Annotated in this window: 51 protein-coding genes (1 of these 51 running past the window's edge); 32 read left to right on the top strand and 19 right to left on the bottom strand. The window is 62.1% G+C overall.

Going from position 1 to position 57,671, the window contains the following annotated elements:
- Positions 1 to 1,341, bottom strand: the 5' portion of a protein-coding gene (locus tag D0T11_RS14125; RefSeq protein WP_119656443.1) for an AMP-dependent synthetase/ligase. The gene continues 432 nt to the left of window position 1, outside the view; only the first 1,341 of its 1,773 coding nucleotides appear in the window; its start codon is at positions 1,339 to 1,341; the stop codon falls past the left edge of the window.
- A 187-nt stretch (positions 1,342 to 1,528) separates the two neighbouring features.
- Here D0T11_RS14125 and D0T11_RS14120 point away from each other — a divergent pair, with 187 nt between their 5' ends.
- The gene (locus tag D0T11_RS14120) at positions 1,529 to 2,002 is read left to right on the top strand and encodes a sigma-70 family RNA polymerase sigma factor family protein (RefSeq protein ID WP_119656442.1); all 474 of its coding nucleotides are present in this window, start codon (positions 1,529 to 1,531) and stop codon (positions 2,000 to 2,002) included.
- A gap of 82 nt (positions 2,003 to 2,084) precedes the next feature.
- On the opposite strand, the gene D0T11_RS14115 is transcribed toward D0T11_RS14120, so the two are convergent.
- Positions 2,085 to 2,750 (bottom strand): Rossmann-fold NAD(P)-binding domain-containing protein, encoded by a 666-nt coding sequence (locus D0T11_RS14115; protein WP_119656441.1) that lies wholly within the window; start codon positions 2,748 to 2,750, stop codon positions 2,085 to 2,087.
- A gap of 193 nt (positions 2,751 to 2,943) precedes the next feature.
- Between D0T11_RS14115 and D0T11_RS14110 the strand changes: the two genes are divergently transcribed.
- Together D0T11_RS14110 and D0T11_RS14105 are read left to right on the top strand one after the other, a co-directional pair.
- Complete coding sequence (locus tag D0T11_RS14110; protein WP_182888414.1) at positions 2,944 to 3,156, top strand: type II toxin-antitoxin system HicB family antitoxin; 213 nt, start codon at positions 2,944 to 2,946, stop codon at positions 3,154 to 3,156.
- Positions 3,157 to 3,168: 12 nt separating this feature from the next.
- Positions 3,169 to 3,354 carry a type II toxin-antitoxin system HicA family toxin gene (locus D0T11_RS14105; protein WP_119656440.1) on the top strand — a complete coding sequence of 62 codons (186 nt, stop codon included), beginning with the start codon at positions 3,169 to 3,171 and terminating at the stop codon, positions 3,352 to 3,354.
- Between the two features lie 7 nt (positions 3,355 to 3,361).
- Here D0T11_RS14105 and D0T11_RS14100 read toward each other — a convergent pair whose 3' ends face one another.
- The 4 genes from D0T11_RS14100 to D0T11_RS14085 form a co-directional block, all read right to left on the bottom strand.
- Complete coding sequence (locus tag D0T11_RS14100; protein WP_147374664.1) at positions 3,362 to 3,880, bottom strand: hypothetical protein; 519 nt, start codon at positions 3,878 to 3,880, stop codon at positions 3,362 to 3,364.
- 18 nt (positions 3,881 to 3,898) lie between these two features.
- Complete coding sequence (gene ispG / locus D0T11_RS14095) at positions 3,899 to 6,043, bottom strand: (E)-4-hydroxy-3-methylbut-2-enyl-diphosphate synthase (protein WP_119656438.1); 2,145 nt, start codon at positions 6,041 to 6,043, stop codon at positions 3,899 to 3,901.
- A 283-nt stretch (positions 6,044 to 6,326) separates the two neighbouring features.
- Positions 6,327 to 6,986, bottom strand: coding sequence for an NAD(P)H-binding protein (locus tag D0T11_RS14090; protein ID WP_182888413.1), 660 nt, complete (start codon positions 6,984 to 6,986; stop codon positions 6,327 to 6,329).
- 105 nt (positions 6,987 to 7,091) lie between these two features.
- Entirely contained in the window at positions 7,092 to 8,066 is a 975-nt protein-coding gene (locus D0T11_RS14085; RefSeq protein WP_182888412.1) for an NAD(P)H-quinone oxidoreductase, read from the bottom strand.
- Between the two features lie 131 nt (positions 8,067 to 8,197).
- On the opposite strand from D0T11_RS14085, the gene D0T11_RS14080 reads away from it, so the two are divergent.
- The 4 genes from D0T11_RS14080 to D0T11_RS14065 all read left to right on the top strand — a co-directional run bounded on the left by D0T11_RS14080 (position 8,198) and on the right by D0T11_RS14065 (position 10,615).
- Positions 8,198 to 8,698 (top strand): type I phosphoribosyltransferase, encoded by a 501-nt coding sequence (locus D0T11_RS14080; RefSeq protein ID WP_119656436.1) that lies wholly within the window; start codon positions 8,198 to 8,200, stop codon positions 8,696 to 8,698.
- A gap of 120 nt (positions 8,699 to 8,818) precedes the next feature.
- Complete coding sequence (locus tag D0T11_RS22145) at positions 8,819 to 9,181, top strand: hypothetical protein (protein ID WP_147374663.1); 363 nt, start codon at positions 8,819 to 8,821, stop codon at positions 9,179 to 9,181.
- Between the two features lie 148 nt (positions 9,182 to 9,329).
- A complete protein-coding gene (locus D0T11_RS14070) occupies positions 9,330 to 9,890 on the top strand; it encodes a hypothetical protein (protein WP_119656434.1) in 561 nt (186 codons plus the stop codon).
- A 296-nt stretch (positions 9,891 to 10,186) separates the two neighbouring features.
- Entirely contained in the window at positions 10,187 to 10,615 is a 429-nt protein-coding gene (locus D0T11_RS14065; protein WP_119656433.1) for an STAS/SEC14 domain-containing protein, read from the top strand.
- Between the two features lie 292 nt (positions 10,616 to 10,907).
- Here D0T11_RS14065 and D0T11_RS14060 read toward each other — a convergent pair whose 3' ends face one another.
- Complete coding sequence (locus tag D0T11_RS14060) at positions 10,908 to 13,097, bottom strand: glutamine synthetase III family protein (RefSeq protein ID WP_119656432.1); 2,190 nt, start codon at positions 13,095 to 13,097, stop codon at positions 10,908 to 10,910.
- 362 nt (positions 13,098 to 13,459) lie between these two features.
- On the opposite strand from D0T11_RS14060, the gene D0T11_RS14055 reads away from it, so the two are divergent.
- The 5 genes from D0T11_RS14055 (at position 13,460) to mtaB (ending at position 19,058) form a co-directional block, all read left to right on the top strand.
- Complete coding sequence (locus D0T11_RS14055; protein WP_119656431.1) at positions 13,460 to 15,325, top strand: LTA synthase family protein; 1,866 nt, start codon at positions 13,460 to 13,462, stop codon at positions 15,323 to 15,325.
- 177 nt (positions 15,326 to 15,502) lie between these two features.
- Positions 15,503 to 15,670: a hypothetical protein gene (locus D0T11_RS22585; RefSeq protein ID WP_182888411.1), complete on the top strand. Its 168-nt coding sequence runs from the start codon at positions 15,503 to 15,505 to the stop codon at positions 15,668 to 15,670.
- 84 nt (positions 15,671 to 15,754) lie between these two features.
- On the top strand, positions 15,755 to 16,627 hold the full coding sequence (locus D0T11_RS14050; protein ID WP_119656430.1) for a HEAT repeat domain-containing protein: 873 nt from the start codon (positions 15,755 to 15,757) through the stop codon (positions 16,625 to 16,627).
- Between the two features lie 2 nt (positions 16,628 to 16,629).
- Entirely contained in the window at positions 16,630 to 17,541 is a 912-nt protein-coding gene (locus tag D0T11_RS22140) for a hypothetical protein (RefSeq protein ID WP_147374662.1), read from the top strand.
- 170 nt (positions 17,542 to 17,711) lie between these two features.
- Complete coding sequence (gene mtaB / locus D0T11_RS14045; RefSeq protein ID WP_119656429.1) at positions 17,712 to 19,058, top strand: tRNA (N(6)-L-threonylcarbamoyladenosine(37)-C(2))-methylthiotransferase MtaB; 1,347 nt, start codon at positions 17,712 to 17,714, stop codon at positions 19,056 to 19,058.
- A 131-nt stretch (positions 19,059 to 19,189) separates the two neighbouring features.
- Here mtaB and D0T11_RS14040 read toward each other — a convergent pair whose 3' ends face one another.
- From D0T11_RS14040 to D0T11_RS14030, 3 genes are all read right to left on the bottom strand, one after another.
- Entirely contained in the window at positions 19,190 to 19,813 is a 624-nt protein-coding gene (locus D0T11_RS14040) for a helix-turn-helix domain-containing protein (RefSeq protein ID WP_119656428.1), read from the bottom strand.
- An 840-nt stretch (positions 19,814 to 20,653) separates the two neighbouring features.
- Positions 20,654 to 20,851 (bottom strand): hypothetical protein, encoded by a 198-nt coding sequence (locus tag D0T11_RS14035; RefSeq protein ID WP_147374661.1) that lies wholly within the window; start codon positions 20,849 to 20,851, stop codon positions 20,654 to 20,656.
- Between the two features lie 157 nt (positions 20,852 to 21,008).
- Positions 21,009 to 22,247: an ABC transporter permease gene (locus D0T11_RS14030; protein ID WP_119656426.1), complete on the bottom strand. Its 1,239-nt coding sequence runs from the start codon at positions 22,245 to 22,247 to the stop codon at positions 21,009 to 21,011.
- A 206-nt stretch (positions 22,248 to 22,453) separates the two neighbouring features.
- On the opposite strand from D0T11_RS14030, the gene D0T11_RS14025 reads away from it, so the two are divergent.
- On the top strand, positions 22,454 to 23,725 hold the full coding sequence (locus D0T11_RS14025; RefSeq protein ID WP_119656425.1) for an asparagine synthetase B: 1,272 nt from the start codon (positions 22,454 to 22,456) through the stop codon (positions 23,723 to 23,725).
- Between the two features lie 163 nt (positions 23,726 to 23,888).
- Here the strand turns inward: D0T11_RS14025 and D0T11_RS14020 are convergent, their stop codons facing one another.
- From D0T11_RS14020 to D0T11_RS22580, 6 genes are all read right to left on the bottom strand, one after another.
- Complete coding sequence (locus D0T11_RS14020; protein ID WP_119656424.1) at positions 23,889 to 24,362, bottom strand: hypothetical protein; 474 nt, start codon at positions 24,360 to 24,362, stop codon at positions 23,889 to 23,891.
- Positions 24,363 to 24,522: 160 nt separating this feature from the next.
- On the bottom strand, positions 24,523 to 25,119 hold the full coding sequence (gene miaE, locus D0T11_RS14015; RefSeq protein ID WP_119656423.1) for a tRNA-(ms[2]io[6]A)-hydroxylase: 597 nt from the start codon (positions 25,117 to 25,119) through the stop codon (positions 24,523 to 24,525).
- 142 nt (positions 25,120 to 25,261) lie between these two features.
- Positions 25,262 to 27,283, bottom strand: a complete 2,022-nt coding sequence (locus D0T11_RS14010; RefSeq protein ID WP_182888410.1) for a putative porin — start codon at positions 27,281 to 27,283, stop codon at positions 25,262 to 25,264.
- A complete protein-coding gene (gene lpxK / locus D0T11_RS14005) occupies positions 27,276 to 28,346 on the bottom strand; it encodes a tetraacyldisaccharide 4'-kinase (protein WP_119656421.1) in 1,071 nt (356 codons plus the stop codon). The genes D0T11_RS14010 and lpxK overlap by 8 nt, the downstream gene beginning before the upstream one ends.
- Positions 28,347 to 28,617: 271 nt before the next feature.
- On the bottom strand, positions 28,618 to 29,037 hold the full coding sequence (locus tag D0T11_RS14000; RefSeq protein WP_119656420.1) for a hypothetical protein: 420 nt from the start codon (positions 29,035 to 29,037) through the stop codon (positions 28,618 to 28,620).
- A 299-nt stretch (positions 29,038 to 29,336) separates the two neighbouring features.
- Positions 29,337 to 29,888 carry a helix-turn-helix domain-containing protein gene (locus D0T11_RS22580; protein WP_182888409.1) on the bottom strand — a complete coding sequence of 184 codons (552 nt, stop codon included), beginning with the start codon at positions 29,886 to 29,888 and terminating at the stop codon, positions 29,337 to 29,339.
- A gap of 309 nt (positions 29,889 to 30,197) precedes the next feature.
- Here D0T11_RS22580 and D0T11_RS23370 point away from each other — a divergent pair, with 309 nt between their 5' ends.
- The 16 genes from D0T11_RS23370 (at position 30,198) to D0T11_RS13925 (ending at position 49,194) form a co-directional block, all read left to right on the top strand.
- Complete coding sequence (locus tag D0T11_RS23370; protein WP_262681980.1) at positions 30,198 to 30,704, top strand: DNA methyltransferase; 507 nt, start codon at positions 30,198 to 30,200, stop codon at positions 30,702 to 30,704.
- A 49-nt stretch (positions 30,705 to 30,753) separates the two neighbouring features.
- A complete protein-coding gene (locus tag D0T11_RS13995; RefSeq protein WP_262681979.1) occupies positions 30,754 to 31,800 on the top strand; it encodes a site-specific DNA-methyltransferase in 1,047 nt (348 codons plus the stop codon).
- A gap of 12 nt (positions 31,801 to 31,812) precedes the next feature.
- Complete coding sequence (locus D0T11_RS13990; protein WP_119656419.1) at positions 31,813 to 34,485, top strand: DEAD/DEAH box helicase; 2,673 nt, start codon at positions 31,813 to 31,815, stop codon at positions 34,483 to 34,485.
- Positions 34,486 to 34,661: 176 nt separating this feature from the next.
- Positions 34,662 to 35,762: a Nif3-like dinuclear metal center hexameric protein gene (locus tag D0T11_RS13985; RefSeq protein WP_245990880.1), complete on the top strand. Its 1,101-nt coding sequence runs from the start codon at positions 34,662 to 34,664 to the stop codon at positions 35,760 to 35,762.
- The gene (locus D0T11_RS13980; RefSeq protein WP_119656418.1) at positions 35,752 to 36,501 is read left to right on the top strand and encodes a zinc ribbon domain-containing protein; all 750 of its coding nucleotides are present in this window, start codon (positions 35,752 to 35,754) and stop codon (positions 36,499 to 36,501) included. The genes D0T11_RS13985 and D0T11_RS13980 overlap by 11 nt, the downstream gene beginning before the upstream one ends.
- A gap of 124 nt (positions 36,502 to 36,625) precedes the next feature.
- Complete coding sequence (locus D0T11_RS13975; protein WP_147374660.1) at positions 36,626 to 38,074, top strand: DUF3808 domain-containing protein; 1,449 nt, start codon at positions 36,626 to 36,628, stop codon at positions 38,072 to 38,074.
- Positions 38,075 to 38,217: 143 nt separating this feature from the next.
- Positions 38,218 to 39,495, top strand: a complete 1,278-nt coding sequence (pabB, locus tag D0T11_RS13970) for an aminodeoxychorismate synthase component I (protein WP_119656416.1) — start codon at positions 38,218 to 38,220, stop codon at positions 39,493 to 39,495.
- Between the two features lie 214 nt (positions 39,496 to 39,709).
- On the top strand, positions 39,710 to 41,170 hold the full coding sequence (miaB, locus tag D0T11_RS13965; RefSeq protein ID WP_119656415.1) for a tRNA (N6-isopentenyl adenosine(37)-C2)-methylthiotransferase MiaB: 1,461 nt from the start codon (positions 39,710 to 39,712) through the stop codon (positions 41,168 to 41,170).
- A gap of 65 nt (positions 41,171 to 41,235) precedes the next feature.
- On the top strand, positions 41,236 to 41,616 hold the full coding sequence (locus tag D0T11_RS13960; RefSeq protein WP_119656414.1) for a four helix bundle protein: 381 nt from the start codon (positions 41,236 to 41,238) through the stop codon (positions 41,614 to 41,616).
- 56 nt (positions 41,617 to 41,672) lie between these two features.
- Positions 41,673 to 42,998 (top strand): sigma-54 interaction domain-containing protein, encoded by a 1,326-nt coding sequence (locus D0T11_RS13955; protein WP_119656413.1) that lies wholly within the window; start codon positions 41,673 to 41,675, stop codon positions 42,996 to 42,998.
- A 184-nt stretch (positions 42,999 to 43,182) separates the two neighbouring features.
- Positions 43,183 to 43,641 (top strand): LptE family protein, encoded by a 459-nt coding sequence (locus tag D0T11_RS13950; protein WP_182888408.1) that lies wholly within the window; start codon positions 43,183 to 43,185, stop codon positions 43,639 to 43,641.
- Positions 43,642 to 43,801: 160 nt separating this feature from the next.
- Positions 43,802 to 45,295, top strand: a complete 1,494-nt coding sequence (locus D0T11_RS13945) for a hypothetical protein (protein ID WP_119656412.1) — start codon at positions 43,802 to 43,804, stop codon at positions 45,293 to 45,295.
- Positions 45,296 to 45,673, top strand: a complete 378-nt coding sequence (gene secG, locus D0T11_RS13940) for a preprotein translocase subunit SecG (protein ID WP_119656411.1) — start codon at positions 45,296 to 45,298, stop codon at positions 45,671 to 45,673.
- 392 nt (positions 45,674 to 46,065) lie between these two features.
- Positions 46,066 to 46,356: a co-chaperone GroES gene (gene groES, locus D0T11_RS13935; RefSeq protein WP_119656410.1), complete on the top strand. Its 291-nt coding sequence runs from the start codon at positions 46,066 to 46,068 to the stop codon at positions 46,354 to 46,356.
- A gap of 58 nt (positions 46,357 to 46,414) precedes the next feature.
- A complete protein-coding gene (gene groL, locus D0T11_RS13930) occupies positions 46,415 to 48,058 on the top strand; it encodes a chaperonin GroEL (protein WP_119656409.1) in 1,644 nt (547 codons plus the stop codon).
- Positions 48,059 to 48,354: 296 nt separating this feature from the next.
- A complete protein-coding gene (locus tag D0T11_RS13925; RefSeq protein WP_119656408.1) occupies positions 48,355 to 49,194 on the top strand; it encodes an aldo/keto reductase in 840 nt (279 codons plus the stop codon).
- 78 nt (positions 49,195 to 49,272) lie between these two features.
- On the opposite strand, the gene D0T11_RS13920 is transcribed toward D0T11_RS13925, so the two are convergent.
- Entirely contained in the window at positions 49,273 to 50,898 is a 1,626-nt protein-coding gene (locus D0T11_RS13920; RefSeq protein WP_119656407.1) for a peptide MFS transporter, read from the bottom strand.
- A 250-nt stretch (positions 50,899 to 51,148) separates the two neighbouring features.
- Here D0T11_RS13920 and pckA point away from each other — a divergent pair, with 250 nt between their 5' ends.
- A complete protein-coding gene (gene pckA / locus D0T11_RS13915) occupies positions 51,149 to 52,765 on the top strand; it encodes a phosphoenolpyruvate carboxykinase (ATP) (RefSeq protein WP_119656406.1) in 1,617 nt (538 codons plus the stop codon).
- A gap of 330 nt (positions 52,766 to 53,095) precedes the next feature.
- Positions 53,096 to 53,881 carry a S1/P1 nuclease gene (locus D0T11_RS13910; RefSeq protein ID WP_119656405.1) on the top strand — a complete coding sequence of 262 codons (786 nt, stop codon included), beginning with the start codon at positions 53,096 to 53,098 and terminating at the stop codon, positions 53,879 to 53,881.
- A 106-nt stretch (positions 53,882 to 53,987) separates the two neighbouring features.
- On the opposite strand, the gene D0T11_RS13905 is transcribed toward D0T11_RS13910, so the two are convergent.
- Complete coding sequence (locus tag D0T11_RS13905; protein WP_119656404.1) at positions 53,988 to 55,070, bottom strand: SDR family oxidoreductase; 1,083 nt, start codon at positions 55,068 to 55,070, stop codon at positions 53,988 to 53,990.
- A 134-nt stretch (positions 55,071 to 55,204) separates the two neighbouring features.
- On the opposite strand from D0T11_RS13905, the gene D0T11_RS13900 reads away from it, so the two are divergent.
- Entirely contained in the window at positions 55,205 to 55,921 is a 717-nt protein-coding gene (locus tag D0T11_RS13900; RefSeq protein ID WP_119656403.1) for a 16S rRNA (uracil(1498)-N(3))-methyltransferase, read from the top strand.
- On the opposite strand, the gene D0T11_RS13895 is transcribed toward D0T11_RS13900, so the two are convergent.
- Positions 55,918 to 57,351, bottom strand: a complete 1,434-nt coding sequence (locus tag D0T11_RS13895; protein WP_119656402.1) for an RtcB family protein — start codon at positions 57,349 to 57,351, stop codon at positions 55,918 to 55,920. The genes D0T11_RS13900 and D0T11_RS13895 overlap by 4 nt on opposite strands.
- Positions 57,352 to 57,671: the final 320 nt, after the last annotated feature.

The following is a 57,671-nucleotide window of genomic DNA, read 5'->3' as shown; positions in this document are numbered from 1 at the left end:
GATTTTGAGAAACCGCCCCTGCACCATCTCCCCGATGTCGCCGGTGTGCAGCCAGCCCTCGGCGTCGATGGCCTCGGCCGTGAGGTCGGGGCGGTTGTAGTAGCCCTGCATCACGGAGGGCGAGCGGGTCAGGATTTCGCCGTCGGCCGCGATTTTCACCTCCACGCCCGGCAGCACCGGCCCCACCGTCCCGATGAGGTTGCCCGACGGTACCGGCTCGCAGGCCGCAATAACGGGCGAGGTTTCGGTCATGCCGTAGCCCTCCATCACGCGCACGCCGGCCGACCAGAACACCCGCGCCAGCCGGGGTTGCAGGGCGGCCCCCCCACAAATAATGTAGCGGATATCGCCGCCCAGCGCCTCACGCCACTTGCTGAACACGAGCCGGTTGGCCAGCTTGAGTTGGGCGTTATAGAGCAGGCCGTGGTCTTGCTGGGTGTCGTAGCGCAGGCCCAGGTCCAGGGCCCAGAAGAACAGTCTCCGCTTGGCGCCGGTCAGGGCCTCGCCGGTGGCCACAATTTTATCGTAGATTTTTTCGAGCAGCCGGGGCACCGTTGTGAACACCTGGGGCCGCACCTCGCGCAGGTTGTCGGCAATACGCTCCACGCTTTCGGCGTACCAGATGCTGAAGCCCTGCTGCATGTACAGGTGGGTGGCCACGCGCTCAAAAATGTGGCTCAACGGCAGAAAGCTCAGTGCCCGCTGGCCGGGGGGCAGCGGCAGGTGGCCGGCCAGGTTCTGGCAATTGAACACGATGTTGCGGTGGCTGAGCATCACGCCCTTGGGCCGGCCGGTGGTGCCGGAGGTGTAGATGAGCGTGAACAGGTCGTCGGGCTGCACGGCTGCCCGCAGCCCGGCCAGCGGGGCCGGATCGGCGGCCGCGCCCGCATCGAGCAGCTCCTGAAACGAGCGGGCCCCGGGCGCCTCGCTGAAGGCAAACACGTGCTCAGGAGCCGGATCGAGGCCCTCCATGGCGGCCTGCACCCGCACCAGCAACTCGGCCCCTTCCACCAGCACGGCCCGCACGCCGGCATCCTGGAAAATGTGGCGGTAGTCTTCTACCGTAATGGTGGGGTACATCGGCACGCTCACGGCCCCGAGCTGGGCAATACCCAAATCGGCCACCACCCACTCGGGCCGGTTGTGGGAGATGATGGCGATTTTGTCGCCGTGGCCCAGGCCGAGCGCGCGCAGGCCCAGCGTGACGTGGTTGCTGAGTTCCAGCACCCGGCTGGTGCTGATCGGTTGCCAACGGCCGGCTTTTTTCTCCACCAGCAGGTCGGCGTCGGGCAGATTGGTGACCAGGCGGGTAAGCAAATCAAACGTGCGGGTGGGGGTCATGCGGGGCGGGGTAATGGATAAGGTCGGAATTGAGCGCGGCCAGGCCAGGCCGGAAAACGCGACGCTGCAAGTACGTTTATAATAAGAATATTTGCCTCGGCAACCAAAACACCCGCTCCGGCCAGCCAGCCAGCGCCGGGTCCTGTCCCCAACCCTGTTCCCCGTTTTCGCTTATCCTGCCACTGCCATGAAACCGCTGCTCCCGCTGCTACTGTCGCTGTTCGCCCCCGCCTTCGCGGCCCGGGCCCAGACCACCGCGCCCCCGCCCCCAACCGAAACGGCCGCCGTGCAGGCCACCATCCGCGCCTTTTTCGCCGGTATGCGCGCGGGCGACAGCGCCGCCGTGCGGGCCACGCTGGCGCCGGGGGCTATTTTCCACACCCTCACCAACGGCCCGGGCCCGCCCGCCGTGCATCCCGAGAGCCCGGCGGCCTTCCTGCGGGCCGTAGGCACGCCCCACCAGGAGGTTTGGGATGAGCGCATCCGGTTCGGGCAGGTGCTTATTGACGCCAACCTGGCCAGCGTCTGGACGCCCTACGAGTTCTACCGGGGCAGCACCTTCAGCCACTGCGGCTACAACTCGTTCCAGCTCGTGAAGCTGGCCGCCGGCTGGCGCATTGCCCACGTCATCGACACGCGCCGCCAGGATAAATGCCCGTAAGGCAGCCAGAACGGGGTGAAGACGCGTATTGGCGGCGCGTCGTTGAACGATTGGAACTTCGCCCGTTATCCGTCAAGCAACGTTATTCTTTTGCCGCCGCCACCATATCGGGCACCTCCAGTACCGGCTTGGCATACCCCCGCTCGGCCACGCGCAGCATGGCCCGCCCGATTTCGCTCAGCGTGCTCACGTAGCGCGGCGCCACCCGCCGCAGCACCGGATACAGCCACCCCAGGTAGCGGTAGTAGCCCAGCGCGTGCCGCAGGCCCGGCGTGGGCCGTAGAAAGCCCGGCCGGAACATATACGCCGCCCGAAACCCCAGCCCCAGCAGCGCGTTTTCGGTTTCGCCCTTCACCCGGGCCCACATCTGCCGGCCCCGCCCGGTGCCATCGGTGCCGGCCCCCGACACGTAGCAGAACGTGAGCTCGGGTCCGTTGCGGGCCAGCAAAGTGCGGGCGAAGTGCAACGTGAGGGCGTAGGTGAGGCGGCGGTACGCGGGCTCCTTCAGCCCCACCGACGATACGCCGAGGCAGAAGAAGCAGGCGTCGTAGCCCGTGAGCTGGTCGGCAATGGGCGCGAGGTCGAGGAAGTTCTCGTGCAGGATTTCGCGCAGCTTGGGGTGGGTATGCCCGCTGGGCCGGCGACTGATGCTGAGCACCTGCGCCACCTCGGGGCTGAGCAGGGCCTCGTGCAGCACGCCCTCGCCTACCATGCCCGTTGCCCCGGTTACGATTACGCGTAGTTTCATGAGGTTGAGGATGTAGCGCGAAGCTCCAGCTTCGCGTGTCGTTGAACAGAGTCGTTGCAACGTCAGCAATAATACGCGAAGCTGGAGCTTCGCGCTACATCCCTGCTGCCTTTTGCGTGAGCTCCGAAACGCCAAGTCCGCACATTATCGGCCGTTTCTTGGTTACCTTGGTTCAACCAAGCATTCATCGACTATGAAACTCACCCTAATCATTCGTCAGGGAAAAACCCAGCTTATCGGCCAGTTAAAAGAGCTGCCCGGCGTGCTTACCCAGGGTAGTACGGTGGCCGAAGTGAAGGAGAACATTCACGACGCGCTGGCCCTTTACCTGGAAGATATGCGCGCAGATGATTCGGACAGCAACGGCGCCAACATCATCGCCCAGGAGGAACTGGAATTCGCCTAGCCGCGCCAGCGCATGAAACGGGGCAAGTTTATCAAGCATTTGGAAGCCAACGACTGCCCACTACATCGCCACGGCAGCCGCCACGACATTTACAAGAACGCGCTGACCGACAAGCGAACCAGTGTGCCGCGCCACGCGGATATTGACGAGGAGCTGTGCAAGGAAATCTGCAAGCAGTTGGGGATTTCGAAGCCGTAGATGCTACTTACCTATTCGTCTCCGGACTCCAATCTCCTGTGAAATCCGACCCCGTATAGGCAGCCGCTTCATACGCATCAATAGGATATCCTTCTATGGTTATTGCGTTCATAAAGAGCTGGCCTAACGAGCAGTTCAGCTTGATGAAAAACTTTCTCGGTTCTTCATTTTCCTCGTCCCAGAAATAATCATGGAAAAGGTAGCCTGCCTGATAGTCGCGCAGGTCTACTGCAATCGGGTCGCCACTTGGTCCACTACCTACCAGCAGTAATTCCGTGCGCAGGGCCCGTTGAAAGGCATCTTCCCAATCGAGGTTTTTCTTGAAACAATTTGCTTGGTCGTAATGCAATTCACCTACTTCCAAATCCCCATCAAAGGAAAACTCTTCGAAAAACTGTAGTGCTTCCTCTGATAAACCGATCCGGCGGAGCAGTTCTGTATTCTCGTTTCGTAGCGGCTCAAAGTGCTTATGCACCTTAATGGCAGCTACTGCCAAAGCCTGCCGCATATTCTCGGCATCCATCATTGGTATATTCATCTCCTCCTACCCCACCACCGGCTGCTCCAGAAACTCCTTTTCCACCCAGCGGCCGTCTTCGCGCATGAGGTCGATGAGTTGGTCGACGGCCTGGGCTTCGGGCACCGACTTCTTGATGACTTCCTGGCCGCGGTAGAGGGCGATTTTGCCCTTGCCCACGCCCACGTAGCCGTAGTCGGCATCGGCCATTTCGCCGGGGCCGTTCACGATGCAGCCCATAATGCCGATTTTCACGCCCTTGAGGTGGTCGGTGCGCTGGCGGATCATGGCGGTGGTTTCCTGCAAATCGAACAGCGTCCGGCCGCAGCTGGGGCAGCTGATGTACTCGGTTTTGGACATGCGCGTGCGGGCCGCCTGCAGGATGCCGAAGCTGAGCTGGTTGAGCTGGTCGAGCACCGTGAGCCACTCGGCTTTCGGGCGCTCGGGCAGCAGCTCGGTGCTCAGCACCACGCCGTCGCCAAAGCCGTCGAGCAGCAGGCCACCCACATCGGTGGCGGCGTAGAGCTGGGTTTGCTCGGGCGTGAGGGCCGGGTACTGGCGGTTGATGACCACCGGGTTGGGCACGTCGTGGTTCAGCAGCTCGAAGAACGCCCGCCGGATTTCGGGCATGGCGTGGGCGTTATCGGTGTAGAGAATGATAACGGCCGTGGCATCCTGGCGCAGCTGGGCCAGCGTGGGCGGCGTGAGCGAGGCCAGGTTCTGAAACACGAAGTTCAGGGCCGGGTGGCGGGCCCCGGCGGCGGCGTACTCGGCCGGCGTGAGCACGGGGTAGTGCTCGGGGCGCTGGCCGGCATCGAGCCAGGCGCTGTAATCCACCATTTCGCGCAGGCCATTGGGCAGCATAAACGGCACCGGCCGCTGGCCCGAGTACAGGTAGTCGGCCCCCAGATCACTCATCTGAAACTTATCCAGAAACGCCGAATACAGGTGGCCGGCCGCCCGCAAATCGGCGTACTCCAGCCCCGGCAGCCGCGAAAAATCCACCACCACCCGCGGCACGTTCAGCCCCCCGAAGTTGAGCACCTCCCGCGTTACCCGGCGGTGATATTGAAACGGATTGTATGTTGAGTTGTCAGTTGTCAGTTGCTCGTTGTCAGCTTCGTTCTTATTTAAGCTGTTAGCTGGTAGCTGATAGCTGATAGCTTCGTTCTTATTTGAGCTGGTAGCTGGTAGCTGATGGCTGTCAGCTTCGTTTAACGGAGAGCTATCAGCTAACAGCTCCAAGCTAACAGCTAAAGCAGGAATAGGATCTGCTTGCTCGGCGCGGTGGGTGTAGCGGTCGATGAGGGCGCGGGCTACGGGGGCTTCGGCTTCGGGGGCTTCGGTGAGGCTCACGCGCACGGTGTCGCCGAGGCCGTCTTCGAGCAGCGTGCCGATGCCCACGGCGCTCTTGATGCGGCCGTCTTCGGCCTCGCCGGCTTCCGTGACGCCCAGGTGCAGCGGGTAGGGCTGCAGGCCTTCGGCGTTGAGCTTCTGCACCAGCAGGCGGTAGGCCTGCACCATTACCTGGGTGTTGCTGGCCTTCATGCTCAGCACCACATCGTAGTAGTTTTCCTCCTCGCAGAGGCGCAAAAACTCCAGCGCCGACTCCACCATGCCCAGCGGCGTATCGCCGTAGCGACTCAGGATTCTATCCGATAATGAGCCGTGGTTGGTGCCGATGCGCATGGCCGTGCCGTACTGCTTGCAGATTTGCACCAGCGGCCGGAACCGCTCCCGGATGCGCTCCACCTCGGCGGCGTAGCTGGCATCGGTGTACTCGATGAGGTCGAATTTTTTCTTATCGGCGTAGTTGCCGGGGTTCACGCGCACTTTCTCCACGATGCGGGCGGCCAGCTCGGCGGCGTTGGGCGTGAAGTGGATGTCGGCAATCAGCGGCACGGTGCAGCCGCGCTTGCGCAGCTCCTTCTTGATTTCGAGCAGGTTCTGGGCCTCCTTGGTGCTGGGGGCCGTGATGCGCACATACTCGCAGCCGGCCTCCACCATGCGCAGCGTCTGCTCTACCGAGCCCATGGTGTCCATGGTGTCCACGGTGGTCATGCTCTGCACCCGAATCGGGTTCAGGCCGCCCATGGGCAGGTCGCCGATTTTCACCTCGCGGCTCAGGCGGCGCTTATACTCGGTCAGGCTGGGGCAGTACGTCGTGTTCATAAACAGAAAACCGGGGGCAGAAGGCGAAAGTTGCCCGGTAGCGCAAAGGTACGCGGTGAATGGGTGAATGAGGAGACGGCAGAGAACCGTGTCATGCTGAGCGGAGCCGGAAGCGAAATCGAAGCATCTCTACCGTTTCATTGCAGTCGGCCAGACTAGCACTGCGGTAGAGATGCTTCGACTACGGCTGCGCCTTCGCGGACGACAGATGAAGCATGACGTTCTCACTCACTCACTCACTCACTCACTCACTCACTCACTCACTCACTCACTCACTCACTCACTACCCTTCCTTGCCGGCGCGGGTGAAAACCTGTTCGAGCGAGTCGGTTTGCACGCCGGGGGTTTCGTCGAGGGCGGCGCGGTGCATGGCGCGGGCCACGGTGCGGGCATGGATGGGGCGGTAGCTATGGAGCAGCGGCATGGCGCTGGCGACCGTGGCCAGCCAGAGACCCACTTTTTCGCCCAGCCGCTGCTCGGTGCGGGGGCCGGCCAGAATGCCGGGCTGGATGAGGCGGATGCGCTGGAAAGGCAGCCGCTTGATGTCGCGCTCCAGCTCGCCCTTCATGCGGCTGTAGAACATCAGCGAATCGGCATCGGCCCCCGCCGACGACACCAGCACGTAGGTGGGCACGCCGTTTTCGGCCGCCGCCTGGGCCGCCTGCAACTGGTAGGTGTAATCGACGGTGTACTGGGCGTCCTGGCCGCCGGCCTGGCTCAGAGTGGTGCCGAGGCTGGAAAAGAGCACGTCGCCGCGCAGCAGCTCGTTCCAGTCGCGGGGCTGGTCGAAATCAACGATATGCTCTTCGAGCTTGGGGTTCTGGTAGCCGGTGGGGCGGCGGGTGAATACTTTCAGGTGGGTGAACTGGTCGTCGGCGAGCAGCTGCCGCAGCAGGTAGTCGCCCACGAGGCCGGTAGCCCCGATCAGGAGTGCGGTGGACATGATAGGATGCAGGTTAAAAAGACAAAAGATAAGCTCGACCGTAACCGAACAGTTAAACTAACCGGGACGGGCAGCTTTCGTTTGGAATCCCGGCCCCGCCCCGCCTCATTCTACGGTAAGCACGATCTTTCCGATGTGGGTACTGGTTTCCAGCAGCTCGTGGGCAGCCCGGGCCTCGGCCAGCGGGAAGGTGCGCTCCAGCACCGGCCGCAGCTGCCCGGCCTCAATAACGGGCCAGATGTGGCGCTCTACTTCCAGGGCCAGCGCCGCCTTGAACTCGGCCGAGCGGGGCCGCAGCGTACTGCCGCTGAGCGTGAGACGGCGGCGCATCAGGTCGAGGGCGTTAAACTCGGCCTGCGCCCCCTGCATGGCATTGATGAACACCAGCCGGCCGTCGTCGCGCAGCAGGCGCATGTTTTTGGGCGTGTAGTCGCCGCCCACCATGTCCAGAATTACGTCGGCCCCGCCGGCCTGGGCCACCACGGCCTCAAAATCTTCCTCCTTATAATTGATGGCCAGATCGGCCCCGAGCCGGGCCACGGCGGCGCACTTTTCGGCCGAGCCGGCCGTGGTGGCTACCCGGCTGCCCAGTGCGTGGGCCAATTGCACGGCCAGCACCCCAATGCCGCTGCTGCCCCCGTGCACGAGCAGCGTTTCGCCGGGTTGCAGGCCGCCGCGCTGAAAGACATTGTGCCAGACCGTAAAGGCCGTTTCGGGCAGGCTGGCGGCTTCCGTCAGGCTCAAGCCCGCAGGCACCGGCAGGCAGTGGCGGGCATCCACTACGACGTATTCGGCGTAGCCGCCCTCGGTTAGCAACGCGCACACCGCGTCGCCGGGGTGCCAGCGCGCAACGGCGGCCCCGCAGCCGACGACGTGGCCGGCGACTTCGAGGCCTGGCACCAGCCCGGCCACGCCCCCGCTACCGGCGTACTTGCCGGCCCGCAGCAGCACATCGGGCCGGTTGACGCCGGCGGCGGCCACGCGCAGCAGCACCTGGTGGGCGGCGGGCTCGGGGCGGGGGCGGATCTGGTAATCAAGCACCTCGGGGCCGCCGGCCTGGCGGATAACAATGGCGTTCATCTTGCTCATCTATTTGTTCGTTTTCATTGACCGGCCGCGTGGACGGCGACAACCAGCCGCTTACGGGGCCGTAAACCAGACCTTATTACGCGTTCCTGCCCGAATGGGTATTCCCGCCACCCTCGTTCACCATGAAAAACCCACCCCGTTTACCGGCTTTTCTCCGCTCTGCTGCCCAGCTCACCGGCCTGGCGGCCTGGCAGACCGGCCGGTTGTTCCGCAAAACGGCCCGCACCGCCCTCGATGCCGTGCAGGATGTGCTGCGGGCCGAAGTAGTGCAGGGCAATGGCGAGCTGGTGCGCGAGTTCGTGGTAGGCAAGGCCCTGCCCGTGGCCCGGACCCTGCTGCTGGAGCGCATGGCAGCCCGGCTGCTGCTGCGCCTGGGCCTGCGCGGGGCGCTGGCTTCCAACGTGGTAGGCTGGATTTTACCGCTGGTAATCGAGCAGCTGCTGAAGGCGGGCCGCAAGTCGGGTTTGTTCGAGAAAGTCAGCCAGTACGCCACCGTGCAGGACACGCTCCAGCGCCTCGACGAGCTGCGGGCCGCCACCTGGAAGCGCCTGGCTCCCGACCACGGTACCGGGGCCGAACTTCTGGCCGACGATACCTCCCTGCCCCCGCAGCTTTCGGCCTAAACCGGTCCTGAACCCTCTATTTCGGGAAATAATTCCCCCCTTAAACTTTATTCACTTTTATCGTTTTTGAAGCCAATCAACACAATCCGGCCACCAAAAACAGTCCGTAAGTGGCCGCAAATGAACGATACTTCTGCTCCGTCGGCGGGTGACCACACGCGTTTCCCCCCGGCCCGGACGGCCCTCCGCGACTTATACCGGACCGTTCGTCATCTTCCTTCCTCCGATCCATACGCTCCTGCCCGCCTGTCGCGCATCACCGATCAGGCCGAATACTTACTGGAAACCTGGCCCCTGACCGAGTGGCCCGTCGCCCTGCACTCGGGCCAGCCCCTGCCCGAACGCCATGTGCTGCTGGGCTGGGTAGCCACGGCCCGCCGCGAAGTCCTGTACGCGGGTACCGCCGCCGGCACCATCTGGCCTTACCCCCAGTGGCACCGCATCACTACTACCCTGCTTGCCGCCCTGGTGCCGTTTGCGTGAGGGAGTAGGGAGTAGGGAGTAGGGAGTAGGGAGTAGGGAGTAGGGAGTAGGGAGTAGGGAGTAGGGAAAGAACGTCGTCCTGGTTTCCGGGGCCTGACTGCTACGCCCGTAAGCGCTATCTTTTCGGGCATATTCTCTCGTCTTACCCATGCCTAACGACCGGCCCGATCCGTATCTGCTGGCCCGGATGCGCCAGCAGGAGCGGGCGGCGTACCTGGGCCAGCTGGCGCATAAGCTCCGCTGGATCAATTGGGCGGCGGTGGCCTTCTGCCTGGTGCTGGGGCTGGACTGGGCCCTGCCCATGCAGGAATTTGTCCGGGAACCGTTGCTGCGCCAGCAGCCGGTATCGGCCGGGGGCACCCTGGCCAACCCCCAGATGGCTTACCAGATTGAGACGCCGCACACCCGCTTTCGCCTCCACCCCAGCCAGATGTACCGGTTGCAAGGGGCCTCGCGCGTTACCGTCTGGCGCACGCCCCTGCTGCGGGTAGTTCGCTTCGTGAAGGCCCCGGCGGTGGTGGCCGGCCGCACGCCTTTCGCGCCCTCCGGCGGGCGGCTCTACCATTCCGTGCTGGCCGCGTTTCCGCTGGCCCTGTTCCTGATTGCCGGGGTGGGCCTGACGCTGCCTTTCGGCCCGGAAGCCCGCCTGAACACGGCCATCGTGAGCGGTTTGCTCTGGATCGTGACCCTGGCTCTGCTGGTTATCTAGCCTCTGCCCGGGGGCGGGTGGCAAGCCTTTTTTCGGTAAGAGCCCCGAACGAGCAGCGCGCACTTTCAGTGCTGGGTCGGAGGCAGCGGAATCATAAACTGAATTCCCTGAATCTGGGGGCCTTAACGGGGATCGGTAAAAACCAGTTTGGGTATGTCGGGCTATTTGGGCAGCTTTAGGGCTGGCTTTGCTTTTCCAGCATCCGGCCCGGGTTCTATTCGGCCGGGCAGCCGTCCTCTCTTCCGCTATGGTTTCCGGGTTGCTGCCCCGCCCCCCGGCTTCTACTCATCCGCTTCATGGCTCTTGAACTAACCAACGGCTTCGGCAAAATATACCTCTCCATCACCTACAACCCTGCCAACGAGTGGGTGTACAACAACTGGGTCGGGTATCAGACGTACGCGGGCATCGTGGCCGGGGCCGATGCCTGCCTGGCCCCCCTGCGCGAACAGGGCTGCGCCTACCTGCTCAACGATAACCGTCAGGTGCTGGGTCCCTGGAACCACGCCGTGGAATGGATTGTGCGCGACTGGGCCCCGCGCGCCATTGCCCAGGGGCTCACTCACTTCGCCCACGTAGTGAGCCCCGAGTCGCTGGCCGCCATTTCGGCCGAGGCCATGCACATCGGCATCGGCGGCCAGCTTCAGATGAAAATGTTCGGCGACATCGACGAGGCCGCCGACTGGCTCCGCCAGGCCCGGCAGGGCGTTGGCAGCAGTATGTAGCATCAGCCGTTCGTGCATGGCTACTTGCTGAATGCTGAATGCTCCGCGCCACTTTCCATTGCCCAGCTGACAAAACGCATTTCCTAAACCAGCCAACGTCGCGTTCCGACGCCTCAGCTTACCTGCTGCCCAGAAGCCGGCCGGCCTTCCTTGCTTAGGAAAGCCGGCCGGCTTCTGACTTATCCCGTTGCCCGAGCGCACAAAAAAGCCGCACCCACCCGGATGCGGCTTTTCTAAGATCGGGGCGCGGAGAAAAATTCCCACCCAACTCCGGCCCGACTCCGGCCCTGGACTAGTGCTGGAACAACAGTTCGCGGTACTTTACCAGGGGCCAGTCCTCATCGTCCACCATCAGCTCCAGCTTATCCACGGAGCGGCGGATGGTGTCGAAATGCGTTTTGACCGTGTCGCAGTAGGCAATGGCCCGCTCGCGCATGTCTTCAATCTTGTTGGCCGCTTTACGGGCGTTGGTCATGCCCTCCACCTCGTTTTTGATGGTGGCCATGTGGCGCGAGATGGACTTAATGGTGTCCACCGTCACGTTGGTATTCTCGTCGTCGAGGCCCAGGTCGCGCAGACCGCGCACGTTGGTGATGAGCTTGGTCTGGTAGGCAATGGCCGTGGGGATGATGTGGTTGATGGCCAAATCGCCCATTACCCGGCCTTCGATCTGGATTTTCTTCATGTAGTCTTCCAGCAGAATCTCGTGGCGGGCGTGCAGCTCCACGTGCGAGAAAATGCGGTGCCGCGCAAACAGCTCGGCGGCCGAATCGGCCACCATGGCGTCGAGAGCCTGGGGCGTGGTGGGCACGTTGCTCAGGCCACGCTGGGCCGCCTCGTCCTTCCACTCGTCGGAGTAGCCGTTGCCCTCGAAGCGAATGTGCTTGGAAGTAATCACGTAGTCGCGCAGCACGTCCACGATGGCCACCTCTTTCTTGCGGCCGTCGGCGATGAGCGCGTCAACCGACGTCTTGAAGTCGATCAGCTGGTCGGCCACGATGGTGTTGAGCGTGGTCATGGCCGAGGAGCAGTTGGCCGAGGAACCCACGGCCCGGAACTCGAACTTGTTGCCGGTAAAGGCGAAGGGCGAGGTGCGGTTGCGGTCGGTGTTGTCGAGCAGAATGGCCGGAATCTTATCGATGCCCAGCTTGAGGTAGATGTTGTCGCCCTTGTCGAGCGGCACTTTAGCGGTGCGCTCCAGCTCGTCCATCACCGAATCAAGCATCGAACCCACGAACACCGACATGATGGCCGGCGGGGCTTCGTTGGCCCCGAGGCGGTGGTCGTTGCTGGCCGAGGCGATGCTGGAACGCAGCAAATCGGCGTAGCGGTGCACGGCCTTGATGGTGGTGATGAAGAAGGTCAGGAACTGGAGGTTTTCCTTGGGCCGCCGGCCGGGGGCGAGCAGGTTCACGCCGGTATCGGTGCTCAGGGCCCAGTTGTTGTGCTTGCCCGAGCCATTGACGCCGGCAAACGGCTTCTCGTGCAGCAACACCTTAAAGTTGTGCTTGTCGGCCACCCGCGCCATGATGTCCATGAGCAGCTGGTTGTGGTCAACGGCCAGGTTGGCATCCTCGAAGGTCGGGGCGCACTCGAACTGGTGGGGGGCCACCTCGTTGTGGCGGGTGCGCAGCGGGATGCCGAGCTTGTTGGCTTCCTCCTCGTACTCGAGCATGTAGGCGTGTACCCGGGCCGGAATGGAGCCGAAATAGTGGTCGTCGAGCTGCTGGCCCTTGGCCGGGGCGTGCCCGAACAGGGTGCGGCCGGTCATCACCAGGTCGGGGCGGGCGGCGTAGAGCGCCTTATCCACCAGAAAGTATTCCTGCTCGATGCCCAGCGTGGTGCTCACGCGGGCTACGTCCTTGTCGAAGTAGTGGCACACATCCAGAGCCGCCTTTTCCAGCACCGCCAGCGACTTGAGCAGGGGGGCTTTGTAGTCGAGGGCTTCGCCGGTGTAGGCCACGAAGATGGTGGGGATGCACAGGGTTTTGGCCCCGCCGGTTTCGATGATGAACGCGGGCGAAGTGGGGTCCCAGGCGGTGTAGCCGCGGGCCTCGAAGGTGTTGCGGATGCCGCCGTTGGGGAAGGAGGACGCATCGGGTTCCTGCTGCACCAGGGCCGAGCCCTTGAAATTCTCAATCGGCCGACCGTCGGAATTCAGGTCGAAGAAGGAGTCGTGCTTTTCGGCGGTGGCACCAGTCAGGGGCTGAAACCAGTGGGTGTAGTGGGTAGCGCCCTTGGCCATGGCCCAGGTTTTCATGGCCGAAGCCACGGCGTCGGCCACGTTGCGCTCCACCGGAGCGCCCTGTTTGATAGCCGACTGAAGCTTTTTGAAGTATTCGCCGGGCATGTTGGCCCGCATGGCGTCGAGGTTGAACACGTTCTTGCCGAAGCTGTCAGAACGACGCTCACCCGTGTTAATCACCGTTAGTGGCTGACGCAGGTCAACCAGTTCCAGCGCTTTGAAGCGAAGAATTGCCATATAAAGGGAGTGGCGTGAAAAGGCTAAAAGACAATAACTGTCTCAAAGGTACGACCCGAAAAAAGAATTTCACACTACCCCTCTGATTTTTTACCCATGCTTCGGCAAAATACCCCGCTTTTCTCCTGCCCCCCCGTTAAACCGGATAACGTATTCAGAAAATCAGTCTCTTTTTTCACCTACCCCCTTTTGCACGTCACCCCGGCGTTGCTTAGCGTGCTGCAAGACGGAGCGCAGCTCAGCCACGTTTTCAGATCCGCCGCCAGGGAATAGCCGCATTTTTCCGTCAGGCAGCGCGCAACCAGCCCCCGACAGGCTAATTCTCAGGCTGAGAACAAGGGCAGGCGCTTACCTTTGCCGGCGTGAGAAACCGCTTTGCCTTTCAGCCGCGCTACTTTTTGTTCTGGCTGGCCTGTTTCGTGGCTGCCAAAGCCCTGTTCCTGCTGTATTACCTGACGCGCACCCTGGCCCTGCCGGCCGGCACGGTGCCGCGCATTTTTGGCTATGGCCTGCGCCTGGATGCCTCGGCCACCGCTTATCTGTGCCTGCTGCCCTTTCTGCTGTTCGTGGTGGGTAGTCTGGCCGGGCCGCGGTTTGCGCTGGAGCGGCTGCTGCGCGTTATCACGGCCGGGGCGGGCGTGGTGGTAGCCACGTTTACCGTGGCCGATCTGGCCCTGTACGGCCCCTGGGGGTTCCGCCTCGATGCCACGCCTTTGCAATACCTGAGCACGCCGGCCGAAGCCCTGGCTTCGGCCGGGCCGGGCCTGGGGGCGCTGCTGCTGGGCCTGTGGCTGGGGCTGCTGGGCCTGGGGTGGGGCTTATATAATGGGATAGTAGGCCGGCTGCCGACCCTGCTGCCGGGCTTCGGCCGGGGGCGGGCCGCGCTGGCGGGGCTGCTCTACCTGGCCCTGCTGGTGGTGCCCCTGCGCGGGGGCCTCCAGCAGATACCAGTGAACCAGAGCGACGTGTACTTCGCCAGCCAGCCCTTCGCCAACCACGCCGCCGTGAACGTGCCCTGGAACGTGCTCAACTCGCTGCTGCTGCAAAACGGCCCCACCAACCACTACCAGTTCCTGCCCGATACCGCCGCCGACCACCTCACGGCCGCCCTCTATGCCCCCGCCGGCCCCGATACCACCCGGCTGCTGCGCCCGGGCCTGCAAAAGCCCAACGTGCTCTTTATCATCCTGGAAAGCTTCACGGCCAAGCTGGTGGGCCACCTGGGCGGGGAGGTCGGCGTGACGCCCACCCTCGACAGTCTGAGCCGCACCGGTGTCTCGTTCCGCAACGTGTACGCGGCCGGCGACCGGAGCCAGAAGGGCCTGGTGGCGTTGCTCTCGGGCTACCCCAACCAGCCGGCGACCAGCATTATTAAGTATCCGCGCAAAACCGAGCGGTTGCCCCACCTGGCCCGGGTACTAGGCGGCCAGGGCTACTCCACGGCCTACTACCACGGCGGCGAGCTGGCCTTCGCCAACATGAAGAGCTACCTCGTCACGGCCGGCTACCAACACCTGACCGAACGGGCCGACTTCGCCCGCCAGGACCAGAACGCCAAGTGGGGCGCCCACGACCACGCACTACTGGCCCGGATGCTGCGCGAGCTGCCCCGGCAACGGCAGCCGTTCTTCGTCACGGCCTTCACCCTCAGCTCCCACGAACCCTTCGACGTGCCCATGCGCCCCCGCTTCCCGGGCGCCGATGAGGCCAGCCGGTTCCGCAACTCCGTGTTTTATACCGACCACGTGCTGGGCCAGTTTCTGCAAACGGCCCGCCAGCAGCCCTGGTGGCCGAATACGCTGGTAGTGCTGGTAGCCGACCACGGCCACCCCCAACCCGGCGACTCGCCCAACCACGCCCCGGCCAAGTTCCAGATTCCGCTCCTGCTCACCGGCGGGGCGCTGGCCCCCGCCGCCCAGGGCCGGCAGGTGCTTACCTACGGCTCCCAAACCGACGTGGCCGCCACGCTCCTGCACCAGCTGAACCTGCCCGCCACCAACTTCCCCTGGAGCCGCGACCTGCTGGCCCCCGCCCCGCCCGCCTGGCCCGGCGGCGCGGCCTTCTACTGCTTCACCGACGGCTTCGGCGTAGCTACTCCCGCCGGCACGGTCACCTACGACAACGTGGCCCGCCGCGTCATCGAGCAGGATTCGGCCGTTTCCCGGCGGCAGCTGCGCTTCGGGCAGGCGTATGAGCAGGTGTCGTTCGGGGATTTTCTGGGGAAGTGAGGGAGGGGCGACGCTTAGCGGTGAATGGCAAAGCTCCACTTTTGGCTGGCCTGCGTCGTGGGGGAGCTTACAGGTTACCCCCTCCCCACACTTTTTAATGCTTCCATGGTGAAGCCACAGAATTTTTCATATATTCGAATCACCTTATAACTCTATAAGGCGTAAACATTTTCTATTATGCAAGAAAAGCAAAATCATCTGGGTCTGGTCAGAAAAGGGGTCCGTTTGGACAAACTAAATAATCCAGTAGGTGAGCAGCATTCCGCTGAAAGTAGTGATTTTATTCTCCCGCATGTGATCATATGGGATCATATGGGCGCTTTCACTAAAGCTGCTGCTTTATAATGATGCTAGAAAAATCCGAGACACTAAGGAAAGAGTCAGTGTCTCGGATTTTTTCTTTAGGATGAGAGAATCAATAACTTTAATATGTATACCCTACCCGGCGAGAAGCATATAAAGCGAGTTAGTATGATGACTAGCTTGTCAGCCATTTCTAAAACGTTGTTCAGCAAAATTGATGCAGATTTGACAACATCTGATGTGTTAAGTGCATTATCTGATTTCATTCACCCTAATTGGATAACTGAATTTATAAATCATGAATTAGAAAAATTAAATGAAAATTCTTCTTACATTCCAACATCATCTTCATATAGTTCTATCGAAGTGATGAACAATGATTTGTTTGATTTACATTTGGGATATGCAAAAAACGAAGATCTAAAAAAAATAATACTATTAACTTCCTCATCAAGTGACAAAATAATAATATCGTTTTGCAAATTTGGATTACTCTATAATTTGTATAATCAACAAAATCCTTATCCGATTGACGTTCTTGACAAGAATAAAAAATTATCTTTGATAAAAGGCAACCACAAGTTGAATTTTATGGAGGCCATTACGATTAAGAAGTATGAGGAAATTTTTTCTCATATTGGATCAACAGATAATGACGATATTATAATAGTTAGTGTAACTATAAAAGAACCAATATCTTTTTCTTGGGAATATGACGCACACACACTGCGTCCTATCCGATTGGTAGGGGGTGGAATTGCCAGCAGAATTGAACACACCTGTAAACTACTAGGTGAATTGGATGCAGAAACATCAGTACCTATACTGGAAACACTTCTACATCATCCTATGCACAATGTTAGATGGGAAGCAGCTCGTAGCATTATGATGATTGATTTTGAGAAGGGTATTGAATCTTTACATATGCTCAAAGACGATAAGCATATAGAAATCAGGGAATCGGCGCACATCGCTCTCACACAACTTAACCTTATCTAAGAATGGCACTTACTTTTGAATTACAAACTAGCGACGCTATTTCGTTTAATGATTTTATCAATCACGCGTCTGAGGTCGTGAAAAGAAACATGCCAGAAACGGTGCTTGATTGTACAGAGCAATTGCAGAAGTTGTCAAACAATAAATATTTTTTGATTAATTTTTTAAATACAGAATTAAAAGAATATTTAAATTTTCAAACAGCCAATGTGTATAGCGCCCAAACATTGCTGCTTCATCAAACACCGCACTATTACATCAGAGCTAACGCATGGCCAGTAATGGAGAGCAAAGAGGTATCCGTTGCTAAAAATATTGCAAAGCATCAAAATGAACTTTCTATTTACCAAAGAGCGCACGATCATAACTTCTCGTTTCTTACAGTTGGATACTTTGGCGGCGGCTATACTACAGAAATATGGGAATATGATAATGATGAAGTAATAGGATTTATTGGCGAAATAATTAACCTAAATTATCTAGAAACCACCAAATTACCCAAAGGAAAATCAATGTTTTATAGAGCTTCAAAAGATATACACATACAGAACCCTTCTGACGATTACTCTATTTCCATAAACGTTATACCGATTAGTGATAAGGATGTCGAAAAAGAGCAATACTACTTTGATGTCGATACCCAAATGATATCTGGCATAGTGCCTACAGTTGGTAGTGGCAGGCATATGCTATTCGATTTAGCCAAAAAATTCCATGATCAAAAAACTTTAGACTTAGTTACCTCAATAAGTGAGAATCATGAGATACCGTACATGCGGCTAAAAGCGTTCGACTCTTTGTCTACTATGACAGGTGAATCAGAACATATGTGGCAACGAGCTTCACGTGATAATCATCCTATAGTGCATCGCCACGCTAATTTAGTGTTGGAAGGTAAAAAACGCAGTTTCTAAAACGCGTTTCTAAGTTACCCTCTCGGTCTAGACAGCTGCTATAGCGACCTTGTAGGTTTCCCCTTGAAGTAGGCAAATCAAAAAATAGTGCTTTCCGCCCCTGTATTCCAAGCCCTGCCGCCCCACTGCCGGAAGCTTGCCGCTTCCGCCGTATCTTTGCGGCCTTGCTTATGGAAATGGAAACCAGGAAAGTCGCCTTTTACACGTTGGGCTGCAAGCTCAACTTCTCCGAGACGTCGGCCATCGGGCGGCAGTTTGAGGAGCACGGCTTCGTGAAAACCGCCTTCGAGGACGCGGCCGATATTTACGTCATCAACACCTGCTCCGTCACGGACCACGCCGACCGCAAGTGCCGGAAGGTGGTCAAACAGGCCCTCAAACACAACCCCGAGGCCCTGGTGGCCATTGTGGGCTGCTACGCCCAACTCAAGCCCCAGGAAATTGCCGAAATCCCCGGCGTGCACGCCGTGCTGGGGGCCGCCGAGAAATTCCAGCTCGTGGAAACGCTGGCCAGCTTCACGAAACCCGCTGCCGGCCAGCCCGGCCGGGTATTCGCCTCCCCGATTTCGGAGACGACCGAGTTCCACGCCGCCCACTCCTACGGCGACCGAACCCGCACTTTCCTGAAAGTGCAGGACGGCTGCGACTACTCCTGCTCGTTCTGCACGATTCCGCTGGCCCGGGGCGCGAGCCGCTCGGGCTCGGTGCAGAGCGTGGTGGAGCGGGTTACCACCCTGGCCGAGTCCGGCGTGAAGGAAATCGTGCTCACCGGCGTCAACCTCGGCGACTTCGGCCTCCAGGGCCCGGAGCGGGAGCGGCGGGAGGATTTCTACGACCTCGTGCGCGCCCTCGATGAAGTGGCGGGCATTGAACGGTTCCGCATCAGCAGCTGCGAGCCCAACCTGCTTTCGGATGACATCATCCGCTTCGTGGCCCAGTCGAAGCGGTTTATGCCCCACTTCCACATTCCGCTGCAATCGGGCTCGAACAAGATTCTGGGGATGATGCGCCGCCGCTACCGCCGCGAGCTATACCAGGAGCGCGTGGCCCTCATCAAGCAGGTGATGCCCCACGCCTGCATCGGCGTGGACGTAATTGTGGGTTTCCCCGGCGAAACGGAGGCCGATTTCCTGGAAACCTACCAGTTTCTGAACGAGCTCGACGTGAGCTACCTGCACGTGTTCCCCTACTCGGAGCGCGACAATACGCTGGCCCCCACCCTGCCCGGCCGGGTCCAGGACCGCCACCGCCACGAGCGCACCACTCAGCTGCGCAGCCTCTCGGAAAAGAAGAAGCGCTTCTTCTACGAGCAGCACCTGGGCCTGGAAACGCGGGTGTTGTTCGAGGACGACGTGACCAACGGCCAGATGGAGGGCTTCACGCCCAACTACATCCGGGTAACGGCCAAATACGACCCGCTGCTGGTGGGCGAGCTGAAGCCCCTGCGCCTCACCGCCGTGACCCCGCAGAACCTGATGGAGGCCGAGGAAATGGGCATCGAGGTGTTTCAGCACTAAGCACCCAACTCGCGGCGTAGGGAGCGGGGCTTGTCCCCGCCCGCCGTTGGACGGCTCGAGCGGACGGTAGTCCAACGGCGGGCGGGGACAAGCCCCGCTCCCTACGCCGTGCGACTACTATAGTCCCCACGTTAGCTCAACTGCCGCTGCATCAGGTCCATCATCTGCTGCATCATGCGCTGCTGGTCGAGCAGGTGCTGGTTGCGCATTTCGGCCATAGCCAGCTGATGGGCCATCTGCTGGGTGTAGAGGGCCGTCTGCCAGCTCAGGTCGGGCGCAGCCGGAGCAGCGGCGGCGGGCGCGGCGGCTATCGGAGCGGCGGGCTGTGGGGCCGGAGTTGCGGCAGCGGGCACAGGTTCCGCCGCGGGAGCCGGCGCAACCTGCGCGGCTACCAGCTCGGGGGCGGCCACGGGCACGGCTACCGCCGTGGCCACGGGCATACTTGCCGGAGCGGCAGCGGCGGCGGCCTCCACGAGTTGGGCAGCAGATTGCAGCACGGGTGGCGGCGTAGTAGCATCCTCGGTAGCGTCCGTTAGCATCGGGCCTTCGCCCTGGAGCAGCCAATCCTTGGATACATTTGGATACACCTCAAAAACCTTGCACAGCAGGTCGAAACCGGGCTTGTTGCGCTCGTCTACCAGGTGCTGGATGACGGTGGCCGTCTTATCCAGGGAGTTGGCAAAGGCGTTTTTTGACAACCCCAGATGGCTTATCAATTGCGTAAACCGCTGCCCGACCGTAATTTCCACTGCCATATCCAAAAGTAAGTAGTCATTAATATGATGCAATGTAGCACCAAATGAATAAACAAAATAATGGACACGTTTCCCCGCTGTGGATGGCGCCAGCTAATCCGATGCTGGAACCGGGCGCGGCAGGCTGAGCAGGCAGAGCCCGTCTGCCCGAAGGTGCACAGTATCGAAGGAGGACAGATAGGTTGGTTCGGGAGTCTAGGGCGTCAGAATGTACGGCAGATCAGGAAGGTAAAACAGACGCATTCCTTCCCTGGTAACCAGGAAATCATCCGTACTCAAAACATTGCCCTTGCCCACCTCCCGGAATGCAACCTGTCGGGCTGCTGGATTCCAATGAGATAGTAGCTCAGGTTGTCTGCCAGGGTGGTACCGGCTTCCTCCCCTCCCGCCCAGCAGCACGTCCTCTAGTGTTTCAGCAGTGCGCACACTATATAGCAGACTTGTTCCCGAATAAGAAATCGGTCATTTTCTGAGCAGTATTTAGTGCTGGAAACGGTGGCTGCACAAACAACCAGCGGTATACTGCCTTAGCCACGTGAAAAGGTCTTCCCAGCCAACTGGAATAGCAAGAATTTTCAGCCGTTTCTTATTGGGGAACAAGTCTAGCTTCTTGCAGACGCTGCTGAAGTTGGGCGAATGAATCGGCTAACACCTGATCCAGGGTAAGCCGTTGGCCGGTGCGCACGTCGAATACGGCGTGCCTGACGGGCATAATCTTGTGGTCCCAGGTTACTTCCTGCGTAAGCTCAAAACTCAACAGGCGGCCATCATTGTGTCGTACTACATAATGAGAACCCGTCAGCCCTTGGCCATCCTGAGGATGATCCGTTTCGATATTCGTTAGGCGGCGGCCCCCCCCTGATGCAGCGGTTGTTGCGGCTTCCGGGTGATTGTAAGCGTATCGTCGCCCCTCAACTTGTACTCCTCACCCAGCAGGAGCACGCCCAGCGCCGTGTTGAGGCGGCGGGCCGCCGCCGTATCGGCCAGCCGCACCTGGGGGAGCACGTAGTTTTCCAACCAGACGCAGTCTATTTCCACCAGCGGCCTGAGAGCTGACTGGCTGGCAAACAGACTCGCCGACGGAGCCTTCTGCGTCAGCGTTTGCGGCGTTGCGGCTGCATCCGGGCTTCCGCAGCCCATTGTTCCGGCCAGCAGCAGGGCGCCACTAGCCACTCGTGTTATTGCCGCCCCGCTCCTACTCAAACCGCAGGCTCTCGATGGGGTCGAGGCCGGCGGCTTTGCTGGCCGGGTAGTAGCCCGAGGCCAGGCCCACCGTCACGCAGATAATCAGGCCGACCGTCATCCAGAGCCAGGGCACGATGAAGCCTCCCTCGCCCACGAACAGCGAAATGGCGTTGCCCATGCCCACGCCCAGCAGGATGCCCAGCGTGCCGCCCATCACGCAAATCACGATGGCCTCGATGAGAAACTGCTGGCGGATGTTGAGGGCCGTGGCCCCCATGGCCTTCCGAATTCCGATTTCGCGGGTGCGCTCCGTCACCGATACCATCATAATGTTCATGAGGGCGATGCTGGCCCCGAGCAGCGTGATGAAGCCCACCAGAAAGCCCCCGATGCGCAGGTTGCCCGACAGCGCGTCGAGCTTGCCGGCCAGCGAGTCGGAGCGTTCCAGCTCAAAGCTGTCCTGCTGGCCCAGCGCGTCGTGGCGGACGGCGCGCATGATGCCGGTGGCCTCGCCGGTGAGGTAGGTGAGCTGGGTGGCGTCGAGGGTGGCCGTTTTCACATCGTAGGTGAGGGCGCGCTGGCGCGGGAGCTGGTTGCCGGTTTCCAGGGGCACCAGCATCAGGCGGTCGGCCCCGCCGCCGCCCATGCTGCTGCCGCTCTTCTCCAGCTCGCCCACCACCAGAAACCGCCGCCCCAGCATATAGATGTATTGGTTGAGCGGGCTTTGGCCGGGAAAGAGCTTGTCCTTGATTTCGGCCCCTACAATAACCACATTGGTACCGGTTTCCAGCTCGGTGGGCGAAAAGGCCCGGCCGCCCTGGAGGTTGTAGCTCTGGATGAGCAGGTAGTTCTCGTCGCCGGCCACCACCTGCATGTTGGGGTTGGTTTTCTCCCCGTTGGCCTTCACCTCCACGGCCCCCGCAATAAAGGCCGACACGCCCACCTTGGCCTGCTCGCCCACCTGCTGCTTGTACTGGCGGGCCTGCAAATAGGAAATGGCCGGGTAGGTTTTGCCCTGCACGCCCCCCCGCCGGAAGCGGTTGGTGTAGCCCTTGGCCTTGATTTCGAAGGAATTGGCCCCCAGGCTGGCAAAGGTGGAGTTGAGGGAGGCCTTGATGGCGTCGATGGCCGTGAGGATGCCCACCAGCGACATAATGCCGATGCTCACGATCAGGGCCGTCAGAATCGTGCGCAGCAGGTTGCTGTTGATGGAACGAAACGCCTCTTTGATGTTTTCCAGCAAGTGCATAACGACGACGGCAAAACGAGTGCGACTAAAACTTCTTTCAACTCCTGCGCCGGCTCCTTCATCTCCAATTCTCCACAACGACAGCCCGCGCAAGGTAACGGGTTTTGGGCGAAACTCCCACCCCAATTCGTTACCTTTCGCGGGGTGAATTGCTCCCGTTGGCGGCCCTCGCGGCCCGCTTTTCCCCGCCTTTGCCTCTTCTGCCTATGAAAACGTTTCTGAGCCTGCTGCTGGTGCTGGCCGCCAGCCTGGGCCTCGCCCCGGCCGCCTGGGCCAACCACATTCTCATCCCGATGGACAACACCCAGAAGGAGCACCTGAAAGCTTACGGAGCCGCTTACTGGCTGCTGGGCAAGCAGGTGGAAGTGGACTGGCTGCTCAACTACCGGGGCGGGGCCTTCGCCTGCCCCGTGGGGCCGGGCGTGGAAAATGAGCTGGCTATCCGGGGCGTGAGTTACCAGGTGATTTCCGAGGCCCAGTACACGAATGTGCTGTCGGAAATTGCCGACCCCAACGCCAACATGGACGTGATGAAGCTGGAAAAGGTGCCCAAGATTGCGGTGTACACGCCCAAGGGCAAGCAGCCCTGGGACGATGCCGTGACGATGGTGCTCACCTACGCCGAAATTCCCTTCACCCAGATTTACGACGACGAAGTGCTGCACGGCGACTTGCCCAAGTACGACTGGCTGCACCTGCACCACGAGGATTTCACGGGCGAGTACGGCAAGTTCTACGCCTCCTACCGCTCCCGCCCCTGGTACCAGCAGCAGCAGCGCGACGCCGAGGCGGCCGCCAAGCGCAACAACTTCGCTAAAGTGAGCCAGATGAAGGGCGCGGTGGCCGTGAAAATGCAGGAGTTCATTGCCGGCGGGGGCTTTCTGTTCGCCATGTGCTCGGCCACCGACTCCTACGACATTGCCCTGGCCGGCCTGGGCGTAGACATGGTGGAGAGCATGTACGACGGCGACCCGGCCGACCCCCAGGCCCAGAGCAAGCTCAACTTCAACCGCACGCTGGCCTTCCAGAACTTCCAGCTGCGCATGAACCCCTACGAGTACGAGTATTCCAACATCGACATGGACCCGCGCGAGCGGGGCGTGTACGAGGACAACGACTACTTCCAGCTCTTCAACTTCTCGGCCAAGTACGACCCCGTACCCACCATGCTCACCCAGAACCACGAGCGCACCATCAAGGGCTTCATGGGCCAGACCACGGCCTTCCGCAAAACCCTCATCAAGCCCGACGTGGTAGCTATGGGCGAGAACAAGGCCTCCGGTGAAGTGCGCTACATGCACGGCACGCTGGGCAAAGGCACCTGGACGTTCTATGGCGGCCACGACCCCGAAGACTACCAGCACTTAGTAGAAGAAGAGCCCACCGACCTGAGCCTGCACCCCAACTCGCCCGGCTACCGCCTCATCCTGAACAACATCCTGTTTCCGGCCGCCAAAAAGAAGAAGCAGAAGACGTGAGAAGTGAGAAGTGAGAAGAGGAACGTCATCCTGAGTGAAGCGAAGGATCCTGTCACGTAATAACGAGTCGTCAAAACGATTATCGTTCTACGGTGATAAGATCCTTCGCTCCGCTCAGGATGACGTTCCTCTTCTCACGTCTCACGTCTTCTGCTTCTCACGTTTACCGCTCCAGCCGCATAATCTGCTGCACTACGGCGGGCAGGTCGTCGGTTTTTTCGGGGTCGAGCGACAGGGTCAGGTCCAGCAGCACGGGCTGACCTTTGGCGGCCGCGCACACGATGTAGCGGTAGGCCATGCCGTTGTCGGTGGCGTAGGCCAGGCGCACGCCCTGGGCCGGGGGGCCATTGAGCAGCGAGCAGGTGAAGGGCTGGGTTTCGGTGCCCTTGTGCTCTTTTTTGGCCTGCCGGATGTACTCCGGCGGGTAGGCCGTCATGGCCCGGTAATCGAGGTAGGCCCAGGAGAGCCGGTAGTTGGCGCAGGCTATTTCGGTGGACGAGGTGGGGGAGCAGCCGTTTTCCACGGGCAGATCGACCCCGCAGAAGTTGAGCGTGGGCACGCCGGCCGGGGCCTGGGCCAGGGTGGCCCCGGGCAACGTGAGCAGCAGGGCAAGTAGTAGTGTAAGCAGGATTTTCATAGGTTACGGGACAATACCAACGCCTAAAATACAACCGTGGAGCTTGCCCTTGCAACTCCGCTTTCAACTATTGTGCAATAGCTACCGATGGTAGCGGCCCTGCTCATGCTGTCCGGGTTGCTCTCCGCTTTCAACTGTTGTGCAATAGCTACCCGCCGGCCTAGTGCATCCGGTCGTCGCGCACGGGCAGGCTGGTCACGATGGCGCCCTCGATTTTGAGCAGCTCCTGGAGGCGGGCGTCCACTTCCCCGGCGGCGCAGTATTCCTTGGCCAGGTCCACGTAGCTCACGAAATGGCCGGCCTCGGACACCATCAGCTCGTAGTAGAACTGGCTGAGCCCGGGGTCGGCAATGTTCTGCCAGAGCAGCTTGAACCGCTCGCAGCTGCGGGCCTCGATCAGGGCGCTTACCAGCAGCTGGTCCAGCAGCTGCCGCTCGCGGGGGCCGCCCTTGCGCACGTGCGCCAGCAGCTGCACCACGTACTCGTCGCGGCGGGGGCGGCCCAGCGCGTAGCCGCGCTGGCGCAGCTCCTGCATCACGCGGGCAAAGTGCTCCCACTCCTCGGCCACCAGGGCTGTGAGCTCCTCCACGAGCCGCGTTTTCTCGGGGTAGCGCACGATAAGCGAAATGCCGGTGCTGGCCGCCTTCTGCTCGCAGTAGGCGTGGTCGACCAGAATATCTTCGATGTTCTTGCTGGCAATATCCACCCAGCGCGGGTCGGTGTTGAGCTTGAGCTTGAGGATGGTTTTCTCTTTCATGGCGGTTTTGGGGCGAAGGAACTCAGGGGCTTAGGATGCAGGCACTTGATGGTCAGATGCATTTCAGGCCTGCGCCTGCCGGGCACCAGGGCCGGCTGCAACCCCTGCAACACCGCCCCGCTGAGTCCCTGAACCCTGACATCTAATTGAAGAACTGCCAGCGCAGGCCGAACTGGACGCGGCGGGGCAGGGCGGCGTAGTAGGGCGTGGCGAAGTAGCCGTTCTGGGGCAAAAACTGGTTGACGTAGGCCACCTTCACAAACACGCCCACCGTCTTGATGTCGGCACTCATAAACACGTCGACCACCGGCACGTTGCGGATGGTGAAGTGGTCCTGCACGAAAAACTGCTGGGTGCTGGGGCTGTAGTCGTAGGCCTGCCAGCGCGACTGGAAGTAGCCCTGCACGCCCACCTGCCCGAACAGGGCGTTGCGGAACACGGAGCCCTGGTAATACAGGCGCGACTCGCCCACCAGCGCCGGCACGCGCAGGGCCGGGTTGTCGGAGCCGGCCCCAGCGGTGTAAGTGGCCTGGTTGTCGAAGAACAGGTGGCCCACGTTCACGCGGTAGCGACCCATGAGCGTGCCCACCTGGAAGGTTTCGTCGCGCTGGTAGGGCCCGGCCAGGTGCACCCGGTCGGTTTCGGAGGCCGGGTTCACCGAGTAGTAGAGGTAATTGGTGAGGTTGGCGCCCGTGCCCACGGCTTCCAGGTAGTGCCGGCCCAGCTGCCGGGCGGCGCGCACCCGCACCTGCTGCACCTGGCTGTTGCGGAACGAAGTATTCCACGCGAAGTGGTTGCCCCGCAGCTGCTGCTCGGTGAGCGTGGGCGACACGCTGGTGAGCAGCAGCTCCCCGCTCAGGAAGCCCAGCACGGCCCGGCCCCGCAGCCAGTATTCGGTGCTGGCGGGATTTTTCAGGTCGGGCTTGATTTCGCCGGCCGTTTCGATGGCGTACTGCCGGTAGCGGAACGCGGCCGTGCCGCCCAGAAACAGCTGGGCGCCACGCTGCTCGGGCAGGGCCTCGCCCAGCACCGCCGGCTGGCCCGAGGCGACCCGCGTGGTGAGTGAGTAGGAACGCTGGCGGGCGTAGAGGCGGTAGTCCACCGTGTTCGAGTTGCCCATAACGCCCAGCGTATTTTCCAGCTGCCGGAACTCGGCCCGGTCGTCGGTGGCGGCGGTGCTCAGGCGCAGGGCGGGGTAAAAGCGGTTCGGCGCGCCGGCGGCCGATACCAGCGCGTCGTCGGTGTACTTGTTGAGCTGGCGGCTCCAGTCGAAGCTGTGGAAGGCCGTCAGGCCCCGGCCCAGCAGGCGGTAGGAGTGCAGCAGGCGCACCCGGTCGCGGCTGTCGCGGTTCTTGGCCTGGGTCAGGCTCACCACCTCGCGCTGGTAGTCAAAGAGCTGGGTCAGATCCACCTCCCCGGTTTTATCCCCGATTTTGAGCGTATCCTTAACCTGGGGCACGATGCCGCCCTGCTCGGCCACCGTGTGGCGGGCCGTGCTGAAGTTGGCCATGGCCCGGTAGCGGTTGTTGAGCGACTGATAGCGGGCGAAGAGCAGGAAGTTGCTGTGCTCGGCCAGGCCGGTTTTGGTGTTCGTAACGGCCACCGCCTTGTTGGAGCCGAACCGCTCGTAGTCGAAGCCCGCGTTGAAGCGCTTTTTGAGGCTGCGGGCGTAGGAGAACTCGAACACCTGCTCGTAGGGGTTGCCCTGGTGAAAGCGGAAGAACGTGTACGGCGAGCGGGTGTCGTAGTACTTCACGTCGGCCCCGTCGCGGGCGTACTTATCGAACACCTGGCGGCCCGGGCGGGCACCCAGGTGCAGGTTGGGCTCCCAGAGCAGGGGCCGCGAGGCGGTACCGAAGTTGCCCAGGTCCTGCTGAAAGGTGGTGTCGTGGGTCCAGTAGCGCGGCTGGGGCAGGCGGGTGAGGGTGGTATCAATCAGGCGGCCCACGGTGTCTTCGCGCAGCAGGTCGCGCTCCTTCAGCACAAAGGTGGTGCGCGCCCCGTAGCGGTTCCGGGTCGAGTCGTCGAGAATCTGGGCCTGGCTGCGGCCGGGGGCCAGGGTGGCCAGCACCAGCAGGGCGGCCACCACCGGCGGCCACGGCCACCGGCCGGCCAACCAACCCCGCAGGGCATCACAAAGCGAAAGCAACAAGGAGTCAGACAACGGCGGGGGGCGGCAAATGGGGGGCGAGCAGGGAAACCAGCCGGGCCTCCCCGTCGGCGAGGAACCGAACGGTAATCGGAATGTAAAATACGGGCAAATCGGCCACACTTGCCGCCAGCGCGGGCTCTTGCAGGCGGGCCGCGTCTTTCTGGGTGGTCAGAACGCACTGGCCGGGCGGGCATTGGGCGGCCAGCTCCCCTATTTCGCGGGGCGTGAAGGCGTGGTGGTCGGGGTAGCGGGCGTGGTGCACCACCCGGTAGCCGGCCGCCGCCAGGTGGGCCAGCAGCGGCCCGGGCTGCACAATGCCGGTGAGCACCACCACCGCCTGCCCCTGCTCCGGCGCGGCGCTGGCCCCGGTGCCGGGCACGGGCACCGGCACGCCGTACTCATAGACCGAAAACAGCACCGGCACGCCCGGCCGGGCGTAGCGCCGCACCCGGGCCGTAATGGCGGCCCGGGCCGCCGCGCTCAGGTCGGGGGCGCACTTGGTGATGATGACCGCGTCGGCCCGCCCCGCCCCGGCCCGGCTTTCGCGCAGGCGGCCGGCGGGCAGCACGTAATCCTGGTAGAACGGCCGCTGCTGCTCGCTGAGCAGGATATTAACCGCCGGCCGCACCCGGCGGTGCTGGTAGGCATCGTCGAGTACCACGGCCGTTACGGCGGGCTCCTCGCCCAGCAGCCGCCCGATGCCGGCCCCCCGGTCTTCGCTCACCACCACCGGCACGCGGCCCCCAAACTGCCCGAACTGCTGCCAGGGCTCGTCGCCGACGGTGGCGGCCGAGTCGGTGGCCGTGGCGCGGCGGTAGCCCCGGGTGCGGCGGCCGTAGCCCCGGCTCAGCAGCGCCGGGTGCTGCCCCTGCGCTTGCAGCCAGGCCACCAGCCAGGCCACGTGGGGCGTTTTGCCGGTGCCCCCCACCCGCAGGTTGCCCACGCTGATAACGGGCACCCGGGCAAAGGCCACGCTCGCCTTCCAGCCCCGCGCATAGAGCCAGTTGCGCACGGCCAGCACGGCGGCGTAGAGCCAGCTAAAGGGCAGCAGCAGAAGTTGGAGGGGAGAAATCAACGGTCAGGCCTAAGAATCGGGCAAGGGGGCAAAGCGCCGCTTCGCCCCCGCCCCGGAAATGGCCGGCACCTGCCGGCCACCGCAAAAGTAGCGGGTTGGGCCGGGTTGGCGGACAGTTTGGAATAGGTAGGTTATTTTTTTATTCCAGCAAAATAACCTACCTCACCCCGGTACGCCCCTACCGGCCCGGCCCACGCAAAAGGCCGCCCCGCGCGAAGCGGAGCGGCCCGATAGTGCAATAGGAACTAAGGAAGCAAGGCGCGGCGGGAGCTTAGGCGGGCAGCGCGGCCCGGTGGGTGGTTACCTGCCCGATAACAGCGGTGAGCACCGCCACCTGGGCCACCACCTGGTCGGCATCCACTTCCGAGAGCAGGCGGGCCACCCCGGAGCGGGAGCCGCCCCGGTCGTTGAGGTTGTCACGCCGGTCGTTGGCGCGGCGCAGCTTGCTCTCGGTTTGGCGGCGCAGGGTGGGCGTGAGGTTGGGCGCGGCCATAATGGCCTCGTAGGCCGCAATTTCGGCTTCCGCCCCGGCCAGCCGCCCGTCTACGTCGGCCTGGGTGCGCTCGGTGCGGCGGTCGGCGTAGTCGAGGTTGCTGGTGCGCTGCTGGTAGCCGTCCAGCTCGCCGTTGAGGTCGGCCAACGCCTCGTCGCACTCGGCGCGGGTCGTTAGCAAAGAGAGGGTAATGGGCATAAATAAAGGGGTTAAAGGATGAATGATGCCTCCATTACGCTGGCCCCTCCCGATTATTGTGCGGCGCTTACTTTTTATTTTTCTGCCGACATGCGGACCGCCGCAGTTCGGCAGAAAAAGACCGTCATTCCGGGCCGAACCGGGGAATTGCGCGGGCTCAGGCGGCGGGCATAGCCGAACGGTGCGTAACGGCCGCCGGGCGTTTCGGCCTTGACCGGGCCGCCCGCCCGCCCGGCTAAACAGCTTCACCATTCAGCAACGCCCGCCTGCCCGCCCGCGTCGCTGGCGCGTGCATGGCCTTAGGGGGCCGGGGGCAGCAGGGCGGCCAGGGCGGCGGCTTCGGCTTCCAGGGCCGCCAGGCGGGCGTGCAGCAGGTGCCAGTCGGCCGCAAATTCGGCATCGGGGGGCKGGGCCTGCTGGCGCAGCCAGKCGGCGGGGGCCGGCGGCTCCTGGACGAGCGGGGCCACTGCGGCGGCGGCGGCCAGCAGCGCCGGCAGCGCCTGCTGCCAGCGGTGGGCGTAGGTGGCGCGGGTTTGCAGGCGGGCCAGGCGCGGGCGCAGCAGCCCGGCCTGCCAGCGGCACCAGTCGAGGCGGGCGGCCAGCGGACCGGGGGCGGGCGGGGCAGCCGGGGGCGGCAGCGGCGGGGCCGGGGCCGGCGCGGCTGGTACCTGGGTGGCCAGCACCGCGAGCCGCCGCAGCACCCGGCCCGAGAGCAGCTTGCGGCCCGCCTCCAGGTGGCCCACCATCGCGGCGCTCACGCCCAGGTACTGGCCCAGCTCCCGCTGGCCCAGCCCGAAGTAGTGGCGCACCCGGGCCACATCGGTTGTCGAAGCAATGGAGTGGCGGGCCATAGACTGGGGGGGGAAAGGTGGTTGTGGCGTTGTTGCGGCGGTGCCCCCCTGGCCCCCTCTCCTTGAGAGCGGGGGAACTAGCCGCTGGTTTTCTAGTCTGGCTGTGGCAGCTTTGGCTTTGGAAACCAATAGCTAGCCCCCCCTCCTCCCCTCTGAAGGAGAGGGGGCCAGGGGATGAGGGGCACCGGGAGGCGTAGCGCCAGCACGAAGCAACCCGTATTTTCAAAAAGGTAGGTTATTTTTCTGCGCTAAAAAAATAACCTACCTTTTTCAAAACGCCCGGCCTGTTCGCCCGGCCGCCTTACCTTCGTGCCCACCCTTCGTACCCGCCTGCTCATGCCCACCCTCCACTGGATTGGTAAAGACAAAGTCATCAATCATCACCTGGACGTGCCGTTTCGGCTGCTCGGCCACCAGTACGGGGCCTGGCCCGACGGCCGCCAGACGGCCGACCCCACCGGCAGCGGCAACCAGATCATCCACGGCGACAACCTGGAAGCGCTCAAAGCCCTGCTGCCCGAGTACGAGGGCCGGGTGAAATGCATCTACATCGACCCGCCCTACAACACCGGCAACGAGGGCTGGGTGTACAACGACAACGTCAACGACCCCAAGCTCAAGAAGTGGCTGGGCCAGGTGGTGGGCAAGGAAAGCGAAGACCTCTCCCGCCACGATAAATGGCTGTGCATGATGTACCCCCGCCTCAAGCTGCTGCACAAGCTGCTGGCGGAAGATGGCAGCATCTGGATTTCGATTGATGATAATGAATTGTACAATTTAAAGCAGATATGTGATGAAATAATGGGGGGGGGGTAATTTTTTAGGAAACATTATCTGGCAACACAGCATTCAAGGAAAGAACGATGTGAAGACAATTTCATTACACCACAACAACACGCTGGTCTATTGCAAATCAGGTTTTCAAATAAAGAAACTTGCCCGTACAGCAGAACACAACAAAGCATACTCAAACCCCGACAATGATCCGCGCGGAGAATGGCGTAGTGGTGATTTTCGCAGCCCAAACTATCGGGAAAATCTGCGTTACGATTTAGCTACTCCATCGGGGAAATTTATTGCTCCACCAGAAAAAGGCTGGCGTTGGGAGAAAAGTACTCTAGCAAAGAAAATTGCCGATAAAGAGGTGATTTTTAACTTCAACGAAACTAAGATTACTCGTAAAATATATTTAGAAGCACAGGGTGGACGGGTTGCAGAAAGTATCTGGTTCGGAACCGAAGTCGGTACAACACGAGATGCTAATCGATTACTAAAGGAGCTATTTGATACAGAAGTCCCGTTCAACACGCCCAAGCCTGTTGAGCTGATAGAGCGCATCCTTCAACTCGCCACCGACAAGGATTCCATCGTGCTCGACAGCTTCGCCGGCAGCGGCACCACGGCCCACGCCGTGCTCAGGCTCAATCAGCAGGACGGCGGCCAACGAAAATTCATCCTCACGGAGATGGAAGACTACGCCGAGCACATCACGGCCGAGCGGGTGAAGCGCGTGCTGCGGGGCTACGGCGGCCTGCCCGGCACCGGCGGCAGCTTCGACTACCGCACCCTGGGCGAGCCGGTGTTCACCGAAAGCGGCGAGCTCAACGAGCAGGCCGGCCTGCCCGGCCTGCGCCAGTACCTCTACTACACCGAAACCCGGCAACCCCTGCCCCCCGGCCCGCCCGCCGCGGCCGACAACGCCGCGTTTCTGGCCCTGCACAACGATACGGCCTACTACTTCCACTACGCCCCCGACACCGTCACCACGCTCAACCACGATTTCCTGAGCACCATGCGCACCCGCGCCGGCCAGTACATCATCTACGCCGACAACTGCCTGTTGCCGGCCGAATTCCTGACCCTGCACGGCATCATTTTCAAGAAAATCCCCCGCGACATTTCGCGCTTCTAGCCCTCAGCCGATATGGAGCTCAAACCCTACCAGCAGGAGGTTATCACGGACCTCGCCCGTTTTCTGGACTGCGTGCAGGCCACTAAAAACCTGCCCGACGCCTTCCACGATTTCTGGACCACCCACCCGCGCACGCCTTTGCCGCCGTTTCCGGGCACGGCCATCGAGCCGTATAAGAACACGGTGCCGGGCGTACCCCACGTTACCATTAAGGTGCCCACGGCGGGCGGCAAAACCTTTATCGCGGCCAACGCCCTGCGCACTCTCTTCGCCGCCCTGCCCGTGGGCCGGCCCCGGGCCGTGGTGTGGCTGGTGCCCTCCGTCACGATTCTCGACCAGACCCTGCGCCAGCTCAAAGACCCGGCCCACCCCTACCGCCAGAAACTCAACTCCCACTTCGCCGGCCGCGTGGAGGTCTACGACAAAGCGGCCCTGCTGCAAGGCAGCGGCTTTTCGGCCAGCAGCGTGCAGGAGCAGCTGAGCCTGGTGGTGCTCAGCTTCGACTCGCTGCGGGCCAGAAACAAGGAGGACCGCAAGGTGTACCAGGAAAACGGCCACCTGCACTCTTTCGGGGCTCTGCTCGGCCCCGGCGACGAGGACATCACGCTCATGCGCGTGCTGCAAGCCCTGCACCCGGTGGTGGTGGTCGACGAGAGCCACAACGCGGAAAGCGACCTGAGCGTGGACATGCTCCGCAACCTGAACCCCGCCTTCATTCTCGACCTGACGGCCACGCCCCGCAAAAACAGCAACCTCATCAGCTTCGTGGATGCGCTGGCCCTCAAGCAGGAGCACATGGTGAAGCTGCCCGTTATCGTCTACAACCACCACGACCGCACGGAAGTCATCAACTCGGCCCTGCAACTCCAGCGCAACCTGGAGCAGCAGGCCAGGCAGGAGCAGAAAGCCGGCGGGCGCTACATCCGGCCCCTGGTGCTGTTTCAGGCCCAGCCCAAAACGGCCGACGACAACACCACCTTCGAGCTGCTGAAACAGAAGCTGCTGGACCTGAAAATTCCCGAAAGCCACATCCGCATCAAAACGGCCGGCCTCAACGAGCTCCAGAACGAAGACCTGGCCTCGCCCCGGTGCCCGGTGCGCTACATCATTACGGTGAATGCGCTGAAAGAAGGCTGGGACGCGCCCTTTGCCTACATCCTGGCCTCGCTGGCCGATAAGTCGTCGGCCGTAGACGTGGAGCAGATTCTGGGCCGGGTGCTGCGCCAGCCCTACGTGGCCCCGCACGCCGCGCCCATGCTCAACATGAGCTACGTGCTGACGGCCTCCGGCAAGTTTATGGAGACGCTCGACAAAATTGTGGTGGGCCTCAACAAAGCCGGGTTCAGCGCCCGCGACTACAAGGTGGCCGACCTGGGGGCCGCCCCGCTGGCCCCCGCCCCCAACGCGCCGGCCCGCTTCGGGCAGGCCCCGCTCAACTTCGACGCCCCCMCCCCCCCGGCCGCCGCCGCCGCCGCCGCCGACCTGGCCGACATTGACGTGCGCCGCATCGCGCCCCTGCCCCCGCCCCCCGACGAAGCCGACCCGCTGGCCGACCCGCTGGCCGGGCTGGCGGCCGCCGGCGGCTCGGTGCGGGCCATTGCCGAAGCCGCCCTGGCCCAGCAGGCCGCGTTTGAGAAAACCGTGGCCGCCAGCTCCGCCGACGGGGCCACGCCCCTGCCCACCGTGCTCCAGTCGCTCGTGAAAACCTACCCCATCAAGGAAGTATTCCGCGCCCCGGCCGCCGCCCTGGTGCTGCCCCAGTTCTTCTGGAAAAAACCCGCCGCCACCCTCTTCGACAGCGGCGAAGGCAGCCCGGCCGTGCTGCTGGAAAAGGAATACCTGCTCGAAGGCTTCCCGCTGGGCAAGGCCGATACCAACATCAAGTTCGACGGCGTCTCGGCCGAGCTCTACAAAGTAGACCTCGACGACACCAGGCAGGAGGCCACGCCCACCTTCGCCCGCATCGACGGCGACGCCAAGGAGCGCATCATGGCCTACATGCTGGACCCCGGCCGCAAAGACAGCCGCGTAAAAAACTTCACCCGCCGCATCCTCGACCTCATCGGCAACCTCTACCCCATTGCCGACAAGGAGATTGAGCGCTACGTGAAGCGCATTCTGGAAGACTTCACCGACGAGCAGTTCACCGACTTCGCCAACCACGAGTACACGTACACCAAGAAAATCAAGGAGAAAATCCAGCAGCTGTCGGAAAACTACGCCTACCAGCAGTTTGAAAAGTTTCTTGCCCTGGACAAAGCCACCATCCGGCCGGCCTACGTTTTCCCGGCCCAGATTGCGCCCGGCGAAACCAGCAAGGCCATCACCAAGTCGCTCTATGAGCAGGAGGGCAAAATCAACGGCTTCGAGGAGCGGGTCATCAACGAAATAGCCAACCTGCCCACCATCGCCTTCTGGACCCGCAACCCCGAGCGCGGCAAGGGCTTCCGCATCAACGGCTTCCTCAACCACTACCCCGACTTCATCATCCAGACCAGGAGCGGCAAAACCCTGGTCGTCGAAACCAAGGGCGACCACCTCGACGCGGAGCAGAAAATCCGGCTCGGGGCCATCTGGGCGCAAAAAGCCGGCAACGCCTTCCGCTACTTCATGGTGTATGAGCGCCGGGTAGTAGATGGAGCCTACAAGCTGGACGACTTCCTGAACCTGCTGCGGGAGATATAACGCGCCGGGGGTGGGTTGAAAAAGGTAGGTTATTTTTTTACGCCAGAAAAATAACCTACCTTTTTTGCAGGGCGACCGGGTCCCTGGCGCTACCTGCCATGTGAACTATGCTCAAGTAAGCAACTCCTGCATATCCGCTGTTGATCAGTAGTTGTGTAGCTTTTCAACTCCACCTCATGCCCACCGTCCAAGACCTGATGCGCGTGCTCGAAGCCGCCGCCCCGCTGGCCTACCAGGAAAGCTACGACAACGCCGGCCTGCAATGCGGCAACCCGCAGCAGGAAATCCGGGGCGTGCTCATCGCCCTCGACTGCACCCCGGCCGTGGTGGACGAGGCCATCCGGCGGGGCTGCAACGTGGTAGTGGCCCACCACCCGCTCATTTTCAAGCCCCTGAAGCGCCTGACCGGGGCCAACGAGGTGGAGCAGACCCTGCTCAAAGCCATCAAGCACGACGTGGCCCTCTACGCCGCCCACACCAACCTCGACAACGTGGCCCACGGCGTGAACCGCAAGCTGGCCGACAAGCTGGGGCTGGTGAATGCGCGCATCCTCGCCCCCAAGCCCGGGCTGCTGGCCAAGCTGATTACCTACGTGCCGCCCGCCCACACCGAAGTGGTGCTGGCGGCCCTGTACGCGGCCGGCGCGGGCCAGGTGGGGCAGTACTCGGGGTGCAGCTTCCGCTCGGAGGGCACGTTTACTTTCACGCCCGGGGCCGGCACCAACCCGTTCGCGGGCGCGCCCGGCCAGCCCCACACCGGCTCCGAAGACCGGGTGGAAGTGCTGCTGCCTTTGCATGCCCAGCGGGCCGCACTGGCGGCGCTGCGGGCCGCCCACCCCTACGAGGAAGTGGCCTACGAACTCGTGAAACTCGAAAACAGCCACCCCGAGGTGGGCGCGGGCATGGTGGGCGAGCTGCCCGAACCGCTCAGCCCCCAGGAGTTCCGGCAGCGGCTGCGCGCGGCGCTGGGCGTGCCCGTAGTCAAGCACACCGATTTTGCGCGGCCCATTAAAACGGTGGCCCTGTGCGGCGGGGCGGGCGCGTTTCTCATCGGCAAGGCCCGCGCCGCCGGCGCCGACGCCTACGTGACCGGCGACCTCAAGTACCACGAATACTTCGGGGCCGAGGGCCAGCTCATGCTCTGCGACGTGGGCCATTTTGAGAGCGAACAATTCACGGGCGAAATCTTTCGGGATTTGCTTGCCGATAACTTTGGGACTACTTTTGCGGTCTTAATCGCAGAGACCCTCACCAACCCCGTCCGATATGATTGCTAACCCGTCCACGGAAACTACCGTTGCCAGCAAGCTGGAAGCCCTGTTGCACCTGCAGCAAATCGACTCGCAGCTGGATGAAATCCGGCGCGTGCGCGGCGACTTGCCCGAAGAAGTGCAGGACCTGGAGGACGAAATCGCGGGCTACGAGGTGCGCGTGAGCAAGTTCGACGAGGAAATCGCCGGCCTCAACGACCAGATCAAGCAGCGCAAGCAGGCCGGCAAGGACGCCGACGGCCTCATCAAGCGCTACGAGGAGCAGCAGCAGAACGTGCGCAACAACCGCGAGTACGAGGCCATTGCCAAGGAAATCGAGTTGCAGAAGCTGGAAATCCAGATTGCCGACAAGAAAATCCGGGAGGCCCAGTACCAGATCGAGCAGAAGAACAGCGACATCAGCGGCACCAAAACCCGCCTCGAGGAGCGCAAGAAGGACCTCGACAACAAGAAGGGCGAGCTGGAAACCATCGTGGGCGAAAGCGAGGCCGACGAGAAGAAGCTCATGGACCAGCGCGCCAAGGCCGTGAAGCCCATCGAGCCCCGGTTGCTGACGGCCTACACCCGCATCCGCGGCAACGTGCGCAACGGCCTGGCCGTGGTGGAAGTGAAGCGCGACGCCTGCGGCGGCTGCTTCAACACGGTGCCCCCCCAGCGCCAGGCCGACATCATCTCGCACAAAAAAATCATCGTTTGTGAGCACTGCGGCCGTATTTTCGCCGACGTAGAGGCCCGGGGCGAGTAGTTCTTAGTTTTAGTAGCTTTGAAGAACGGCCTCTTTCCGGGGGCCGTTCTTTTTTTGTTCTATGAGGGTTCCCGCAGAGGTGCGCAGAGGATTTCGCCGAGGTACGCAGAGGTTGTTCTGGCTGGTGCTGCTCGCCTCCGCGAACCTCGGCGCAGCCCTCGGTGCTCCGGTGCGGGAACCCGTGTCGGAACTCACGCCGAATCAGGCCCGGGCCTACGCCGAGGTACTGAATATGCGCCCCGCCGCCGCCCGCGCCCTGCTCGGCACCGGCAGTAGTTCCGATGCCGGCACGCTGCTGGTCGAGGACTGCCTGGGCATCACGGAACTGCTCATCAGCCAGGACGCCGCCCGCTACGAGGCGGCCGTGGACGCCCAGGATGCGCGCCTTGCTGCGCTGGAGGACCAGACCGGGCCGCTGGCCGAGTACGCGGCGGCCGAAATCCGGCTGCACCAGGCGGCGGCCCAGGTCGTGTTCGGCCACGAGGTGCAGGGGGCCTGGAGTTTGCGCCGCAGCTACGGGGCCATGCAGCGCGTAACCGAGCGCTACCCCAACTACCTGCCGGCCCGCAAAACGCTCGGGATGCTCCAGTTTTTCATCGGCTCGCTGCCCGAGGGCTACCGCTGGTTTCTCAAGCTGCTGGGCCTACCCGGTTCAGTGGACACGGGCCTGCGCAACCTGCGCCGCGCCGCCACCCAGCCCAACGACTTCCAGCCCGAAGCCCGCCTCGTGCTGGCGTTGCTGGAAGAAACCTATTACAAAAAGCCCGAGGCCGCCCTGCAGCTGGTGCAGACTCTGCACCGACAGCAGCCCGAAAACCAGCTGCTCACGTTTCTGCTCATCAGCCAGTTCAAAAAGCAGCACCGCACCGATGAGGCCCTGGCCGCCTACCGCGCCCGCCCCAGCGGTCCGGCCTACCTGCCGCTGCCCTACCTGCACCATTTGGCCGCCGATCTGCTGCTCTACCAGGGCCAGTATCCGGCCGCCCGCCGCGCCAACCAGCTGTTTTTGCAGGACTACGCCGGCCAGCACTACCGCAAAGACGCCTGGTTCAAGCTTTATTTGGCCGCCTGGCTGGGCGGCGATGCGGGCGCGGCCGCCCGCTACCGCGCCCGCATCGGCAAAGAGGGACGCACCATTCTGGAGGAGGACACCTACGCCCAGCGCTTTTTCGAGGACAAGCAGCCCCTGAACGCCACCCTCACCCGCGCCCGTCTCCAAATCGACGGCGGCTACTACCGCCCCGCCCTGGCCACGCTGGGCCAATTCCGGACCACCGCCACCACACCCCTGCGCGACCAGCTGGAGGACACCTACCGCCGCGCCCGGGCCCTGCACCTGCTCGGCGAGCTGGATTCGGCCCGCGTGCTTTACGCCCGCACCATTGCCCGCGCCGGCACTGCGCCTTATTACTACGCACCCCAGTCGGCGCTGCAACTCGGCTACCTCGCCCAGGCTGGCGGCCAGGCCAACGCGGCCAAAACGTACTTCCGCAAGGCCCTGAGCTACCCCCAGCACGAATACAAGAACAGCACCGACACCAAAGCCAAGCTGGCCCTGGCCGAGCTGGAGTAGCCCGCAGGCCCAGGGTTGAAACCCTGGGCTACGTAGCGAGCCGGGCAGGCACCGCCGTTCCTTCCCACTCAATAGCCCAGGGTTTCAACCCTGGGGCACCGCGCCGGTCCGTCTGCCGCCCGTCCCCATCGTACTTTCGTCCCGTGCTGTCCGTTCCGCTTGCCCAACTACCCCCCGATTTCCGCGCCCGCGCCCTGCGCTGGGCGGCCGGCTTCGCCCACTGTGCCCTTTTCGAATCCAATGAGCTGGCCTACCCCCAGGGTCCGTTCCGGCGGCTGCTGGCCGTGGCGGCCGCCGCACCGGATGCCCCCCGCACCCTGGCCGAACTGCGGACCTGGCTGGCCGATAGCGGCGAGTCGGCGGCTCCGGCCTGCGGGTTTGTCACGTATGAAGTGAAGGATGAAGTGGAGAACCTGAGCAGCAATAATCCTAGCGGGTTAGCCTGGCCGAACCTGCACTTCTTCCGGCCCCAGACCTGGCTGCGCTGGCAGGCCGACACGCTGGAAATCCACGGGGCCACGGCCGGGGTGCGGGCCGCCATTGAGGCCACGCCCCTGCCCCCGCTGCCGGCCCCCCACGTGCCCACCCTTACCGCCCGCCTGCCCCGGGCCGACTACCTGCGGGCCGTGGAGGCCGTGCGCGAAGACATTCTCAACGGCGAAGTCTACGAGCTCAACCTCTGCCAGGAATTCACGGCCGACGGCGTGCGCCTGGATCCGGCCGACCTATTCGAACGCCTGAACGCGGCCTCGCCGGCCCCGTTCGCGGGCTTCGTGCGCCACGAACACCACTTTTTGCTCTGCGCCTCGCCCGAGCGGTTCGTGCGCCGCACCGGCCCGGCGCTGCTCTCCCAGCCCATCAAGGGCACCATCCGGCGCGGGGCCACGCCGGCCGAGGACGAGCAGCTACGCCAGACGCTGCTGCACGACGAAAAGGAGCGCGCCGAGAACCTGATGATTGTGGACCTGGTGCGCAACGACCTGGCCCGCGTAGCCCAGACCGGCACCGTGCGGGTACCCGAGCTATTTGGCCTCTACCCCTTCCGCCACGTCTGGCAGATGATTTCCAGCGTGCAGGCCCGGCTCCGGCCTGGCCTCGACGTGGTAGACGTGCTGCGGGCTGCCTTCCCGATGGGCTCGATGACCGGGGCCCCGAAAATCCGGGCCATGCAGCTCATCGAGCACTACGAGCACCGCCGCCGCAGCCTCTACAGCGGTAGCCTGGGCCTCATCTGGCCCTCCGGCGACTTCGATTTCAACGTCGTCATCCGCAGCCTCCAGTACCGCACCGATACCGGCCACCTCAGCTTCCAGGTCGGCTCGGCCATCACCTACGATTCGGTACCCGAGCGCGAGTACGACGAGTGTTTGCTCAAGGCCCGGGCTATTTTGGACGTGCTGGGGGCGGTGGTGAAGGCGTGAACGGTCATTCCGACGAAGGCGGAATCTGGGTGAAGTCGTTGCGTAGCATCGTTCGATAACGTTGCGCCAGATTCCTCCTTCGTCGGAATGACAGTTCACGCCTTCAACAGATCACTCCTTCACCGCCCCTGCCATTCTGTCATTTTCACCCTAAACCTGCTACCTTTGCCGTTCTCTGAACCGTGAAGCTGCTGCCTGTTGTCAGGCGTTCCCCATGTCCCAACCGCTGATTACCCTCGATTTTCTCGATACGCCCACCCTGCCCGCGCCTTCCGTGGACGCCGCTACCCACGCGCACGAGCCCTCGGGCGAGGTGCGCGTGAACCCGGCTACCCGCACCGGCCGCTCGCGCAAGCTCTACCTGGAAAGCTACGGCTGCCAGATGAACTTCTCCGACTCCGAAATCGTGTCGAGCATCCTCTTCGACGAGGGGTTTGATACGACGGATTCGTTGGACCAGGCTGATTTGGTGCTGCTCAACACCTGCTCCATCCGCGAGAAGGCCGAGCAGACCGTGCGCATGCGCCTCTCCCAGATCAACAGCTACAAAAAGCGCAAGCCCGGGATGCTGGTGGGCGTACTGGGCTGCATGGCCGAGCGCCTGAAAACCCGGTTTCTGGAAGAAGAGAAACTGGTGGACCTCGTAGTTGGTCCCGACGCCTACCGCGACCTGCCCCAGCTGATTGCCCAGGTCGATGGGGGCCAGAAGGCCGTGAACGTGCTGCTGAGCCGCGAGGAAACCTACGCCGACATCACGCCGGTGCGCCTGAACAGTAACGGCATCACGGCCTTTATCAGCATCATGCGCGGCTGCGACAACATGTGCTCCTTCTGCGTGGTGCCCTTCACCCGGGGCCGCGAGCGGAGCCGCGACGCCCACAGCATCGTGCGCGAGGCCCGCGAGCTGGTAGCGGCCGGCTACAAGGAAGTAACCCTGCTGGGCCAGAACGTGGACTCCTATAAGTGGGCTGCCGAAGACGGTTCCGAGCAGGTGAATTTCGCCCAGTTATTGGAGCAGGTGGCCCTGGTGAGCCCCGAGCTGCGGGTGCGCTTCTCCACTTCCCATCCCAAGGACATTACCGACGAGGTGCTGCACACCATGAAGCGGCACGAGAACATCTGCAAATACATTCATTTGCCGGCCCAGAGCGGCAATTCGCGGGTGCTGGCCCTGATGAACCGCACCTACGACCGGCCCTGGTACGAGGAGCGCGTGCAGGCCATCCGCCGCGTGCTGGGCGACGACTGCGCCATCAGCTCCGACATGATTTCGGGCTTCTGCTCCGAAACGGAGGCCGAGCATCAGGATACCCTGAGCCTGATGGACTACGTGCGCTACGACATGGCCTATATGTTCTTCTACTCGGAGCGCCCCGGCACGCTGGCCGCCCGCAAACTCGAAGACGACGTGCCACTGGAGGACAAAAAGCGCCGCCTCGCCGAAGTCATTGCCCTACAACGCGAGCACAGCAAGCAGCGCGCCGCCCGCGGCGTGGGCCGCGTGCACCGCGTGCTGGCCGAGAACTTCTCCAAGCGCAGCGACGAGCACCTGAGCGGCCGCAACAGCCAGAACCAGGTCGTCATCTTCCCCAAGAAACACTATAAGAAGGGCGACTACGTTGACGTACTCGTGCACGAGTCCACGACGAATACGCTGCTGGGCGAGGCGGTTTAGGCTGGTTTTTGGTGGGTGGTTTTTGGTTTTTGGCTTAGACATTCAGCTTCAATTGACTACCTCTCATGGAGAAGAATCCTCCTGGCCAACAGAACTATAAAGACCTCCGTGTTTGGCAGCATGGCCGGGAGTTGGTCAAAACCATCTACCTCTTAACTCAGAAATTCCCAGCTGACGAGCGGTTTGGCTTAACCAATCAGATGCGACGGGCGGCGGTTTCTGTTCCCTCCAACATCAGCGAAGGGGCTGGTCGGCAGCACCCCAAGGACACCATCCAGTTTCTGGTTATCGCCCGGGGCTCGCTCTACGAACTCGAAACACAATGTTACCTAGCGTTTGATTTATCTTTTATTTCCGCCGATGACTTACAATATATAGAGGAGAAAATCGTCCATTGTATTCAATTGGTTCAAGGTTTTATCCGCTACTACCGCTCACTAGGTTAGGTTGGTGAGGTCGCTGCACGGGCCAAAAACCAAAAACCAAAAACCAAAAACCAACCTTGACACCTTCCGAAATACAATCCATCAAGCAACGCTTCGCCATCATTGGCAATGCGCCCTCGCTTAATTACGCCATTCAGGTGGCGGCGCAGGTGGCCCCGACCGATATGACGGTGCTGATAACGGGTGAGAGTGGCTCCGGCAAGGAGTCGTTTTCCAAGATTATTCACGCCCTTTCGCCCCGCAAGCATGGGCAGTTCATTGCCATCAACTGCGGGGCCATTCCCGAGGGCACCATCGACTCGGAGCTGTTTGGCCACGAGAAGGGCTCATTTACCGGTGCCCAGGAGGCCCGCAAGGGCTACTTCGAGGTAACCAACGGCGGCACCATCTTCCTCGACGAGATTGGGGAGATGCCGCTCGGCACCCAGGCCCGCCTGTTGCGGGTGCTCGAAAACGGCGAGTTTATCCGCGTCGGTTCCAGCAAGGTGCAGAAGACCGACGTGCGTGTGGTGGCCGCCACCAACGTGAACCTGCTCGACGCCGTGCGCGAAGGCCGCTTCCGCGAAGACCTGTACTACCGCCTCAACACGGTACCCATCACGGTTCCACCATTGCGTGACCGGGGCGATGATATCTACCTACTGTTCAGAAAGTTTTCTACCGATTTTTCCGACCGCTACCGGGTGAAGCCCATCAGCCTGACGCCCGAGGCGGTGCAGGAATTGCAGCGGTTTCGGTTCCCCGGCAACATCCGCCAGCTCAAGAACGTGGCCGAGCAGATGTCGGTGCTGGAAACGGACCGTGAGGTGGATGCCCGCCGCCTGCGCGGCTACCTGCCCGCCGACCAGGCCAGCCGCCTGCCCATGCTGGTGCACGCCGCCGGCACGGCCACCGACGGAGCGGGCAACAACTACTCCGAGCGCGATTTGCTCTACAAGGTGCTCTTCGACATGCGCCGCGACATGACCGACCTCAAAAAGCTGGTCCTGGACCTGGCTGGCGGGCAGCGCCCCCACGAAACCCAGGAGCTGCTACGCCAGAACAGTCACCTGTTCAGCGGCAACAGCATGGCCGTGGCCCCCTACGAAGGCCCCAACGGCCGCACCATGCGGCCCGAAAGCGGCGGCAACGACTACATTCTCAACCCGCGCGAGTTGGGCGTGGAGGACGCCACCGATTACGAGGAGGAGCCCCAGCGGGTAGAGGACATTTCGCACGAAACGGAGGAGGAAACGCTGAGCCTGGAGGCCAAGGAGAAGGAAATGATTATCAAGGCCCTCAAAAAACACAACAACAAGCGCAAGCACGCCGCCCACGACCTGGGCATCTCCGAGCGCACTCTCTACCGCAAACTCAAGCAGTATGACCTGGAACAAGCGTAGTTTTTCCTGGCTGTTAGCTATTAGCTGTTGGCTGTTAGCTTTCTGTTCAGAGAGCCGCCGATACCTCGCGCTGATAACTTCAAGGCTGGTAGCTAATAGCTATCAGCTAATAGCTCGTAAAAGAAGGGCAGTAGCTATCAGCTGTCAGCTACTAGCTATCAGCTTAATACTGAGTGGTTGCGGCGTGTACTCATTCAGTGGCACCAACATCGATCCGGCGGTCAAGACCATTTCCATTTCCACGTTTGCCAACAATGCCAGCAACGGCCCGTCGTTTCTGGCCCAGCGGTTTACCGAGGATTTCAAGGATTACTTCCAGCGCAATACCACCCTCAAACTGGTGCCCCGCGACGGGGATTTACAGTTCGACGGGCAGATCATTGCCTACGACTTCGCGCCGGCCGCCATTCAGCAGCAGAACGGCCAGGACCAGGCCGGGTCCAACCAGCTCACTATTCAGGTGCGGGTGAAATTCACCAACACCAAGGACCCCAAGCAGGATTTCGAGCAGACCCTGCAAACGACCCGGCCCTTCCCCGCCACCCGCGACATTACCAGCATCAACAACGACCCCACGGCCCTGCGGGAGCTGTTTCGTAACATCATCACCGATGCCTTCAATAAGTCGGTGGCCAACTGGTAATTGGGCCTGGGCTGCGGTTTAATGCCTAAATTGGCGTATTGTTGCGCCCCGCAGTACCGGCCCGGCCGCTGCCAGCCCGCTGTTTCTCCCCTCCTGTTTCCTGGCATACCCGGCCCTGTTGGCCCGGTAGGTCAGGACATCACCTAGCCTTCCGTATCGCATGACCCGCGCGTCGCTCCTGCACCTTCTCGACCACGTAACCGGGATTTCGGAGGCCGAAATCCGCGAGCTGGAACAGCTGGCGGCCGCGTTCCCCTACTGTCAGACGGCCCACGTGCTGCTGGCTAAAGCGGCCCACGACCGGGGCAGTATGCTGGCCGGCCAGCGCCTGCGCCGGGCCGCCACCTACGCCGCCGACCGTGAGTTGCTGCGCCAGCTTCTGGAGCAGCCCGCCACTCCACCAACGGCCACCCCGACGGCGGCGGCCGAAGCAGTTGCTCCCACCGCCTCGTCATCAGAAGCGGTTGCCCCCGGAACCGACCTGTTCGCCGTTGCCGCCCCCCAGTTATCGGGCGCACTGCTCCCGGATTCATCCGCCGATATGCCGACTGCGGACGCAGCAGCCGGTAATGACGAGGTGACGGCAGAGCCCGCCGGAGAAGAAGAGCCAACGGTTGAGCTGGTCCAGCCCGAAAACGCGGATGTCACGGTCGGGCCTTCGGAACCGGATGCTGCGGCCCTGCCGGAATTCTCTGAACAAACGAGCGAGGGAGCTTCTCTTCCCCCCCCTCAGGCTTTAGCTGCTGAAGAAGCTGCCCCGCAGGAAGCGCCGGCTCCTGCCGCCCCCGAAACGCAACAGCTGGCAACGGCTGAACTGCCCGCTACCACCGCCGACGCTGAAACCGGAGTGGCAGCAGCGGCGGCTACTGAGCTCAACGCATCTGTAACGGCCGTATCGGAACCGGCGGCAGCATTAGCTCCTACTCTCGATCTGACGGCTTCCGATGCGGAGCCGCAACCTGCGCCGGTTGTGGACGATGAACCCGCAAACCAGAAGCATGAAGCCGATGACCGGCTGCCGGCCGCCGCTCCGCCCATCCGGCCGCCGGTGGAAGCGGGAATTTCCCGGTTTGAGTTCGGATTGGGTGAATCCCGGTTGCCGGAACCTTCGGGCTACCGGCTGCCGGAAGCCGAGCACGAAGCCGACGACGCGGAAGCCGCTGATCGGCCCACTCCGGATTCGGTGCCGCCCCCGGCCGTAACGGCCCCGTTCCGGGCTGATGCCGACTTGGGCTACGCTCTGGGGGCGGGCAGCCGGCTGGGCTACGATTTGCAACCCCACGATGGGTTCACCCTGGACCTGCCCCTGGATTCTTTCTTCGAGCCCGATGCCCTGCTGCTGGCCTATGCCCGGGCGCATCAGCCCAAACCCCACACCTCATCGCTGGACCTGATTAACCGTTTCCTGCGGGTGAAACCGCGCATCAAAACGCCCGGAGGTGTACCTTTGCCGGCTTCGGAGCAGGCCGATTTGTCGGTGCGGAGTACCCGCGCGGCCCCGGCCCTGGCCTCCGAAAGCCTGGCCAAAATCATGATCCGGCAGGGCAAGCCCGAAAAAGCGCTGGAAATATATGAGCGGCTGATGGCGCGCCAGCCCGAAAAAAAGGCGTACTTTGCCGAGCAAATTCAACAACTGCAACAACCCCCCGAGTAAATGTACTACGCCCTGATTGGCCTGATTCTTCTCGTTTGCCTGCTCCTTTCTCTGGTCGTGCTGGCCCAAAACCCCAAAGGCGGCGGAATTTCCAGCCAGTTTGGCGCGGGTGGCGCAACCCAGATGATGGGGGTTAAGCGCACCGGCGACCTGCTCGAAAAGCTCACCTGGGGCTTCGCCATTGGCTTGATGGTACTCAGCCTGGGTTCCTACGTGGTAGGCGGACCTTCGCAGTCCGGCCCCGTCCGAAGCATCAACCAGCAGAAAGCGCTGGAAACGCGGATGCCCGCCCAGCCCGCTCCCGGAGCCCCTGCGGCTGCCCCGGCCACTGCGCCCGCTGCCCCGGCCCCAACCCCGGCGCCGGCACCAGCCAACTAATTCCAGTATTTCCTGACCCGAAAGCCGGTAGCTTCTCAAAAAGAGGCTGCCGGCTTTTTGCGTTTCGCCTGTTTCCAGAGGCTGTAGTCTGAAATACTGCTCGTGGTCCGCTGCCCACTACCCGGCTGGCCCCAGGGCGGCGGGCCAGAGCTGATGCTGCCCTGGGGCCGGTTGCCCGATGCTGCCGGCCGGAGCAGGGCAGGTGGCGCAATAATGACCGGCTCCGCCCCCGTTATCTGCCACGGCTGACACCATTAAAGGGGGACGTGGCTAAAAAAGGGCCGAAATCGTCCATTCTGTCAGGTTTGGGCGGGCTGGCACAGAAGGTGTAGCACGGCCCGCACCACCTAGTCTTCTAGTTTCAAGTACACCTTTCAACCAAAACGTACAATATGTCGCTTAGCATCAAACCGCTGGCTGACCGCGTTATTATCGCGCCTGCCGCCGCCGAGGAAAAAACCAAATCGGGTATCATCATCCCCGACACAGCGAAAGAAAAGCCCCAGCGGGGTGAAGTAGTAGCCGTGGGCGAAGGCAAAGTGGCCGACAACGGCACCACCATCAAGCCTCAGGTGAAAACCGGCGACCAGGTACTCTACGGCAAGTATGCCGGCACCGAAATCACCGTGGATGGCCAGGACTACCTCATCATGAAGGAGTCGGACATTTTCGCGGTGCTCTAAGCCCTGCTCCTAAGCACAGGCTTTTTTCTTTCTAACTCCCCCAACACCCGAAAATAAGATGGCTAAGAACATCCAATTCGATACCGAAGGCCGCGACAAGCTGAAACGCGGCGTTGACAAACTGGCGAATGCCGTAAAAGTAACCCTCGGCCCGAAAGGCCGCAACGTGGTTATCGACAAGAAATTCGGCGCCCCGACCATCACCAAGGACGGTGTGACCGTGGCCAAGGAGATTGAGCTGAGCGACCCCGTGGAGAACATGGGCGCGCAGCTGGTGAAGGAAGTAGCCAGCAAAACGGCCGACCAGGCCGGCGACGGCACCACGACCGCTACCGTACTGGCCCAGGCCATCTACGCGGCCGGCTCGAAGAACGTAGCCGCTGGTGCTAACCCCATGGACCTGAAGCGCGGCATCGACAAGGCAGTACATGCCGTGGTTGCCAACCTGAAGGCCCAGTCGAAGAAGATTGAGAACTCGTCGGAAATTGCCCAGGTAGGCGCTATTTCGGCCAACAACGACATGGAAATCGGCCAGATGATTGCCGATGCCATGGACAAAGTGGGCAAGGAAGGCGTAATTACCGTGGAAGAAGCGCGTGGCACCGAAACCGAAGTAAAAACGGTGGAAGGCATGCAGTTCGACCGCGGCTACCTCTCCCCTTACTTCGTGACCAACCCGGAGAAGATGGAGGCCGAGTTCGAGAACCCCTACGTACTCATCTACGACAAGAAGGTGAGCACCATGAAGGAGCTGCTGCCCGTGCTTGAGCAGGTAGTACAGACCGGCAAAGCCCTTGTTATCATCTCCGAAGATGTTGACGGCGAGGCGCTGGCCACGCTGGTAGTAAACAAGCTGCGCGGCTCGCTGAAAATTGCGGCCGTGAAGGCTCCCGGCTTCGGCGACCGTCGCAAGGCGATGCTCGAAGACATTGCCGTGCTGACCGGCGGTACCGTTATTTCGGAAGAGCGCGGCTACAAGCTCGACGCGGCTACGCTGGAATACCTCGGCCAGGCCGAGAAAATCATCATTGACAAGGACAACACCACCATTGTCAATGGCAAAGGTGAGAAGACGACCATTACGGCCCGTATCAACGAGATTAAGGCCCAGATTGGCACCACGACTTCCGACTACGACAAGGAGAAGCTTCAGGAGCGCCTTGCCAAGCTGTCGGGCGGCGTAGCCATCCTCTACATCGGCGCTTCTACGGAAGTGGAGATGAAGGAGAAGAAGGACCGCGTTGACGATGCTTTGCACGCCACCCGCGCCGCCGTTGAGGAAGGCGTGGTACCCGGCGGCGGTGTTGCCCTGGTGCGCGCCCTCGATTCGCTCGATGCCGTTGATACCCTCAACAGCGACGAGCGCACCGGCGTGAACATCATCCGCACGGCCCTGGAGGCTCCCCTGCGTACTATCGTAGCCAACGCCGGTGGCGAAGGTTCGGTAGTGGTGCAGAAAGTGCGCGAAGGCAAAGGCGACTACGGTTACAACGCCCGCGAAGACAAGTACGAGAACCTGATGTCGGCCGGTATTCTGGACCCGACCAAGGTAACGCGCCTGGCCCTGGAGAATGCCGCTTCGATTGCCGGCCTGCTCCTGACCACTGAGTGCGTGATTTCGGACGAGCCTGAAGCCGACAAGGACGCTGGCCACGGCGGCGGCGGTGCCGGCGGCATGGGCGGCATGGGCGGCATGATGTAAATCGCAGATGTTGCAGATGAAGCTGATGTCGCAGCTACAGACGTCAGCCGTTCTGTAGCTTTGAATGGAAAGCCCCGCTGGATTTCGGTCCGGCGGGGCTTTTTGTGCGTAGAAATCGGCAGTATATTAAGGCTTACGCGAAAGAAGGCCGTAAGCTGGTAGCGCGAATCGCCGGCTTCGCGTACCCTTGAACATACTCGTTCGAAAGTCAGCAACGACGCGCGAAGCTGGCGCTTAGCTGCGCTGTCCTTCGGTTCGCGCTACAGCCCTTTTGCGTGAATCCTAAATTGATAAAGATGGAGAAGAACATCACCGATATTGCTGGCACGTGGCCACTGGCCAACGGCGTAGAAATACCCTATCTGGGACTGGGCGTATGGCAGGCCGAAGACGGTGCGCAGGTACAGCAGGCCGTGAAATGGGCGCTGGAAGCCGGGTATCGCCACATCGACACTGCGTCCATTTACAAAAACGAAGAAGGCGTCGGGCAGGCCGTTCGGGAAAGCGGCGTACCTCGCACCGACGTGTTCGTCACCAGCAAAGTCTGGAACAACGACCAGGGCTACGATTCTACCCTGCGGGCCTTCGATGCCAGCCTGAAACGCCTCGGCCTGGAAACGCTCGATTTGTACCTGATTCACTGGCCCGTCGCTGGCAAGTCGCAGGATACCTGGCGGGCGCTGGAGCAGCTGTACGCCGATGGGCGGGTGCGCGCCATTGGGGTCAGCAATTTCCTGCAGCACCACTTGGAAGAACTGCTGCCCGAGGCGCAGGTGAAGCCGATGGTGAACCAGCTGGAATTTCATCCGTGGCTGGTGCAGCCCGAGTTGCAGGCCTACTGTCAGCAGCACGGCATTCAGTACCAGGCGTGGTCGCCGCTGATGCAGGGCAAGGTGTTCGAGCAGGATGTGGTGAACGACTTGGCCGCCAAGTACGGTAAGTCGCCGGCCCAGATTCTGGTGCGCTGGGACTTGCAGCGCGGCGTCGTGACCATTCCCAAGTCGGTGAAACAGGCCCACATCGTCAGCAACGCCAACGTGTTCGACTTCGAGCTGACCGCGGACGAGCTGGCCTACATCGACGGCCTGGACCGCCACGAGCGCCTCGGCCCCGATCCGGATACGTTCCCCGGGTAAGGTCCGATTACACGAAAAAGCCCCGCCGGACCAACGTCCGGCGGGGCTTTTTACGTCTTAGGCAGCGTTGCGCGCTTATTAAGCGGTGGCAACCACCGGCTCGCTCATCATTTGGGTGAGCTTGCGGTAGAGCAGGAACAGCACCAGCGAAGCGGCGGCCGACAGGAATACGAAAATCATGAAGAACTCGTAAAGACCCGTGATTTCGAAGCCTACGAAGAACGGGGCGGGCTTGCCGGGCTCGGGGTACAGGGCGCTCAGCACGCCGGCGAACTTGTTGCCGGCGGCGGTGGCCAGGAACCACACGGCCATCAGCAAAGAGGCGAAGCGCAGCGGGGCCAGCTTGTTGACCAAGGCCAGGCCAATCGGCGACAGGCACAGTTCGCCAAAGGTGTGCATCAGGTACATGGTGATGAGCCAGAACATGCTCACTTTAGTGCTGGCGTCGACGCCCTTCACGCCGAAGGCGATGATGAGGTAGCCGATGGCCAGGAACATGAGGCCGATGGACATTTTCAGCGGCGACGAAGGCTCGATGCCACGCTTGCCCATCAGCGTCCAGATCAGGGCGAATACCGGGGCGAACAGAATAATGAACAGCGCGTTGGCCGACTGGAAGTACGAAGCCGGCACTGTGTAGGAACCCATTTGCCGGTTCGTCTGCTCGTCGGCAAAGAAGGTCAGCGAAGCGCCGGCCTGCTCGAAAGCGCCCCAGAAGAAAATCACGAAGAAGCTCAGAATCAGAATCACGTAGATTTTCTGCCGCTCGCGGGGCGTAATGGAATTATCGGCCAGTACGGCCACTGGTGTCACGATCATGGCCGCGAACACGAAGGCTCCCACCCAGTCGTAGCTCATGAGCCAGGCGATAAGCGCGTACACGACCACGAACAGGCCGATGAGCATGGGCAGCTTGCTGGCGAAGCTCTTGCCGGCCGGCTGGTCGATGGTTTCGGCGCGTACCGGCGCATCGGTGCCGACGGGCACCACGGGCGAGTGGGCCACGGCCTGCTCGGGCTTGGCGCCGAGGGCTTCGCCGGTGGCCGTGATGACGTACTTGTTCTTGAACAGCTCAAAGGTGAGCGAGCCGATCAGCATCCCGATGCCGGCGGCCAGGAAGCCCCACTTAAAGTCTTCGGGGTTGCCGGTGTTGCCCAGCGTACCGCACACCAGAGGCGAGAAAAACGCGCCCAGGTTGATGCCCATGTAGAAAATGGTGTAGGCTGAGTCGATGCGGTTGTCGCCGGCGGGGTAGAGCGAGCCTACCATCGAGGAGATGTTGGGCTTGAAGAAGCCGTTACCGAAAATCAGCAGGCCCAGGCCCAGCATGAAGAGCAGCAGCTGCGTTTGCGGCGCGGTAGCCTGCCCGGCCGAGTACATGGAGGCCGAGAAGAAGAGCGCAAACTGGCCCAGGGCCATCATCAGGCCACCCACCAGAATGGAGCGGCGGTTGCCCCAGTAGCGGTCGGCCACGTAGCCGCCGAGCAGCGGGGTCAGGTACACCAGGCTGGTGTAATTGCCATAGATGAGCGACGAGTACTCCTTATCGAATACCAGCGCCTGCGTCATGTACAAAATGAGCAGCGCCCGCATACCGTAGTAGCTGAACCGCTCCCACATCTCGGTAGCGAAGAGGACGTACAGCCCCTTGGGGTGCGAGGACGAAGTTGACACGGGCTGCTGCGCAGCGGAGGGTGAGTGCATGAAAGGTGATTGAAAAATGGAACAGGGAACGGGCGCGGCTGCAACCGACGAGGGTTGGTAAAACTACAAAAGTTTCCCAACCCTTACGAAATAGCCTGCGTTAGTCGGATTCTACCGGGTAAACTTACAAGTAATAGCGAATTTTCGCTATTTTTTACCAGTCCCCGGTTTACGTCAGGCTTTTTGCCTATTTTTGCTCCCAGATTCCCACGCATTTCCCACCCACCCCCAACCCCGTTTTCGGCCCTTTATGCTAGATTCTGCCGCCAACGCCCGCCTCGCCCCCCTGGGCATTTCCCGCGCTTCCCAAGTGCACCTCAACCTCCCGCCTGCTGCTTTGGTGGAGGAAGCCCTGCGCCGCGGCGAGGGTACGCTCACCGACACCGGCGCTTTGATGGCCGACACCGGAGCCTTCACCGGCCGCTCCCCCAAGGACCGTTTCGTTGTGAAGGACGCCAACACCCAGGACAGCGTGTGGTGGGGCGACATCAACATCCCCTTCGAGGCCGACAAGTTCGACCAGCTGCACGCCAAGATGGTGAAGTACCTGGAAGACAAGGAGCTGTACGTGCGCGACGCCTACGCCGGGGCCAACCCCGACTACGAGCTCAAGCTGCGCGTGGTCAACGAGCTGGCCTGGCACAACCTGTTCTGCTACAACATGTTCCTGCGCCCTGCCGAGGGAGCCGACACGAGCTGGACGCCCGATTTCAGCATCATCTGCGCCCCCGGCTTCGAAGCTGATCCGGCCGTGGACGGTACCCGCCAGAAGAACTTCGCCATCCTCAACTTCACCAAGAAGATGATTCTGATTGGCGGCACCGGCTACGCCGGCGAGATGAAGAAGGGCATTTTCGGCGTGCTCAACTACCTGCTCCCCCACCAGCACAACACGCTCAGCATGCACTGCTCGGCCAACGTGGGCGAAAAAGGCGACACGGCCGTATTCTTCGGCCTCTCGGGCACGGGCAAAACGACGCTCTCCGCCGACCCCAACCGCGGCCTGATCGGCGACGACGAGCACGGGTGGACCCCCGACAAGGGCATCTTCAACTTCGAGGGCGGCTGCTACGCCAAGGTGATCGACCTGAGCCAGGAGAAGGAGCCCCAGATTTGGGATGCTATCCGCTTTGGCTCCATCGTGGAGAATACGCGCTTCGTGGAGGGTACCCACACGGTGGACTACGCCAACAACTCGGTGACCGAGAACACGCGCACGGCCTACCCGATCAACTACATCGATAACGCTATTGAGCCTTCGGTAGCTGACGCGCCCAAGAACATCTTCTTCCTGACGGCCGACGCTTTTGGCGTACTGCCCCCCATCAGCAAGCTGGATAAGAGCCATGCCATGTACCACTTCATGAGCGGGTACACGGCCAAGGTAGCGGGCACCGAAATGGGCGTTACTGAACCCCAAACGACGTTCTCGGCCTGCTTCGGGGCCGTGTTCCTGCCCCTGCACCCCACCAAGTACGCCGAGATGCTGGGCCAGAAGATGGACGAAAACCCCGACGTGAACGTGTGGCTCATCAACACGGGCTGGACGGGTGGCTCTTACGGCACGGGCTCGCGCATGAAGCTGAGCTACACCCGGGCCATGATTACGGCCGCCCTCAACGGGCAGCTCGACGATGTGGAATTCACCAAGCACCCCATTTTCGGGGTGGCCGTGCCCGCCTCGGTGCCCGGCGTGCCCACCGAAATTCTGGACCCGCGCAACACCTGGGCCAGCAAGGAATCCTACGACAAAACCGCCAACTCGCTGGCTGAGAAGTTTGTGAAGAACTTCCAGAAGTACGCCGACTACGCCAACGAGGAAATCTTGGCCGGTGCCCCCGCGGCGGCGGTTACGGCCGGCGTATAAGCTGCGCTCGGTTACCCAAAAAGCCCCGCTGATTTTATATCAGCGGGGCTTTTTCTTGGTAGATGCAGTGGGCTGATGGCCGTTTGCCGCTGGAGCAGGGCGGGCCGCTTACGCCAAGTATTTGCCGGCCCTGGTCGCGCCGCATCACCAGGGCTTCTGCTGCCATAAGTATGTCGGCGGCGGCCCACGGCGGGCAGTTGCAAGGGGGCTTTTTGAGCGTATTTTTCCCGACATACTGCGTTGGTTCACTTTAGAAGGGGAAATCTGGCTCGTCCTGATGGTTTTTCCGCTAATTTGCTGCCCAGTTTCGTCCTACCCCCTACGCCCGTCATGCGCAAGCTTCTATTCCCGCTCCTGTTTCTGCTGCTCACCCCCTTGCACCTATGGGCCTGGGGTGCCGACGGTCATCGCGCCATTGCCAAAATTGCCGAGCGCCACCTTTCCCGGGCAGCCCGCCGCGAAATTCAGCAACTGCTCGGCCCCGAAAGCTTCCCGCTCATCAGCACCTGGCCCGACGAAATCCGCTACTACCCCGAGGGCAAGGACACGGCCCCCTGGCATTACGTGAACACGGCTTCGGGCCTGAACCACGACCAGTATGTGCAGGCCCTCAACGCCCAGACCGAATCCAATGCCTACCAGGCCCTGCAAAATCAGCTCCGCTTACTCTCCGACAGCGGCGCGACCCAGCTGCAACGGCTGGAAGCCCTCAAGTACGTGGTGCACATCGTGGGCGACATTCATCAGCCCCTGCACGCGGGCCATGCCGAGGACAAGGGCGGCAACGACATCAAAATCAAGTACCGGGGCCGCGACACCAACCTGCACAGCCTCTGGGACAGCGGCCTGCTCGACTACCAGGGCCTGACCTATACCGAGATGGCCCGCCAGTACGATTGCAAGGTGCGCCGAAGCACCGTGCGCCGACTGCAAAGCACGGCCCCGGCCGAGTGGCTTTGGGAGTCCTACCAGGCCAGCGAGCAGATTTACCGGGAAGTTCCCAACGGCACCGATGTCAACTACGCCTACTATCCCGCCCACGCCGTGCTCATGCGGCAGCGCATCGAAGATGCGGGCATCCGGCTGRCCGGCCTGCTGAACGAGCTGTTCGGCTAGCCGGTCAGCCAACTACCCAAACGCGCAACAAACGCGCAACGCCCCCGGCATCAGCTTGCCGGGGGCGTTGCGCGTTTGTTGCGCGTTTGGGTAGTTGGCTGACCGGCTATTGGGTGGAAGAGCCGCTGAACTCCGGCTGACCGCTGACTTCCTTGTGGCCGTTGGCTTCCTTCTGGGTACCAAGCCAGGTAGCCAGGGCGGCTACGCCAGCCCCGGCGGCTCCTACCAGCAGCGCCGTGCGTAGCTTAGGACTGCCGGTAGTCCTGATTTGGGTGTAGTAGCTGGTTTCGCGGGTAGTGCCCGGATAGTTGCCCCGCTCCTGGAGGTTGCCCATGGGCCGGTCAAGGGCGTTGTGCGCCAGGGACCGGGCCGGCGTATCGGACTTAGACTGCGGGGCGAAACCCTGCTCCATGAACGTGTCGAGCAGCGCGGGCGTCCAGTGGCTCAGCCCGATCAGGGCCTTGCCGCCGCCGCCCACTACCACGTCGCGCTCCATGGTAGCGGCACAGTGCAGGATGGCGCGGGCCACGGTTTGGGGGGCGTAGGCGGGTGGGGCGTGCCTGGGCACGCGCTCCAGGTAGTTTTTGGCGTGCAGCGGGTAAGGCGTATCAATGGCGGCGGGCTGAATGAGGGTGACCGAAACCGGGGCGTCCTCCATTTCCAGCTCCATGCGCAGCCCATCGGTGAAGCCCTTCACGGCGTGCTTGCTGGCCGAGTAGATGGTTTGCAGAATGGCCGTAATGTCGGATAGCACGCTGCCCACGTTGATGAGCGCCCCGCCGTTTTGCTTCAGGTGCTTCACGGCTTCGAGGGAACCGTTGACGAGGCCCCAGAAATTGACTTCGAACAGCTGGCGCATGTCTTCTACGGGCACGTCTTCCAGTTTGCCGTAGATGCTCACGCCGGCATTGTTGATCCACGTATCGAAGCCGCCGAAGGTAGTGGTGGCCACCTGTGCCAGGTGCTGCACCTGCTCGGGCCGGCTCACGTCGGTCACCACGTACGTAGCCTGACCGCCGCCGGCGTTGATTTCATCGGTGAGCTGGCGCAGGGCGTCTTCGCTGCGGGCTGCCAGCACCAGTCTGGCCCCCGCCTTGGCGGCCAGACGGGCCGTTACAAGGCCGATGCCCGAGGAGGCCCCGGTGATGACGATGGTTTGTTGGGCAAGTTTTTTGAGGTTGGTTTTCATAAGAAAAGGCGGAAAAAGAGCACGAGGCCCGGCGGATCAATGCTCTTTCTTACGACCAGCCTCACCATTACGTTATGCGGAACTTCCCCGCCGCCCTACGGCCCCGAAGGCGGGTTTCCTCCTACCTTTGCCCCATGCCCCACACCTTCTTCGCCCCCGACCTCTCGCCCGCCGCCACCACCTACACCCTGCCCGAAGACGAGAGCAAGCACGCCGTGCGGGTGCTGCGCCTGAGCGCGGGCGACGCGGTGGTGCTGGTGAACGGCCAGGGCGGCGTATTCGGGGCCGAAGTGGCCGACGCCAACCCCAAACGCTGCCAGCTGCGGGTGGTCGGGCACGAGGTGCTGCCGCGCCGCCCCTACGGCGTGCACCTGGCCGTGGCCCCCACCAAAAACCTCGACCGCATGGAGTGGCTGGTAGAAAAAGCCACCGAAATCGGCGTGGATACCATCACGTTCCTGCGCTGCGCCCGCTCCGAGCGCCGCGAGCTGAAGCTGGAGCGCCTGGAGAAAATAGCCGTCAGCGCCCTCAAGCAATCGGGCCAGGCCTGGCTGCCCCGGCTGGTGGAGCTAACCGATTACGCCCGTTTCCTGCCCACCGCAGTGCCCGCCACCACCTTCATCGCCCACCTCGAAGACGGGGAGCGCACGCCCCTGGCCCGCGTGGCCGCCGCCGCCGACTGCTGCATCCTCATCGGCCCCGAGGGCGACTTCACGCCCGACGAAATTGCGGCGGCCTTCGCCCGGGGCATCCGGCCCGTGACGCTGGGCAGCTCCCGCCTGCGCACCGAAACGGCGGCTTTGGCGGCCGTGCACACCGTGCACGTAGCGCGGGAGCTGGCCCTTTCCTAGCTGTTTGCCAGCGCCGAGTCGTCAGCCTGCCCGTTGGCCGCCGCCAGCCGGGCGGCGTCCTTGGCCCGCTTCTTCTTGCGCCAGGGCGCATCCTGCTCCCAGTCGCCGGCCATGATGCAGCCGTAGGGCCGGATTTCGTCGATGATGGTGGCCAGGTCGAAGTCCACGATTTGCTGCTGTAGCTGCTCGGCGTTTTTGTAGGCGCTGGGCAGTTCCGAAACATCAATCAGGTTGAAAAAGAAGCGGGCGTCGATACCCTGGGTTTCCTCGGCGAAAAGTTCTTCGTTGGTCTGGCCGAGCTTGCTGCGCTTGTGGCCGGTGCGGCTCAGGTTGCGGCCGGCCCCGTGGGGGGCGAAGCCCAGGTTGGTTTTGGTGGTCGAGCCCTCCACAATGAGAATGGGCTGGGCCATGTTGAGCGGAATGATGCGCGGGCCGGTGATGTCGGGCAGGAACTTGGGGTCCATGGGGGTGGCGCCTTTGGCGTGGTAGTACAGGTCGCCGTCGCGAAACACGAAGTTGTGCTCGTTCCAGTACTGCTGCTGCGCCACGGCCCCCAGCTGCCCCGCCACAGCCTCATGCAGGCACAGGTGGTTTTGCCTGGTCCATTTGCGAATGGTTTGCAGCGCCGCCCAGTACTGCTGCCCCTGCTCCGACTCGCTGGGAATCCAGGCATTGTTCGGGTTGGTTTCGGGCGAGATGACCCGGCGGAAGTTCTCGGCCACCTTCATGCCCTGCTTATAGAGCAGCGCCCCCGGCCCCCGGGAGCCGTGGTGGGTGACCAGCATAGTGTCGCCGGTATTGCGCGACACGCCCACATACAGGAAGTGGTTGCCGTCGCCCTGGGTGCCCAGGTGCTCGCGGGCCATAGCCAGGCTGCGCCGGGAACTGAGGTAGGGATTGTCGCGGAATTCGGCCTCGATTTCGGCGGGCAGCGCAAACTGCTGGCCTTCGGGCCGGCCGCCGGGGCCGAAGTGGGTGAGCTGCTGGGCCACATCCAGCACCTGCTTGGGGTCGGCCGCGCCCAGGTTGGTCAGCATTACCGAGCAGCAGATATCGGCGCTGTGCATGCCGGGGTGGATGGCGTTGCGCGCCACCACGATGCCCCCGACCGGGATGGTGCCCAGCGGCCCGGCCGGGCAGGCGTCGGGCATAATGGCCCCCGTCACCACCGTGGGCGTGCGCATGAGCTGGTCCATCGACTGCCGGACGTAGTCGATGTTGGCTTGCTCGACCGGCGTATCGGCGCGGATGTTCTCGTGGAAAAACACGGGCTGCGTCAGCAACGGAATCGTCGGGGCGGGCTTCCGGGCGTCGAGGTAGTCCTCCAGTGCCGCCCCTTCCAGGTTGTGCGTGTTGATGTGTTCCAGTGCTTGCTTGAACCACTTACCGGGCCGCAGCCCTCTTGCCACTAAATCTTTCCCTGTTAGCATCGTTGGTAGTTGCTGTATACTTGAGTTGGTAAGAAACGGAATTTAACGCTGATGCCCGTCTGCTTAAATGCTACTGACTACCGTTGAACGGAATTTTCCCGCCAGGGCTTCAGCGGCACGCCTTTTTACTGTGAGCCACTGCGGACGCGGGCCGGCTACGTCAACAGGTGTTCAGGTTAAACGCATCAAAAAACGGGTTTTCCGATCTTTGGGTCATGGATTGGAACACGTTTTTCGCCGATATGCCCGACTTCCGTTTAGAGCGGAGCAAAAAGCACCAGTTGGTCGATATTTTGGTCATTGCCTTGTGCGCGCTGCTG

The sequence above is a fragment of the Hymenobacter rubripertinctus genome (assembly GCF_003583925.1).
Taxonomy (GTDB): Bacteria; Bacteroidota; Bacteroidia; order Cytophagales; family Hymenobacteraceae; genus Hymenobacter; species Hymenobacter rubripertinctus.
This window is presented reverse-complemented; position numbering and strand designations above follow the sequence as displayed.

Bases quoted from the DNA above. Each gene is read 5' to 3' on its own strand.
- D0T11_RS14120 (WP_119656442.1), top strand. From the start codon at position 1,529: ATGAAACCGCTGCTCCCGCTGCTACTGTCGCTGTTCGCCCCCGCCTTC.
- D0T11_RS14115 (WP_119656441.1), bottom strand. From the start codon at position 2,750: ATGAAACTACGCGTAATCGTAACCGGGGCAACGGGCATGGTAGGCGAG.
- D0T11_RS14110 (WP_182888414.1), top strand. From the start codon at position 2,944: ATGAAACTCACCCTAATCATTCGTCAGGGAAAAACCCAGCTTATCGGC.
- D0T11_RS14105 (WP_119656440.1), top strand. From the start codon at position 3,169: ATGAAACGGGGCAAGTTTATCAAGCATTTGGAAGCCAACGACTGCCCA.
- D0T11_RS14100 (WP_147374664.1), bottom strand. From the start codon at position 3,880: ATGATGGATGCCGAGAATATGCGGCAGGCTTTGGCAGTAGCTGCCATT.
- ispG (WP_119656438.1), bottom strand. From the start codon at position 6,043: ATGAACACGACGTACTGCCCCAGCCTGACCGAGTATAAGCGCCGCCTG.
- D0T11_RS14090 (WP_182888413.1), bottom strand. From the start codon at position 6,986: ATGTCCACCGCACTCCTGATCGGGGCTACCGGCCTCGTGGGCGACTAC.
- D0T11_RS14085 (WP_182888412.1), bottom strand. From the start codon at position 8,066: ATGAACGCCATTGTTATCCGCCAGGCCGGCGGCCCCGAGGTGCTTGAT.
- D0T11_RS14080 (WP_119656436.1), top strand. From the start codon at position 8,198: ATGAAAAACCCACCCCGTTTACCGGCTTTTCTCCGCTCTGCTGCCCAG.
- D0T11_RS22145 (WP_147374663.1), top strand. From the start codon at position 8,819: ATGAACGATACTTCTGCTCCGTCGGCGGGTGACCACACGCGTTTCCCC.
- D0T11_RS14070 (WP_119656434.1), top strand. From the start codon at position 9,330: ATGCCTAACGACCGGCCCGATCCGTATCTGCTGGCCCGGATGCGCCAG.
- D0T11_RS14065 (WP_119656433.1), top strand. From the start codon at position 10,187: ATGGCTCTTGAACTAACCAACGGCTTCGGCAAAATATACCTCTCCATC.
- D0T11_RS14060 (WP_119656432.1), bottom strand. From the start codon at position 13,097: ATGGCAATTCTTCGCTTCAAAGCGCTGGAACTGGTTGACCTGCGTCAG.
- D0T11_RS22585 (WP_182888411.1), top strand. From the start codon at position 15,503: ATGCAAGAAAAGCAAAATCATCTGGGTCTGGTCAGAAAAGGGGTCCGT.
- D0T11_RS14050 (WP_119656430.1), top strand. From the start codon at position 15,755: ATGTATACCCTACCCGGCGAGAAGCATATAAAGCGAGTTAGTATGATG.
- D0T11_RS22140 (WP_147374662.1), top strand. From the start codon at position 16,630: ATGGCACTTACTTTTGAATTACAAACTAGCGACGCTATTTCGTTTAAT.
- mtaB (WP_119656429.1), top strand. From the start codon at position 17,712: ATGGAAATGGAAACCAGGAAAGTCGCCTTTTACACGTTGGGCTGCAAG.
- D0T11_RS14040 (WP_119656428.1), bottom strand. From the start codon at position 19,813: ATGGCAGTGGAAATTACGGTCGGGCAGCGGTTTACGCAATTGATAAGC.
- D0T11_RS14030 (WP_119656426.1), bottom strand. From the start codon at position 22,247: ATGCACTTGCTGGAAAACATCAAAGAGGCGTTTCGTTCCATCAACAGC.
- D0T11_RS14025 (WP_119656425.1), top strand. From the start codon at position 22,454: ATGAAAACGTTTCTGAGCCTGCTGCTGGTGCTGGCCGCCAGCCTGGGC.
- D0T11_RS14020 (WP_119656424.1), bottom strand. From the start codon at position 24,362: ATGAAAATCCTGCTTACACTACTACTTGCCCTGCTGCTCACGTTGCCC.
- miaE (WP_119656423.1), bottom strand. From the start codon at position 25,119: ATGAAAGAGAAAACCATCCTCAAGCTCAAGCTCAACACCGACCCGCGC.
- D0T11_RS14000 (WP_119656420.1), bottom strand. From the start codon at position 29,037: ATGCCCATTACCCTCTCTTTGCTAACGACCCGCGCCGAGTGCGACGAG.
- D0T11_RS13985 (WP_245990880.1), top strand. From the start codon at position 34,662: ATGCCCACCGTCCAAGACCTGATGCGCGTGCTCGAAGCCGCCGCCCCG.
- D0T11_RS13980 (WP_119656418.1), top strand. From the start codon at position 35,752: ATGATTGCTAACCCGTCCACGGAAACTACCGTTGCCAGCAAGCTGGAA.
- miaB (WP_119656415.1), top strand. From the start codon at position 39,710: ATGTCCCAACCGCTGATTACCCTCGATTTTCTCGATACGCCCACCCTG.
- D0T11_RS13960 (WP_119656414.1), top strand. From the start codon at position 41,236: ATGGAGAAGAATCCTCCTGGCCAACAGAACTATAAAGACCTCCGTGTT.
- D0T11_RS13945 (WP_119656412.1), top strand. From the start codon at position 43,802: ATGACCCGCGCGTCGCTCCTGCACCTTCTCGACCACGTAACCGGGATT.
- secG (WP_119656411.1), top strand. From the start codon at position 45,296: ATGTACTACGCCCTGATTGGCCTGATTCTTCTCGTTTGCCTGCTCCTT.
- groES (WP_119656410.1), top strand. From the start codon at position 46,066: ATGTCGCTTAGCATCAAACCGCTGGCTGACCGCGTTATTATCGCGCCT.
- groL (WP_119656409.1), top strand. From the start codon at position 46,415: ATGGCTAAGAACATCCAATTCGATACCGAAGGCCGCGACAAGCTGAAA.
- D0T11_RS13925 (WP_119656408.1), top strand. From the start codon at position 48,355: ATGGAGAAGAACATCACCGATATTGCTGGCACGTGGCCACTGGCCAAC.
- D0T11_RS13920 (WP_119656407.1), bottom strand. From the start codon at position 50,898: ATGCACTCACCCTCCGCTGCGCAGCAGCCCGTGTCAACTTCGTCCTCG.
- pckA (WP_119656406.1), top strand. From the start codon at position 51,149: ATGCTAGATTCTGCCGCCAACGCCCGCCTCGCCCCCCTGGGCATTTCC.
- D0T11_RS13905 (WP_119656404.1), bottom strand. From the start codon at position 55,070: ATGAAAACCAACCTCAAAAAACTTGCCCAACAAACCATCGTCATCACC.
- D0T11_RS13900 (WP_119656403.1), top strand. From the start codon at position 55,205: ATGCCCCACACCTTCTTCGCCCCCGACCTCTCGCCCGCCGCCACCACC.
- D0T11_RS13895 (WP_119656402.1), bottom strand. From the start codon at position 57,351: ATGCTAACAGGGAAAGATTTAGTGGCAAGAGGGCTGCGGCCCGGTAAG.